We start from the raw sequence: 50,967 nt of genomic DNA, 5'->3' as shown, positions 1-50,967 counted from the left end.
AAGACCGGCATGGGTTCGGTCGAGAGCGACGACCCTTACGAGCAAGCGGTCGCGGTCGTGCTGCGCGACAAGAAGGCTTCGACCTCCTACATCCAGCGCCGCCTCCAGATCGGCTACAACCGCGCCGCATCCATCATGGAGCGCATGGAGAACGAAGGCATCGTCGGACCCGCTAACCACGCCGGGAAAAGAGAGATCCTCGGGGAAAGCGCCCGCCCGCGTGATGAGGAAGACTGAGCGCCGTTCGAAGTGGGTGTCATTCCGGGCGGGAGCGCAGCGCAGGCCCGGAATTCTGCCTGAACCTCTGCCGGAAACGCTCCGGTATGGATCCCGGATCAGCGCCGCTTCGCCGCTTGTCCGGGATGACGATGCGGTTGTGACGACGGTGCGGCGAGCCGACTTTGCCGCTCAATCCAGCAGGATCGACCTGATCTCCTGCCAGCTCGCTTCGTCGGGCGCGCAAAGCAGGCCCGCCGGACGCTCGGTCGGCGCATAGGGGCGACCGTCGAGCAGGCGCGCATGGCCGCCGGCCTCGCTGTAGAGCAGCACGCCCGGCGCATGGTCCCAGGGGTTGAGCACGCCGTAGAGCAGGAATTGCAGGCGTCCCGCTGCCGCCAGCCGGTATTCCTGCCCGCAGCAGCGCAGCGAACCGACTTCGAGGAAGGCCGGGAAGCGGCCGGGAAGCGTGCTGCGCAATGGCTCGGGGAAATATTGCCAGCTCGCCATGCCGTTCATCTGCCGGGTCGCGACGGACGGCGCGACGCGCAGGTCGCGGCTCGCGCCGTCCGCAGAACTCATCCACGCGCCTTCGCCGCGCAGGGCCACGGCGCTGTCCTGCGCCGTCGGATCATGGATCACGGCGGCGACGATCTTGCCTTTGACGATAACGGCGGCCATCACAGCGAAGAGCGAGAGGTCGCTGGCATAGTTCAGCGTGCCGTCGATCGGATCGATGACGAAGGCGAGCTCGGCTTGCGCCAGCTTTTCGAGAAGGGAGGGGTCCTGCGTCACGGCCTCTTCACCGATCAGCGCCGCGCCTGGAAAGGCCTTGGCCAGCTCGGTGCAGATGAAACGCTCGGCCGCCTCGTCCGCTTCGGTGACGACATCGACCGGGTTCTGCTTGGCGCGGATATCGCCAGCCGCCAGGCGCCGGAAACGCGGCATCACCTCGCGGCGTGCCGCCTCGCGCAGGATGGCGTCGAGCCGCTCATGGTCCTGCCGGGTGAAGATCATCCGAGGTCGAACTCGACCAATATGGGCTGGTGGTCCGAAGCCCGTGCCTCGATGTCATAGGTGATGGAGCGCGCTCGCTCGGCGAGATCAGGCGTCGCCAGCACGAAGTCGAGACAGCCCGGCGGGCCATAGGTCTGGTCGCAGATGAAGGCGGAGGGCGGATGCGGCTCTGCGCCCTTCAACACCGGCCAGAGATCGATCAGCGGCGGCACGTCCACTGCGAACGGAGCGAGCAGTTGCGCCAGCCCGGCATCGTCGGGCCGCATGTTGAAATCGCCGGTCAGGATCGCGCTCGCCGCGTTCGGCGTCGGCGCATAGGTGTGTGGGCCGGGCAGGCGCGGCGTCGCCTGCCGTGCGGCGGCCATGCGGTGGACCTGCCGGATGCCTTCGACCTGGGCAGCACGCAGAACGGGCGAGGAATATTCCAGATGGGTCGTCATCACCCGGATCGGACCGTGGGGTGTCTCGACCATCGCCTCGACCAGCACGCGCGGCATGTTGCGCGTCGCCGCAGCTTCCCAGGGCAGGACATGGCGCAGCGCCTGTGCCACCGGCAATCGCGACAGGACGAGATTGCCGAAGCGCTTGCGACCGCCGGCGCCATCCGAGACATCGACGCCGATCGCCTCGATCGCGGTGAAACCGGGCAGCAACTCACTGAACAGAGCGAACTGGTCGGTGCGGTCATTCCCGTCGAGATCGGGGAAATTGGCCGCGACCTCCTGCAGGCAGAGCACGTCGAAATCCGCCATCTGCTTGACGTGATCGATGATGCGGTGCGGGTCGACCTTGTCGTCGACGCCGCGGGCCCACTGGATATTCCAGGTGATCAGCTTCATCGGCGTATCGCTACTTGATGCCGGCGCGCATGAAGCTCTGCACGAACTGGCGCTGGAACAACAGGAAGCCGACGAGCAGCGGTGCCGAGGTCATCAATGTCGCCGCGCAGATCACCGCCCAGTCGATGCCCTGGTCGGCCGAGGAGAAGACCTGCAAGCCCACCGTCAGCGGCCGCGACTCCACGGAATTGGTCACCAGCAATGGCCAGAGGAAGTTGTTCCAGTGATAGCTGACCGAGACGAGGCCATAGGCGACATAGGTCGGCTTCGCCAGCGGGACATAGACCTTCATCAGCACCTGTAGCGGGCTCGCGCCCTCGACGCGGGCGGCATCGTCCAGTTCCTTCGGCACGGTCTTGAAGGTCTGGCGCAGCAGGAAGATGCCGAAGGCGGAGGCGATATAGGGCAGGGCGATCGCCGGGATCGTGTCGATCAGGTTGAGCTTGGCGAGCGTGCGGTAGTTCTCGACGATCAGCGCGTCCGGCATGATCATGAGCTGGGCCAGGATCAGCACGAAGGCGACGTCGCGGCCCCAGAAATCCTGCCGCGCCAGCGCATAGGCCGCGAGCGTGCCCAGCACGATCTGGAAGACGAGGATCAGGGTGACCAGGATGAAGGTGTTGAGGAAATAGCGGGCGAAGGGAGCCGCCGCCCAGGCGCGCGTGAAATTGTCGAGCGTCAAGGGTGCGGTCAGCACGAAGCGCGTGGTGTATTCGGCCGGATGGAACGCCGCCCAGACGGCATAGGCCAGCGGCAGCACCCAGAGCACAGCGAGCAGGATCGCTCCGGTCGATTCCAGCGTGAGTGCGAGGCCCTTGGGCGCATAAGGGTCGGTCCGCGTCGCGGCCGGGGCGGGATGGGGCGCGGCGCTCATTGATAATGCGTCCTGCGTTCGAGCCAGCCGTACTGGACGAAGGCGACGAGCGCGAGCAGCGCCAGCAGCACGCAGGTCAGCGTCGCCGCATAGGCCGTGTCCCAGAAGCCGAAGCCGACCTGGTAGATATAGAAGAGCAGCAACGTCGTGGCGTTGTCCGGCCCGCCGCGCGTCATCACGAAAACATGGTCGACCATGCGGAAGGCGTTGATCACGGCATTGATCAGCACGAACAGCGTCGTCGGCATCAGGAGGGGGAACTGGATGCGCCGGAAGAAGGTCCAGCGCGAGGCGCCCTCGATCGCCGCCGCCTCGCCGAGGCTGGGCGGGATCGCCTGCAGCGCCGCGAGGTAGAAGATCATGAAGAAGCCGGCTTCCTTCCAGATCGCGACGATCGTGATGGCGTAAAGCGCGGTGTCCTGCGAACCCAGCCAGTTGGTCGAGCGTGCGCCGAACAGGCCGGTGATCTGCTCCAGCAAACCGTATTGCGGCGTGTAGAAGAACAGCCAGATATTGGCGACCGCGATCATCGGCAGGATCGTCGGCGTGAAGAAGGCCATGCGGACGAGCGTGCGGCCGGCGATCTTGTCGTTGACCCAGACCGCCATCAGCAGCGCCAGCGCGATCGAGGTCGGTATCGTGCCGAGCGCGAACCAGAGATTGTTGCTCATCGCCTTCCAGAAGATCGGATCGGCGAGCATCTGCTGGTAGTTCTCGAGCCCGATGAAGCGCGCCGGGCGGCGCGCCTTCGGGGTCGAGTAGAAGCTCTCGATGAAGCTCGCGACCGCGGGCCAATGCGTGAACAGGGCCAGGCAAGCCATGGCCGGCAGCAGGAGCAGCCAGCCATGGATCGTCGCGGTCGCGCGGTTCGTCATCGGCGCGGGATCAGCGATAGGCCTTGAGGATGCGCTCGGCCTCGGCCTGCGCGTCCTCCATTGCCTTCTGCGGCGTCTTGGTGCCGGTCAGCGCCGCCTGCAAGCCGTCGTTCAGCGCCTTGGTGACGCGCTGGTTCTCGTGGGTCGAGAGCTCCGCCACCGCGCTCGGCAGCTGATCGCGCGCGACCAGCGCCTGCGGGAAGTCGGCGACGTATTTCTTCATCGCCTCGGTCTCGTAGGAGGCCGGCGTCACCGCGACATAGCCGGTCTCGGCGCTCCACTGCGCCGCGCGCTCGGGCGTGGTGATCCAGCGCACGAACTTGAAGGCGGCTTCCTGCTCGGCCTTGGTCGCCTTCTTGGAGAGGTAGAAATTGCCGCCGCCGGTCGGGCTGCCCGGCTTCTTGCCGGCCGGCAGAACCGCGACGCCGAAGGGGAACTTGGCGTTGGCGCGGACATTGGTGAGGTTGCCGGTGGTGGTCCACATCATCGCGACCTTCCGCTCGAAGAAGTCGCGCGGCGTGGTGCCCCATTCGACGATGCCGGGCGGATGGACCTTGTGCTTCTGCGCGAGGTCGACCCAGTACTGCAGCGCCTCGACCACGGCGGGATTGGCGTAATCGGTCTTGTTGCCAGCCGGATTTGCGAGGATCGCGCCGGCCTGCGTCGAGAGCCCCTGGAACAGCCAGTAGGGGAAGCCGGAGGAGGGGATCTGGATGCCCCATTGCGTGACATTGCCGGCGGCGTCGCGCTTCGTCAGCTTCTGCGCGGATTCGAGCTGCTCGGCCCAGGTCTTCGGCGGCCTCTCGGGATCGAGCCCGGCTTCCTTGAATAGCTCCTTGTTCCAGTAGAGCACCACGGTGGAACGCTGGAACGGGATGCCCCAGGTCTTGCCGCCGGTCTGGCTGTTTTCCATGAAGCCGGGGAAGAAGCTCGAAAGCCACTTCTTGTCCTCGTCGGTCTTGATGAAGTCGTCGAAGGGCACGATCGCCTCTTCGTCGATCAGCGTGTACATGTCGGTCGAGAGCAGGACCGAGAGCACCGGCGGCGTGCCGCTCTTATGCGCGGTCAGCGCCTTGACGATGGTCTCCTGATAGGTGCCGGCATAGATCGGCTTCAGCTTGATCGTGGGGTTCTCCTTCTCGAAGCCGGCGGCATAGGCGTCGATCAGCTTGGTGATCGGCCCGCCGACGGCGACCGGGTAGAAGAACGAGAGCTCGGTGGTGCTCTGCGCCCGGGCGATGCCGGGTAGCGCCGTCGCGCCCGCAAGGGCGGCCGTGCCGCCAAGAAATTCACGCCTGTCCATCATGTCCTCTCTCCCTTGTTGGGATGGTCCGCACGCCCGACGCTCCGGCCGGTTCAGTTGCGAACCACCTTCCGTTCCGACGCCTGGTCGAACCAGTGCAGCGCCGATTGTGACAACGTGATGTAGATCTGTTCGCCGGCTGTGGTCCGCACTTTGCCGGGCTGCTTGACGATGAAGGAATGCCCGTCGATGCGGGTTTCGAGCAGCGTGTCGGAGCCGAGATATTCGACCGCGACGACATCTGCGGCGACGCCGCCACTGGTGATCTCGACCATCTCGGGACGGATGCCGACCGCGAGGCTGGCGGGATCGATGCCGTCAGGAGCGGTGATCGCGCCACCCCGCGCTTGCACGGTGGCGAGCGGCAGCACGTTCATCGGCGGCGTGCCGACGAAGCGGGCTGCGAAGATCGTCGCCGGGTTCTCGTAGAGCACGTCCGGCGGCGCATCCTGCTCGATCCGGCCGTTGCGCATCAGCACGACCTGATCGGCCATGGTCATGGCCTCGACCTGATCATGCGTGACATAGACCATGGTCATGCCGAGCCGCTGCTGCAATTCGCGGATCTCGCGGCGCATCTCGACGCGCAACTGGGCGTCGAGATTGGAGAGCGGCTCGTCCATCAGGCAGACCGGCGCCTCGGCGACGATGGCGCGGCCGAGCGCGACGCGCTGCTGCTGGCCCCCGGAGAGCTGCGAGGGCTTGCGTTCGAGCAGGGCGGAGAGGCCCAGGATCGAGGCGGCGCGGGCGAGGCGCTCGTCACGCTCGGCGCGGGAGACCTTGCGGACCTTGAGCCCGAACAGGATATTCTCGGCGACGCTCAGATGCGGGAACAGCGCGTAGCTCTGGAAGACCATGGCGATGCCGCGCTGCGAGGGCGAGGCATGGGTGACGTCGCGCCCGCCGATCTCGATCGTGCCGCTGCTGGTGTCTTCCAGGCCGGCGATCAGCCGGAGCGTCGTCGACTTGCCGCAGCCGGATGGGCCGAGCAGCGCGACGAGATTGCCGCCTTCGACGGTGAAGCTGATCGCATCGACGGCGGCGATGCCGCCCCAGGTCTTCGAAACCGTCTTCAGCGCTACAGAAACCATTCGCGATCCGGTGAGCCGAGGTCATGTTGAGCCGGCACAGCAATAACCTGCCGCCAGCGTGAAGTCAGCGCGACCATGACGCGAAAATTCTTTTGCGCACAAGAGGCTGCGTGCCGGCTGACGACCGGGCTTTCGAGGGATCGGATTGCCCCTATTGTTGCCGCTTCAGGCGGCCTGCCCGCCATGGCGCCTGACGAAGGCGAGCGCCGTCTCCCAGGCGCCGGCATTGGCCTCGGCATTGGCGGCCGGCGTGCCGCCCATGGTCGTGGCGATGCCGCTGACCGGATGGCGATGGGCGATACGGGTTGCTGGCGTATGGGGAAACAGGATGGAATGGCCGGCCGCGGGCCAGTTCTTCCAGAGAACCTCGTGCGGATGGCCCGCCGCGAGCAGGCTCGACTGCACGATCAGCGAATTGAGATCGGAAGGCCAGGCGCCATCGTCGCCCCCGGACAGCAGCAGCACCGGCCCGGCGATCCGTTCGACCGGAATGCGGGCGCGCGCCATGGCGGCGGGGTCGCCGAGCGCTGTCCGCATCGCATCGGCATTGCGACGCGTCTCAGTCGCCTCGTCGTAAGGCTTCCAGCTCGCCGTGGCGTTGTCCTGCCACTGATGCACGAGCGGCTTGTCGTCGAGCGTCCAGCCGGGGCCGTCGCGACCGAGGGCCGGGTCGGCGGCAGCCTGCCCGCCATGGACGAAAGCGCTCGGCACATAACCCAATACCGCCGAGACCTTTTCGGGGAAGGTCGCGCCAAGCAGGAGTGCGAGCTCACCGCCGCGCGACTGCCCGGCGACGGCGACGAAATCATTGAGCGGCCGCACGCGGGCACGCAGCCAGTCAAGCCCCCTGGCGAAATACTCCAGCGGCGTGTTCGAGATATATTTCGGCAGGCCGGGCGCGCCGAAATAGCCGAGCGCCAGCGCGGCCACGCCGCGCGAGGCCCAGAGCGCCGCACGCGGCTCGTTGATGCCGCCGCCCGAGCCGTTGAGGATCATGATCGCCGGATGCGGGCTTGTGCCGGCCGGCAGGAACAAGGTCCCGACGAGCCCGTCCTCGGCGAGCGGGTGCCGCGTCACACCGTCCGCCATCAGTGCCTGGCTGAAGCGTCCGGTTGCGACGGTCTCGCCGCCGATTTCGGCGATGAGCGTGGTTTCGAGCGGGCGGGACAGGTCGGCGGGGAAAAGTTCCCCGTTGCCGGTCTGCGCCCAGACCAGCCCCATTCCCGCGACGCCCGCGTAATCGCCGCGCACGGGCGCATCGCGTTCGAGGTCGATGGTGCCATCGGCCCCGGCCGCGAACACCGCCTCAGCCCGCCAGACATGACCGTCGCGCCGGGTCTCCGCAGCGATGGTCACCTCCGCGCCCGCCGGCAGTCCAGTTAGGACAATCCGGCGGGGCACGTCGATCAGGTCGATGGCGGGGCTGATCGCGAAGGCGGCCGGCATGACTGCGTCCTTACTTGGCCTTGCTGACCTGCATCGCGACGGTGCGGTCGCTGTGCCAGGGCACGACCTTCAGGTCCGGCCGGCTCGCCCAGATGTTCTTGTAGTGGTAGAGCGGCATGATCCCGACATCGTCCATCACCACCTTGACCGCGTCCTTGATGATCGCCTCGCGCTTGGCGTCGTCGAATTCGGCGCTGGCCTTGGCGAGAGCCTCGTCCAGCTTCGGATTGCTGTAGCGGCCCCAGTTCGAGGCACCCAGCCCCTTGGCGGGATCGACGGTCGCGAGGATCGCCAGCATCGCATAGGTGCCCTCGCCGGTGCCGTTGCCCCAGCCGATCATGCTCATCGCGTATTCGTTCTTGTTGGCCGCGCCGGAATAGACCGAGAAGGGCACGACCTCGACCTGCGTCTCGACGCCGATCCGGGTCCAGAACTGCGCGATCGCTTGTGCGGTCTCCGGCGCCAGCGGGTAGCGCTCGCCCGGCACATGCATGGTCAGCTTGAACCCGTTGGGATAGCCGGCCTCGGTCAGCAAGGCCTTGGCCTTGTTGGGGTCGACGTCGATCTTCGAGCGGTCGGGATCGTAGCCGAAGCTGCCGGCCGGCATCCACTGCGTCGCGACGGTCACGCCGCCGCGCGCGACGCGGTCCGCGATCGCCTCGCGGTTGATGGCCATGTTAAGCGCCCTGCGGACGCGGACATCGAGCAGCGGGTTCTTGTCGAGCGGCTTGCCGGCCTTGTCGGTGAGGAACTTGGACGGGGCCGGGTTGAAGCTCGGCTGCATGATCAGTGCGCGCAGGCCCGGATAGGACCAGACCTTGACCTTCGGGTTCTTCTCCAGCTTCTCGATATCGGAGAAGGAGACCTTGTCGATGACGTCGACATCGCCCGAGAGCAGGGCGGCGGTGCGCGCCGCCGGGTTGGCGATATAGCGGTAGTTGACCTTTTCCCATTCGGGCTTGGGACCCCAGAAGCGCTCGTTGCGCTTCATTTCGATGCGGTCGCCGGGCGTATAGCTGACGAAGGAATAGGGGCCCTCGGTGACCATCGCCTTGCCGCTGTTGTAGTCGTCGGTCGTGGCGCTCTGGCCGACATGCTTGCTGACGATATAGATGCTGGAGATGTTGATCGGCAGCAGCGGATCGGGCGCGTGGCTGGTGATCACCAGCGTATGCGGGTCCTTGATCTCGACCTTGGCGACATTGCGCAGGAAGCCCTTGTAGCTCGCGACCGTGCCCGGCACGTTCTGAGCGCGCTCGTAGGAGAAGGCGATATCCTCGGCCGTGACCGGCTTGCCGTCGCTCCAGACCGCGTTCTCGCGCAGCTTGAACTCCCAGGTATTGGGCGCGAGGTTCTTCCAGGATGCGGCGATGTCGGGCACCACGCCGCCCTCGGTCTTCTGCGCCACGAGGCGCGACCAGAAATGCTGCGAGACCGAATGGTCGCCGGCATGGTTGTTGAGCTGCGGATCGATCGCCGAGACCGGATCGGCGAAGGCGATGCGCAGGTCGTCCGCATGGGCAGCGCCCGCGGCGACGATCAGCGCCGCCGAGAAGGCGAAGGTGCTCAGTTTGGTCGTCATGCGATCTCTCCTGTTTGCGCGCGGGCCGGGGCCACTGCGACGTCGTTGAGGTGGCAGGCAGAACGGTGGCCCGGCACGATTTCGCGCAGGACAGGTCTTTCGATGCGGCAGCGGTCGAAGGTGGCCGGGCAGCGCGGGTGGAAATGGCAGCCGGGTGGCGGCGCGGCCGGGCTCGGGATCTCGCCCTTGACGGGCGCATACACACGCCGCCGCTGCTTGAGATCGGGGATCTCCGCCAGCAGCCCCTGCGTATAAGGGTGGTTCGGATGGGCGAAGAACCGGGCGGCCGGCGCATCCTCGACGATACGGCCGAGATACATGATCACCACGCGGTCGGCGATGTGCTGCACCACCCGCAGGTCGTGGCTGATGAAGAGATAGGTCAGGTCGAGCTCGCGCCGGAGCTGCATGAACAGGTTGAGGATCTGCGCCTGGATCGAGACGTCGAGCGAGGCGACCGACTCGTCGCAGACCAGGAAGCGCGGCTGCAAGGCGAGCGCCCGTGCAATCGAGATGCGCTGGCGTTGGCCGCCGGAGAATTGGTGCGGGAAGCGCTGGCGGAGGGCCGGATCGAGCCCGGCCCGGCGCATCTGCGCGCACACATACGCGTCGATCTCGGCGCGCGAGGCGATGCCGTGGACGAGCGGCGCCTCGCCGATCGCTTCCGCCACGCGCATGCGCGGGTTGAGGCTGGCCTGCGGGTCCTGGAAGATCAGTTGCACGTCGCGATGGACCGAGCGGTCGCCCTGCGGCGAGCGCCCGAAGACTTCGACCTCGCCCGTGCTCGGCGGCAGCAGGCCGGCCGCGATGCGCCCGAGCGTCGACTTGCCCGAGCCGGATTCGCCGACGAGCCCGACGAACTCGCCGGTCGGGATGGTCAGGTCGATGCCGTCGAGCGCCCGGATGATCGGCTGGTGCTTGGCCAGATGCAGCTTGACCGCAAGCCCGGCCGGGCGGCCGAAATGCCGGGTCAGCTTGCGCGTCTCCAACGCGGGGGCGGAGGGAGTGGCGGTCACGGTCATGCCGACACCTCGGCGGCCGAGGCGGGGCCGGACAGGGGGTGGAAGCAGCGCAGGCGGTGCGCGCTCTCCGTGAAGGCGGGCTGGCGCTCGCAGGCGTCGTCGCGGCGCGAACAGCGCGGCCCGAAGGCGCAGCCCTGTGGCGGGTCGACCATGTCCGGCGTCGTGCCGGGGATCTGCACCAGCATCGAACCCGGCGCGCTTGCGCCGGGCAGGCTGCCGATCAGCCCGGCCGTATAGGGATGGCTGGGCTGGTCGAGGACGGCGTCGATTCCGCCATGCTCGACGATGCGACCGGCATACATCACGGCGATCTCGTCGGCGATGCCGGCGATCACCGAGAGGTCATGCGTGATCCAGAGCAGGGCGGTGCCGCTTTCGCGGGTGAGTTGCTGCACCTCGGCCAGGATCTGCGCCTGGATCGAGACGTCGAGCGCGGTGGTTGGCTCGTCGGCGATGATCAGGTCGGGCTTGTTGATCAGCGCGATAGCGATGGCGACGCGCTGGCGCATGCCGCCCGAGAGTTGGTGCGGATAGGCATCGAGCCGCGCCTCCGGGCTCGGGATGCCCATGGTGCCGAGCAGGTCCCGCGCCCGGCCGCGCGCGGTGATGTCATCGATCACCTCATGCGCCCGGATCGTCTCGATCATCTGCGTGCTGATCCGCAGCACCGGATTCAGCGTCATCATCGGGTCCTGGAAGACCATGGCGATGCGATTACCGCGCAGGCGGCGCATCGCCTCCTCGTCGAGCTTCGTCAGGTCCTGCCCGCGGAACAGGATTTCGCCGCCCACGACCTGGCCGGGCGGGTCGATCAATCCCATGATCGAGAAGCCGGTGACCGACTTGCCCGAGCCGCTCTCGCCGACGAGGCCGAGCGTCTCGCCGGCTCGCAAGATAAAGGAGACGTCGCGCACGGCGTCGAGATCGCCGCGATCGGTGCGGAAGCGGGTGCGCAGGTTGCGGATTTCGAGCAGCGGCGCGGTCATTTCAGCGCCCTCGGATCGAGCACCTCGCGCAGGCGGTCGCCGACGAGGTTGATCGCGACGATCGCCGTCAGCAGCGTCAGCCCCGGGAAGAAGCTGATCCAGTATTCGCCCGAGAGCATGAACTGGAAGCCGTTGGCGATCAGCAGGCCGAGCGAGGGCTGCGTCACCGGGGCGCCCAGCCCGAGGAAGGAGAGCGTCGCTTCCAGCGTGATGGCGCGCGCGACCTGCAAGGCGCCGATGACCAGGAGCGGCGGCAGGCAATTCGGCAGGACATGGCGCAGCAGGATGCGCGAGGTCGGCAGGCCCAGCCCTCGCGCAGCTTCGAAATAGTCGCGCTTGCGCTCGACCAGCGCCTGGGCGCGGGCGGTGCGGGCATAATAGGCCCATTCCAGCAGCACCAGCGTCAGCACGACATTGCCGATGCCCTTGCCGAGCAGCGCCAGCATCAGGAGCGCGACCAGGATCGAAGGCAGCGACATCAGGAGGTCGACGAGCCGCATGATCAGCGCGTCGATCAGCCCGCCGCTCCAGGCCGCGATCAGCCCGAGCAGGATGCCGATGATGCCGGCGAGCACGGCTGAGCCGACGCCGACGGTAAGACTGGTGCGCAGTCCGTAGAGGATCGCCGAGAACAGGTCGCGGCCCTGTCCATCGGTGCCGAGCAGATAGGTGATGTCGCCGGTCGACGACATGGAGCCCGGCGTCATCCGCGCGTCGAGCACGTCGATCGCCGCGAGGTCGAACGGGTTCTGCGGCGCGATCTGCGGCGCGAACACCGCGCCGATGACGAGCAGCGTCATCAGGCCGAGCCCGATCCAGGCCGAGGGTGCACGCAGGAAGCGGCGGAGCGCGCTGCTCGACGGGCGGCGGGCGGAGGCGGCGGCGGGAACCGTGGTCATGCCGAGGCCTCCTCGCGGACGCGCGGGTCGAGCACGCGATAGAGAATGTCGACGATGAGGTTGATGATGACGAAGAGCGTCACCACCACCAGCAGGTAGGCCATCACCACTGGCCGATCGAGCGCGTTGATGCTGTCGAGGATGAGCTTGCCCGAACCCGGCCAGGCGAAGATGCTCTCGGTCACCACGGCGAAGGCGATGGTCGAGCCGAGTTCGAGCCCGAGCACTGTCACCAGCGGGATCATGATGTTGCGCAGGATATGCATCATCACGATCCGGCCGCGGCGCAGGCCCTTGGCCCGTGCGAAGCGGACATAGTCGAGCGGCAGAACCTCGCGCACGCCGGCCCGCGTCAGGCGGATCACCAGCGAGACCTTGAACAGCGACAGGTTGATCGCCGGCAAGAGCAGGTGACGCCAGCCGTTCAGCGTCAGGAACGACCATTCGACGCCGAAGACGCGCACCGTCTCGCCGCGTCCGCTCGCCGGCAGCCAGCCCAGCGAGACGCTGAAGGTCATGATCAGCAAGAGCCCGACCCAGAAGGTCGGCAGCGAGAAGCCGAGGATGCTGCCGGTCTGGATCAGCTTCGACAGCAGGCGCTCGGGATAGAGCCCGGCATAGAGCCCGAGCGGCACGCCGATGATCACTGCGAAGATCATCGCGGCGAAGGCGAGTTCCAGCGTCGCCGGCAGGCGCTGCAGGATCAGGGTTACGGCGGGCACATTGTAGACGAAGCTGCGCCCGAGATCGCCCCGCAGGGCGCTGCCCACGAAGTTCAGGTACTGCTCCCAAAGCGGCCGGTCGAGGCCGAGCCGCGCCACGAGCTCGGCCCGGTCGATCTGGGTCGCGTCCGGTGCGAGCAGGAGGTCGGCGGGATTGCCGACGGCATGCAGCCCGAGGAAGACCACGAGCGACATGGCGATGATCACGAGGAGCGCCTGCGCGACGCGCTGGAGCAGCCACCCGAGCATCAAACCGGCACCTTCGCGGGTTCGGGCAGGATCGGCACCCATTCGTCGCCGAAGATTTCGGGCTCCGAGTACTCCTGGCCACGCTGGAAATGGACCTCGATATCCTCGCGGAAGAGGCTGGAGGCGATGGCCTGCGACAGCCGCTCGGCGCCGTCGCTGATCGCCGGGATATCGCCGGAAACCGTGCCATGCGACATCATCGCCGGGTAGCAGAAGCAGTGGATGCGCGCGAGTCCGGGGCAGGTGCCCGGTACTTTCGGCTGGAACTCGAAGGCCGGCCCGAGATCGGGCATGGCGCCGAGGCTCGGTTCGGCATCCTCGGGCACGCCGCGATCGACCCAGTTGCGAGCGTTGGCCGCGATCTCCCTGAGGAAGGGCCGGCTGCCCCAATCGACCTTGAAGCCGGTCGAGAAGATCATGAAGTCGAAGCGTATCGCGCCAGTGCTGGTCTCGACCACGATCTCGCCGCCCTCCATACGGGCCGAGATCAGCGCCGTGCCTTGCCGGAAGAAGGCGTTGGGATGGCGCGAGACGCGCAGCACGCTGGCGCGCGGCGGCGGCACCTGCTCGCGGGCGATATAGCTGTTGATGCGCCATTTCCAGGCATCGGGCAGATGGCGATAGCCGGCGATGGAACCCGGATGGCCCATGCCCTTGCCGCGGTTGATGCGGGGGATGTCGCGGCGGCGGATCAGGAGATCGACGCTGGCCGCGCCGGCTTCTAGCGCAGTGCCGGCGCTGTCCATGGCCGAGGCCCCGGCGCCGATGACGGCGACGCGCTTGCCGCGCAGCAAGGCGTAGTCGTTCTCATCCGAGGAATGCGCCCAGCGTTCGCGCGGCAGGCTCTCCGCGATCTCCGGCACGGCCGGGCCGCCGAGCCCGTCGCGGCCGGTCGCGAGCACGACATGACGGGCGAGCACGCGCTGGCGCTTGCCGGCGGCGTCGATCTCCAGCGTCGCATGCTCGGGGCCGGGATGGATCATCGCGATCTCATGGCCGTTGCGGACATCGAGAGCGAGAACCTCGCGGAACCAGCGCAGATAGTCCATCCACATCAGGCGCGGGATCTTGTCGAGCGCCTCCCAGTCGGCAGCGCAGAACTGCGCCTCGAACCAGGCGCGGAAGGTCAGCGAGGGAATGCCGAGCGCCGGCCCGGTCAGGGTCTTCGGCGAGCGCAGCGTCTCCATCCGCGCCGTCGTCGCCCAGGGACCTTCGAGGCCCTGTGGTCGGCGGTCGAAATTGACGGCGCGCAGGCCGATATTGCGGAAGGCTGCGGCCGCGGCGAGTCCGGCCATGCCCGCGCCGATGATCGCGACATCGAGCACCGGCTCGCCGCCGACTTTTGTCTCCGGCACCCAGGGCGCGGCCGGCAGGGTCAAGAGTTCGAGCTCGCGGGCGACGCGGCGGTTCAGCGCCTCCAGCCCTTCCGGCGCCCCGGCCTGTTTCGTCGTCACAGCCGCGTCTCCTGTTTGGTCAGCGAGGCGAGGAGCGCGTGGTGCTCTTCGGGCGGGATCAGGGTGAAATCGGCGAGCCGCTTCTGCGCCGTCGCCTGGAGCGCCGCGATCAGGTCGCGGGCTCTGTCGGAGACGGTGACGCCGCGCGCGGTCACGACGCCGAAGCAATAGGGGATCGAGGTTGCCAGCGGCAGGAAGCGGATGCCGGGCGTCGGGTTGCCGGTCAGCGTCAGCGGCTCGACGATGGCGATGCCAGCTCCGGCCCGGATGAAGGACAATACATTCATCGTCGAGGTCGTGCGGACCCTGACCCGGACCTCGACGCCGGCTTCGTTGAGTGCCGCGCGGATGCGCGCCGGGACGCCCCGGCGCAGGGACATGCCGACGAGGTCCCGCCCGGAGAGGGCGTTGAGATCGATCGGCCCTTCGCTTTGGGCGAGCGGATCGGTCTCGGGCACGGCGAGCACGCAAGGCGCGGTTCCCAGCCATTCGAGCGCGAGATCGCGATGCAGCAGCGGCGCGCTGGTCGCGCCGAGCTGCGCGTTGCCGGAGATCACCGCGTTCTGCACGCGATCGGGATTCTCGACCTCGATCGCGAGTCTTGGCGCGTCCGCTCCGTTCCAGGCATCGGTGAGCAGGCCGAAGGCGAGCGAAGACACGGCCGAAATCCGGATCGGCGGCTCGGCCTCGCCGATCACCTCGCGGGCGCGTTCCCAGAGGTTCACGAAGCCGGCCAGCGCCCGATCGACATCGTCGCGCAGCACCATGCCCTTCTGCGTCAGCACCAGCCGCTGGCCGACACGCTCGAACAGCGGCTGGCCGAGATCGCGCTCCAGCTCCTGGATCATGCGGCTGACCGAAGGCTGAGACACGCCCAGATGCTTCGCCGCAGCCGTGACGCTGCCGAGCGAGGCGACCTGCAGATAGGCTTCGAGGATCTTGAGACGGCTCATCTCACCCGTCTTTGCGGACGGGGTCGCCGAGGATGTGCATCAGCCGGTTGGCCCAGCCGAACAGGGCCGTGGAGAGGATGAGATCGACGATCTCGGCCTCGTCCAGTCCGGCCTCGCGCAGGCGGGCGGTGTCGGCCTCGGTAACGGCCGGCGGCGATTGCGAGAGCTTGACGGAATAGTCGAAGATCGCCTGGTCGCGCGCGCCGAGCCTGGCCTTCTCGCCATTGGCGAACAGTTCGTCGGTGACGGCCGTGTCCTTGCTGAGCTGGGCATGGCGCGCGGCATGCACGGCGGCGCAGTAGATGCAGCGATTGACCACGGAGGCGCCGATCGCTCCGAGTTCGCGCTCGGCCCGGCTCAATCCGCCGGGATCGTACATGATGCCGTTGAACAGCGGCGAGCGCACGTTGAGCGTCTCCGGGTCATGCGCCAGAACCAGCACGTAATCCGAGACCTTGGTGTTGGACGGCGTGACCTTCAGCGCGTCGAGCTGCTCGGGGCTCGCCTTGGCGAGATCGACCGGGGTCACCCGCGGCTGCCAATCCGGCACGTTGCGGGTGAAGCGATGCACGACCCGGCTCATGCGGATGCTCCCTTGAGAACGGCGAGCCCGGCAAGGACGCGGCACTGGTAGCTCATGAAGGCGTTGAGTTCGCAGAGCCGCACGATATCGGCATCAGTCACGCCGGCTGCCTTGAGCCCCTCGATCTCCTCGGCCTGCACGGCCCGTGGCTGGGTCGCGACCCGGTCCATGAAGGTGATGACGCTGCGCTCGCGGTCATCGCGTCCGGGTTCGGTCGGGTCGGCGAGGATGCGCAGCGCCGGCTCGGTCACGCCGGCGAGGTAATGCGCGGCCAGCTCCGGCAACGCGTTCTGAAGCGCGATCCGGGCCGAGATCGCGCGGCGCCAGGGCGAGGGGAAGCCGCCGGGGTCGCGTGGATCGATCACCGCGCTTTCGGCCTGCCGGCTCATCTCGAAGATGTTGCTGCGTGACTGTGCGGCGGCCGATGCGGCGCCGAGCCAGGGAGACGCCTCAGGGTTGGCGGGTTGGGCCATGGCAATCCCTTTCATGCATCAACTTCGCTGCTTGATGCTTTAGATGAATGAAGCAACGAATTTGCGCTGCGTCAAGGAGCTTTGCCGGCAGCGTGGTAGGCTGCGCTCTGCGGGCGCTTCGTTGGGTTCGCGGCCTCATTGGAGGGCCTGCGCGAGCAGGAGAATGCCGGCGGCCGCCATGGCCATGCCGGTCGCTTCGGGGATCCGCGCTTTCGCCGGCAGCAGACGTTCCGCCGTGACGGCGATCGTCACGCCGATCATCAACGGCAGGTCCATGACACCGCCCGCGATCAGGACCGCCATGGGCCCGATGCAGGAGGCGCAGCAGCGCAGGCCGAGCATGAGGCCGGCCCGAAGTGCGGGCAGCGGAGCGGGCCGTTCATGCAATGCTTGAGGGGAGGCAGAGCGGCAGCTCGCGAGGAGCTGCGCCTTCCAGCGGGAGAATTGCGAGAGTCCCGCGATCAGGACGAGAAAGCCGCCCGCGATCGGGCCGAGGTGCCCAAGCGCGGGCCAGAGCATGGCTGCCTGCGCCAGCGCCGCGCCGGTGAGGAAAACGAGAAGGCCGAAGCCGGTCCAGACGGCGAAGTAGCAGGTGCCGACCAAGGCTGCGAACCCGCCGGGCCGGTTCGCCCCGGCTTCGAACGCCGCATTCCGATAGCGCCACAGCGCCGGCGCCAGCGATGGCAGCATCATCGCGACCGTCATCACCAGCCACATGCCGAGGAAGCAGGCGGCGGTCTCGAACCAGGACTGGCCGCAGAGTGGCAGCCAGATGCCCGAGAGCAGCCAGCCGCCGGCCATCGGCACGGCGCCCATCACCTCCATCGCCGCGCCGGACAGGACCGTGATGGTCGTTGCCGCAGCGAAGAGCAGGCCGGCCGTTCCGAAGAAGACGAGCTTGGCCCCGCGCCCGGTCTCTCGACCGGATGCGGGGCTCTTCTCGGCAGCGATGTGAGCTGCACTCACGACACGGCTTGGCGGGCGGCGTAGCGGTCGCGATGGAGCCACCACGGGCCTTCCGCCTCGTTGCGGCCTTTCGGCGCCCGGTCGAGCCAGGCATACATGCCCCAGACGCCGTCCACCCCGCGCGAATAGCTGGAATAGCTGTGGTAGATCGCGCCATCCTCGCGGATGAAGGCGCTCAGGCCCGGTCGGTCGCGATGATAGGTCGGGACGTCGACCCCGGACATCCCGGCAAGCGAGCGCTCGATCGCGTTGCCGGAGGTCCGCCACTCGAATTTCGGCTGGTGGCGGAAATTGTAGTCGATGCCCTGCGTCCGCTCCTGCATCTCGGTGAAGGAGACGTTGTAGTCGAAATTGAAGTCGCTCTCGCCCGACGAGGCCCAGGGGAAGCTCCAGCCCATCCGCTCGCGGAAGGCGAGGAGCTTGTGGATCGGCGCTCGCGAGATCGCCCAGAGCATCACGTCGTGATTGGCGAGATGGGTGGCCGAGCCGTTGAACCCGTCGGCGATCGCCGAACAGGACGGGCAGCCGGCCGTGTAGTCCGGCCCGAACATGAAATGGTAGACGAGGAGCTGCGAGCGCCCCTGGAAAAGCTCGCTGAGCGAGGCGTCGCCCTGCTCGGTCTGGAAGAGATAGTCCTTCTCGACCTTGACCCAGGGCAGGGCCTGTCGCCGCTTGGCGAGCGCGTCGCCCTGTCGGGTATAGGCCTTCTCGGCCTCTAGCAGTTCGAGCCGGGCGGTTAGCCATTCCTCGCGAGTTCCGATCGCATGACTGGTCATGATGTTTCACTCCTGTAGGCGGATGTCCGCGCCGTCTCGACACTCGATGCGGCGTCGCGATCGGTGGTAAGGCGGAGGCGGCAGACGGTGGGAGTGACAAGTTTGGCGGGATTCCGATGGACTCGCTGATCACGGCCGCGGCGCAGGCCTTGGCGAAAGGCGACCCGCTGGGGGCGCTGAACCGGGTCGCCTTGCGCGACGATGCACCCGCATTGGCGCTGCGCGGCATCGCGATGGCGCAGCTCGGCGACTTCGCCCGCGCCAAGGTTTTGCTGCGCCGGGCTGGCCGCGCCTTCGGGGTGAGGGAAGCGGTCGCTCGCGCGCGCTGCACCGTCGCCGAGGCGGAGGTCGCGCTGGCGGCGCGCGATCTCGGCTGGGCTCCCGGAAAGCTCGACGAGGCCGCTGCCGTGCTCGAAGCCCATGATGACCGCGCCAACGCCGCCCATGCGCGCCTGCTCGACATTCGCCGGCTGCTGCTGATCGGCCGGCTCGACCATGCGGGTGAGCGGCTCGCCGGCATCGATCCTACGCAGTTGCCGGCGCCGTTACAGGCCGTCCATGGATTGGCGAGGGCCGGGATCGCCTTGCGCCGGATGGAAGCCCGCGCTGCGAAATCTGCGCTGTCAGGAGCGAGTGATGCCGCCCGCCGAGCCGGCATCCCTGCGCTGATCGCCGAGGTCGAAGCCGCACGCCGCCTGCTCGACGAGCCCGCTGCGCGTTTGATCGCTGACGGCGCCGAGCGTCCGCTATTGCTCGACGAGATCGAGGACCTGCAGAGCTCGGGGGGATTGATCGTCGATGCCTGCCGCCATGCCGTTCGCGACCGGGCCAGCGCCGTTTCGCTGGCGACGCGCCCCGTGCTGTTCGCTTTGTTGCGGGCACTGGCCGAGGCTTGGCCGCAGGATGCGCCGCGCGAGGCGCTGATCGCACGAGCCTTCGGCTCGCGTTTCACCGATGAAACGTATCGGGCGCGATTGCGCGTCGAGATCGGTCGTCTGCGCGCAGCCTTGCGGCCGCTGGCGCGGATCAGCGCGACCGAGCGCGGCTTCGCCATCGCGCCACGCCGCGCGACGGGAATCGTTGTGCTGGCGCGCCCTGTCGAGGAGAAGCATGCCACGGTGCTCGCCCTCATGGCCGATGGCGAGACATGGTCGAGTTCGGCGCTGGCGCTGGCGCTTGGGTCGAGCCAGCGCAGCGTCCAGCGCGCGCTCGATGCACTCGCCGCAACCGGCAAGGTCCAGTCCTTTGGGCAGGCGCGGGCACGCCGCTGGGTGATGCCGCCGATGCCGGGTTTCGCGACGAGTTTGTTACTCCCGGTCTCCTGGCCGGATGGCTAGGGTCCGGCATCGCATCAGACGCAGGAGCCAAGCCATGACGATCCCTACCGCCGAGATTGCCCGTACCTACGGCCCGTTCCCGGGCGTCGAGAAGGTCCATGGCGTCAGCTTCGACGGCGCCAATGTCTGGTTCGCGTCCGGCGACAGGCTGAACGCGCTCGATACCGCCAGCGGCGAAGTCATCCGCACCATCGATGTCCCCGCCCATGCCGGCACGGCCTTCGACGGCACCCATCTCTTCCAGATCGCCGAGGACCGCATCCAGAAGATCGATCCGCGCACGGGTTCCGTGCTGGGCACGATCCCCGCGCCAGGCAAGGGCGGCGATTCCGGCCTTGCCTGGGCCGAAGGCTCGCTCTGGGTCGGCCATTACCGCGAGCGCAAGATCCACCAGATCGACCCGGCCACGGGCAAGGTGCTGCGCAGCATCGAAACCAACCGTTTCGTTACCGGCGTGACCTGGGTCGAGGGCGAGCTGTGGCACGGCACTTGGGAGGACGACGAGTGCGAATTGCGGCGGATCGATCCCGTATCCGGCAAGGTCCTCGATGCGCTCGCGATGCCGCCGGGTGCAGGTCTCTCCGGCATGGAGTCGGATGGCGCCGACCTGTTCTATTGCGGCGATGGCGGCAAGAGCACGCTGCGGGCCGTGCGTCGGCCGAAGCGCGCCTGAGTGTTGAAACATGAGCCTGTTCGACAGCCATTGAGGCGGAGCAGGCTCATGTCTACGCCGGCACGCGTAGGATTTGGCTCCATAGATCGGGGGGTGTTTGCAAGGCGCTTCCCCGAAAGCGCCACCGCAGGAAAGCTTTCGTCTTTCGCGGGGCTGAAGCTCAGCTCTCGCCCAGCCGGTGCCTGACGATCGAAGCGTGAAAGCGCGCGCCGTGGATCAGGCCGCGATCGTCGAAATCGTAGGACGGGTTGTGCAGCGGCGCCGAGCCCTCGCCGTTGCCGACATAGGCGAAGCAGCCGGGCACATGGTCGAGGAAGCGGGCGAAATCCTCCGAGCCCGTCATCGGCTCGGAGGCGAGCGCGACATTCGCCTCGCCCAAAACGGTCCGGGCGGCCGCAAGCGCTTCCTGCGAGAGCGCCTCGTCATTCACCAGCGGCACGAATTCGCGCGTATAGGTCAGTTCGTGGCTGAGATTGTAGCTCTCGGCCGTGCCGCGCGCGATGATGCCCATCTGGCGCTCGATCGCGGCGCTGACCTCGGGGCGGAAGCTGCGGGCGTCGCCGAGGATGCGGGCCGTTCCCGGCAGCACGTTGCGGGTGCCGTCGGTCAGGAGCTCGGTCACCGAGACAACCGCGATATCGGCCGGGCTCAGGCGGCGCGAGACGATGGTCTGGAGCTGCATCACGAGCGCGCAGGCGGCGACGAGGACCTCGCTGCCGGCATGAGGCTTGGCGGCATGCCCGCCGACCCCCTTCAGCACGATCTCGAAATTGTCCTCGGCCGACATGAAGGAACCGGCGCGGGTCTGGAACTGCCCGATGCCGAGGCCCGGCATGTTGTGCAGGCCGTAGATCTCGTCGAAGGGGAAGCGTTCCATCAAACCGTCGTCGAGCATGGCGAGCGCGCCGCGACCCCATTCCTCCGCCGGCTGGAACAGGAAGCGCACGGTGCCGTCGAAGTCGCCTTCCTCCGCCAGCAGCTTGGCCGCGCCGAGCAGCATGCTGGTATGGCCGTCATGGCCGCAGGCATGCATCACGCCGGGCGTCTGCGAGCGATAGGGCAGCTCGCCTTGCTCGGCGATGCGCAGGGCGTCCATGTCGGCGCGCAAGGCGATGGCGCGGTTGCCGCTGCCGCGCTTCAGCGTCCCGACCACGCCGGTGCCGCCGACGCCCTCGACGACCTCGTCGAGGCCGAATTCACGCAGCTTTGCGGCGACGAAGGCCGCCGTCCGCTTCTCCTCGAAGCCGAATTCGGGATGGGCATGCAGATGGCGGCGCCATGCGGTCATCTGCGACTGGAGATCGTCGAGATCGAGCTTGGACATCGATACGGCCTCGTTCTGCGGAGTTGAGAACGGATAATCCAGACGCGTCGAAAGAAGCGCTGCAATCCTGCCCGCGGGGTGCAAGTTTGTTTCGCGAGCCTCAAGTTATTCGCGGCGCGTGCCCGGTCGCGCGCCGTCCGGCCGGGCAGGGCGGTCGCCGGCTGCAGCCTCGACCAGCCAGCGGCACACCTCTTCGACCGGCTCCGGATGCCTCGGCTTGCGCGGGAAGACGATATGGAAGCCTGCGTCGACCGGTAGCTCCGCCGGGAGGACACGGACCAAGCGGCCTGATGCGATGTCGTCGGCCACAAGGAAAAGGCTGGCCAGCGCGAGGCCCTGCCCGGCAATTGCCGCCTCGACCGCGAGCGAGGTCTGGTTGAAGCGTACATTCTGCGCCGAGGCCGGCGCACCGGCCGGGAATGCCTTGCCGAGGAAGGCCGGCCAGAAGTCGTGGGCATCGTGCAGTAACGGATAGCGCGCCCAGTTCCGGGGCTCGCCGGGATCGCCAAGCTTCTCGATGAGCAGGGGGCTGCCGATGGCGATGATGGTCTGCTCGTGCAGCAACTCCGCATTCAGCCCCGCCCCGAATGGCGGCTGACCGAGTCGGACCGCCAGATCGACATCATCCGTCTCGAAATTAGAGAGGCGATCGGTCGCGACGATCCGCAGGTCGATGGTCGGGTGGGCGGCCGTGAAGTCGGGAAGGCGCGGGATGAGCCAGCGCGAGGCGAGGCTCGGCGTGACGCTGATCGTGAGGCGCTGCGGTTCCGCGCGCAGGTCCCGCGTCGCTTCCGCGATCAGGTCGAAGGCGCGCCGGACCCTGGTCGCATATTGCTGGCCGGCCTCCGTCGGCTCCAGACCCTGGGGGCGGCGCAGGAAGAGCTTCAGCCCAAGCTCGGCCTCGAGGGCGCGGATCAACTGCGCGACGGCGCCTTGCGTCACCCCGATCTCCTCGGCGGCGAGCCGGAAGTTGAGATGGCGGGACACGACCTCGAAAACGCGGAGGCCGTTCAACGGCGGCAAGCGGCGAGAGAAAGAGGCCATGCGATAGTTTTTCTACTGTCTATGCTGTGTGGAACTGGTTCGCTGCGTGGCGCCTTCAATGCTAGAAGGCAAGTGAATGATCATTGTGTAGCAGCGTTGACCGCTGCGGTATCAAGCCGGAGGATAATAGCATGTCGGTAGAAAAAGTGGCCCTGGTCACCGCGGGCGGGAGCGGCATGGGCGCCGCGGCAGCGAAGCGCCTGGCGCAGGACGGCTTCGCCGTCGCCATCCTCTCCTCCTCGGGCAAGGGCGAGGCGCTGGCCTCTGAACTCGGCGGCATGGGCGTCACCGGCTCGAACCAGTCGAACGACGATCTGAAGCGCCTCGTCGATCTCGCCATGGGGCGCTGGGGTCGCATCGACGTGCTGGTCAACAGCGCCGGCCACGGGCCCCGCGCGCCGATCCTCGACATCACCGACGAGGATTGGCACCGCGGCATGGACGTCTATCTGCTGAACGCCATCCGCCCGACGCGTCTGGTGACGCCGATCATGCAGAAGCAGAAGGCCGGCGCGATCATCAACATCTCGACCGCCTGGGCCTTCGAGCCGAGTTCGATGTTCCCGACCTCTGCGGTGTTCCGGGCCGGGCTCGCCTCCTTCACCAAGATCTTCGCCGACACCTATGCGGCCGATAATATCCGCATGAACAACGTGCTGCCGGGCTGGATCGACAGCCTGCCGGCGACCGAGGAACGGCGGCAGGGCGTGCCGATGCAGCGCTACGGCACCAGCGACGAGATCGCCGGCACCATCGCCTTCCTTGCCTCGAAGGACGCGGCCTATATCACCGGCCAGAACCTGCGTGTCGACGGCGGCATCACCCGCTCGATCTGAGGCTATGCCGGGCGCCACTCAGGCGCTCGGCTTCCCGCCCTCGGTCGCCGGCACGGCCGGATGGAGCGCGGGCTTGCGGATCAATGGCAGGCCGATCGCGACGAGCGCCAGCAACCAGAGCACGATGCTGGTCGGCGTCGAGAACAGGATCTCGTAGCCGCCATCCGAGAGCGACAGCGCCCGGCGGAAATTGTCCTCCAGCAGCCGCGCCAGCACGAAGGCCAGCATCAACGGGATCAGCGGGATGCCGACCTTGCGCAAGCCATAGGCGAGGATGCCGATACCGGTGGTGATGATCAGCTCGAAGGCCGAGTTCGAGACGGCGTAGACCCCGGCATAGGACAGCGCGAGGATGCCGGGATAGAGAATCCAGGCCGGCACCAGCAGCAGCCGCGCGAACAGCCCGACCAGCGGCAGGTTCAGCACCAGCAGCATCAGGTTGCCGATATACATCGAGGCGATCAGGCCCCAGGCGACCTCGGGGCGCTGCGTGAACAGCAGCGGGCCGGGCGTGATCGAATACATCAGGAAGGCGCCGAGCATCACGGCGGTGGTACCGGAGCCGGGAATGCCGAGCGCCAGCATCGGCACCATCGAGCCGGTCTGCGCCGCGTTGTCGGCGGTTTCCGGCGCCGCGAGGCCGCGCATGTCGCCCTTGCCGAAGGTGCCCTTGTCCGAGACGCGCTTCTCGGCGGTATAGGCCATGGCCGAGGCGATGGATGCGCCGGTCCCCGGCAGCACGCCGAGGACGAAGCCGATGCCGGTGGCGCGCAGCATCGCCGGCACGCAGAACAGGATTTCCTTGAAGGACAGCCGGGCGCCGTCGCCGGTGCGCGAGACCACGCCGCTGATCATGCCCTCGGCGAGGACGAGGATTTCGGCGACGGCGAAGAGCCCGATCGTCAGGCTGGTGAAGTCGATGCCGCCGAGCAGTTCCAGCGAGCCGAAGGTGAAGCGCTCGACGCCGGTGCCGCCATCGATGCCGACCATGGCGAGCAGGAGCCCGAGCGCGACCGAAATCCAGGTCTTTACCGCCTTGCCCTCGCTCATGGTGCCGAGCAGGGCGAAGGACAGTACCATCAGCGCGACATAGTCGGCGGGGCCGAAAGAAAGCGCGAGCCTTGCCAGCGGCACGGCAAGGAAGGTCATCAGGATGACGGCGCTGGTGCCGCCGACGAAGCTGCCGATGCCGCTGATCGCCAGTGCCGCCGCGCCGCGCCCGGATTTGGCCAGCGGATAGCCGTCGAGCGTCGTCATCACCAGCCCGGGGTCGCCGGGGATGTTGAGCAGGATCGAGGAGATGCGGCCGCCATAGCCGCTGCCGTAATAGAGCCCTGCGAGAAGGATCAGCGCCGTTTCCGGCGGCAGCTTCAGAGCGAAGCAGAGCGGCAGCAGCAGCGCAACCGCATTGATCGGCCCGACGCCGGGCAGGGCGCCGATCGCCGTGCCCAATGCGACGCCGGCAAAGGCGACGGCGAGGTTGAGCGGGGTCAGCGCGACCTGGAAGCCGGTGAGGAGGGCGGCGAATGCGTCCATCTCAGATCCCCAGCGGTCCGCGCGGCAGTGGCAGGTCGAGCAGCTTATCGAGCAGCACGAAGAACACGACCGCCGTGGAGACGGCGGATACCGCTGCCGGCAGCGGCCGCGCATGGAAGGCCAGCGCCGCCACGAAGCAGAGCAGGCTCGTGGCGGCGATGAAGCCGATCGGCAGCAGGAGCAGCGGATAAATCAGGCTGGCTACGAGCACGGCGAGCGCCCGCGGCCATGTCCCGAACTCCATCGTCACCGGCCCCGGGCGCAGCATCAAGATGCACCCGCCCAGGATCAGCACGCCGCCGATGATCGTCGGGAATAAGCGCGGCCCGACCGGGTCGGCCGCGAACGGCACGTGCAGGGTTTGCGCGTGCCAGATCGCGCCCGCGCCGATGAGCGCACAGATCAACCCGACCAGGCGATCGATCATGATCCTCTCCCGTCCTGCTGTCGTCGCGAAGGGCTTTTGCCCTTACTTTGCGAGGCCGACCTCGGCCGCCAGCGCCCGGAAATCGGCGGTCCGCTTCTTGGCGAAAGCGTCGAACTCCGCGCCGACCATGCTGAACTCGAACAGCCCCTGCTCGCCGCGCGCCTTCTGCCAGCGCGGATCGGCGTTGAGCTTGGTCAGCACGCCCGTCCAGTAGGTATAGGACGCTTCGGGCGCCTTCGGCGGGGCGTAGAAGCCGCGCACGATCGGCCATTGCACGTCGTAGCCCTGTTCCTTGGCGGTCGGCACCTGCGCGAAGGCGCCGGGCAGGCGCTTGTCCGAGAAGGTCGCGAGCAGGCGGATTTCGCCCGCTTCGAGCTGGCCGCGCACCTCGGAGGCATCGCCGGGGAAGAGGTCGATATGCCCGCCGATCAGGGCGCCGATCGCCTCGCCGCCGCCCTCATAGGCGAGATAGCGCATCTTGCGCGGATCGACGCCGGCCGCCTTCAAGACAAGCGCCGGCTTCATCCAGTCCTGGCTGCCGACCGTGCCGCCGGCGCCGACCTTCACCGAGGTGGGGTCCTTCTTCAGGGCCTCGACGACCTCGGCGAGGGTCTTGAAGCGGCTGTCCTTGCGCACGGCGAGCACGCCGTAATCGGCGCCGATCGCGCCGAGCCAGCGCACGTCGGATTCGCTGAAACGGCCGAACTTGCCCTGGGCGAGATTGACCCAGGAGCCGGTCGAGACCGCGACGATGACATTGGCATCGGCGGCGCGCTGCGCCTGGATGTTGTTATAGGCGATGGCGCCGATGCCGCCCGGCATGTTGGTGGTGCGGATCGACGGGCCGACCAGCCCGGTCTCGTTCAGCATGCGGCTGGTGAGCCGGCAGGTCAGGTCGAAGCCGCCGCCGGGCGCGGCAGGCGCGATGCATTCCGGGTTCTGCGGCTGGAAGTCCTGCGCGTGGGCGGTTGCCGAGAGCAGCAGCGCGCAGCAGGTGGCGATCGTTGTCCTCATGGCGTTCCTCCGAAAGTCTTGTTGCTCCCGCCTGTCGGTGGCGGGGTTCCGTCGCCAGTCCGGGCTCATGGTTGGCCTGGTTCGATTGTCGACAATTTTTAGATTAACGAGCCGGGGGCGCTTGTCAAACGGGCCTGTCAATGTAATTTGTGTCGACAATAAACGCTGGCCAGGCTGAAAAGGCGAGCGATCGATGCGAGGAACGGCCCAAAATGGCGACATTCAACAACAATGAGCGTCCGGCTCCGGACGGCGTGCTGGTCGATATCGCCGATTACGTGCTGAACTATCGCGTCGACAGCGCGCTCGCCTACGAGACCGCCCGCAACTGCCTGATCGACACGATGGGCTGCGGCATGGAGGCGCTCGAATACCCCGCTTGCACCAAGCTGCTCGGTCCCGTCGTTCCCGGCACCACCGTGCCGAACGGTGCCCGCGTGCCGGGCACGCCCTATCAGCTCGATCCGATCCAGGCGGCGTTCAATTTCGGCACGATGATCCGCTGGCTCGATTTCAACGATTGCTGGCTCGCGGCCGAATGGGGCCACCCGTCCGACAATCTCGGCGGCATCCTCGCCGTCGCCGACTGGCTGTCGCGTACCGCGGTCGCGGCCGGCAAGGCGCCACTGACCATGCGCGACGTGCTCACCGCGATGATCAAGGCGCACGAGATCCAGGGCTGCCTGGCGCTGGAGAACGCCTTCAACAAGGTCGGCATCGACCATGTCATCCTGGTCAAGGTCGCCTCGACCGCGGTGGTCGCCGGCATGCTCGGGCTCGACCGCGACGAGATCGTCAACGCGCTCTCGCTTGCCTTCGTCGACGGTCAGGCGCTGCGCACCTATCGCCACGCCCCCAATGCCGGCTCGCGCAAGAGCTGGGCGGCGGGCGACGCCACCAGCCGCGCCGTCAGGCTCGCGCTGATCGCCTGGACCGGCGAGATGGGCTACCCCTCGGCACTTACCGCGAAGACTTGGGGCTTCTACGACGCCTCGTTCCGCGGCCAGAGCTTCAAGTTCCAGCGCCCCTACGGCTCCTATGTGATGGAGCACGTGCTGTTCAAGATTTCCTACCCGGCCGAGTTCCACTCGCAGACCGCGGTCGAGGCGGCGATGACGCTGCACGGGCAGCTCAAGGCGATGGGCCGCAGCAGCGACGACATTGCCTCGATCAAGATCCGCACGCACGAGGCCTGCATCCGCATCATCGACAAGCGGGGGCCGCTGCATAACCCGGCCGATCGCGACCACACGATCCAGTACATGGTCGCCGTGCCCTTCATCTTCGGGCGCCTCACCGCCGCCGATTACGAGGACGATGTCGCCGCCGATCCGCGCATCGACGTGCTGCGCGACAAGATCGAATGCGTCGAGGATCCGGCCTTCACCAGGGATTACCATGACCCCGAGAAGCGCTCGATCGCCAATGGCATGACGGTGACTCTGAAGGATGGCACGGTGCTGCCCGAGCTCGTCGTCGAATACCCGATCGGTCACAAGCGTCGCCGCGGCGACGGCATCCCGCTGCTGGAAGCCAAGTTCCGCACCAACCTCGCCCGCCGCTTCGTCGAGAAGCGCCAGCGCCAGATCCTCGACGTCTCCCTGGATCAGGCGAAGCTCGAAGCGATGTCGGTCAACGATTACGTCGATCTCTACTGCAACTGAGCGCCCATGCCCTATCTCGTCGCCTCCGATATTCCATCCGAGCCCGCCGGCCAGCGCTTCCGGGCGTTGGTCGAGCGCGGCGGCATCGCGCGCCTCCCCGGCGCCCATAACGGCATGGCCGGGATTCAGGCCAGAATGGCCGGCTTCGAGGGCCTGTATCTCTCGGGTGCGGCGATGACCGCCTCGATGGGAATTCCCGATCTCGGGATGATCACTGTCGACGAGGTCGCTTTCTTCATCCGCCAGATCGCGCGGGCCTCGGGCCTGCCGCTCCTGGTCGATGGCGATACCGGCTATGGCGAGGCGCTCAATGTCATGCACATGGTCCGCGTCTTCGAGGAGGCCGGCGCCGGCGCCGTCCATATCGAGGATCAGCTGCTGCCGAAGAAATGCGGCCATCTCAACGACAAGAAGCTCGCCGACGCCCATGACATGGCGGCGAAGGTCGCGGCTGCCGCCAGGGCCCGCCGCCACCTCTACGTCATCGCCCGCACCGATGCCGCCGCGAGCGAGGGCATCGACGGCGCGGTCGAGCGCGCCAAGCTTTACCTTGAGGCCGGCGCTGATGCGATCTTCCCGGAAGCGCTGACCACGGCCGAGATGTTCCGCGAGTTCGCCCGCCGCATGCCCGGCGTGCCGCTCCTCGCCAACATGACCGAGTTCGGCCGTACGCCCTTCTTCACAGCCTCGGAGTTCGAGGCGATGGGCTACCGCATGGTGATCTGGCCGGTCTCGTCACTGCGCGTCGCCAACAAGGCGCAGGAAAAGCTCTACGCGGCGCTCGCCCGCGACGGCGGCACCCATGCGATGGTCGACCAGATGCAGACGCGGGTCGAGCTCTACAAGACGATCGGGCTCGCCGATTACGAGGCGCTCGACGCCTCGATCGTCGCGACGATCGCGCCGGAAGGCATGCCGCAACGCGAACGCAGTGCATGAGGACATGAGGGCGCCGGAACGACCTGGCGCCCGAACCGCAAATGACGCGGCAAGAAACGACCAGCTCGAAAAGGGCGGCGTAACGACAACGGGAGGAGATGAAAGATGCTGAAGCGTTTGACGATGGCCGGCGTTCTGGCCTTGGGGCTCGGCGCTGGTACGGCCCTGGCTGAACCGGCCAAGGTGATGATCCCCGCCAATCCCGGCGGCGGCTGGGACGGGGCCGGACGTCACACCATGGCGGCCTTCGCCCAGTCCAAGGTCTTCACGGACGGAGCGTCCTTCACCAACAAGGGTGGTGCCGCCGGCACGATCGGCCTCGCCGAATTCGTCCGCACCGCCAAGGGCGACGACAATGCCCTGCTGGTTACCGGCGTCATTATGGTCGGCGGCGTCATCACCAACCAGACGCCGGTCTCGCTCAAGGACACGACGCCGCTCTTGCGCCTGACCAACGAGTACAATGCCATCGCCGTGCCCGCGAACTCGCCGATCAAGACCCCGGCGGACTTCATCGCCGCGCTCAAGGCTGATCCCGGCGCGCTCTCGGTCGGTGGCGGCTCGGCCGGCGGTGCCGACCATGTCATGCTGGCGCTGCTTGCCAAGCATGCCGGTGCGCCCGTCGCGAAGATCAACTTCGTCGCCTTCTCCGGCGGCGAGATCCTGGCTGCGCTGGGCGGCGGCAAGATCAAGGCGGCGATCTCCGGTGCCTCGGAATTCCGCGCCTTCGCCGAATCCGGCCGCATCCGCATCATCGCGACCTCCGGCCCGACGCGGGTCGAAGGCCTCAACGCCCCGACGCTGAAGGAAGCCGGCATCCCGGTCGAAATCGGCAACTGGCGCGGCTTTGTCGGCGCGCCCGGCATGAGCGACGCCGCCAAGAAGAACTGGCTCGACCGCTTCGCCAAGCTCCACGCCACCAAGGAGTGGAAGGAGACGCTGAAGACGCAAGGCTGGGAGGACGCCTATCTGCCGGGCGACGCCTTCAATGCCTTCCTCAAGAGCGAGGAAGCGAACTGGACCAGCGCGCTCAAGGAAGTCGGCATCCTGAAATAGAGCATCGGCCCGAAAAGTGGTCCGCGGTTTTCGGGCAAAGCCGATGCAAGATCAAAGAGCTGGAGGATCGAACTGAATAAGATATTCAGTTCGATCCTCCAGCCTCCGTCGAAGCCGGGCGGCGCACCTGAGCGCCGCCCGCCATCCATCGCGAAGGGCGGGCAAGGCAGATGTCGTCGATGAAGACCAATTCCGTTGCGGGCGGCGGCGGGCGACCCTGGTGGCTCGGGCTCGCCATCCTGGTCATGGGCGCGCTCTGGCTCAATGGCGCACGCAGCATCGCCTCGACCACGAACTATGTCGGTGTCGGGCCGGCCGCGATCGTGCTTGCCGTCGGGCTCGGCCTCGTCCTGCTCGGCTTCCTGCTGATCGTGCAGGCGCTGAAGGGGCAGTTGGCGCCGGCCAGCGAGGATGAGGAGGAGGCGCCGTTCTCGCGCCCCGCCTTCCTGATGGCACTGGCCGGCGTCGGCGTGCCCTTGCTGACGATCCGCTGGCTCGGTTTTCCGTTCAGCGCGATGCTGGCCTTCACGCTGGTGACCCATGCCTTCGGCTCGCGGCGCACCTTGCTCGATCTCGGCATCGGCGCGCTGATCGCCAGCCTTGCCTGGCTCGGCTTCTCTCGCCTCGGTATCAGCCTTGGCCCCTTCTTCCCGCTGCTGGGCTAGAGCATGGACATCCTGAACCAGTTGCTCGGCGGGTTCGCGGTTGCCTTGCAGCCGATGAACCTGTTCTGGGCCTTCATCGGCTGCGGCCTCGGCACGGCGGTCGGCGTCCTGCCCGGCATCGGCCCGGCGCTGACCATCGCGCTGCTCCTGCCCGTCACCGCGCAGGTCAATCCGGCCTCGGCCTTCATCATGTTCGCCGGCATCCTCTATGGCGCGCTCTATGGCGGCTCGACCACCTCGATCCTGCTGAACACGCCGGGCGAGAGCGGCTCGGTGATGACGGCGCTCGAAGGCAACCGCATGGCCCGGCGCGGCCGCGGCGCCGCGGCGCTGGCGACGGCCGCGATCGGCTCCTTCGTCGCCGGCACGATCGGCACGCTGGCGCTGACCTTCCTCGCGCCCGCTATCGCTGAGCTCGCCTTCGTCTTCGGCCCCGAGGATTACTTCGCGCTGATGATGCTGTCCTTCACCTCGGTCGCCGTGGTGATGGGGCGCTCGATGGTGCGCGGCTTCGCCGCCCTGTTCTTCGGGCTCGCGCTCGGCACCATCGGCATCGACACCCAGACTGGCCAGACCCGCATGGTCTTCGGCTCGCTCGAACTGCTCGACGGCATCTCGTTCACGGTGGTGCTGGTCTCGCTCTTCGCCATCGGCGAGACGCTCTATGTCGCGAGCCGGCACAGCGCTGCGCCGGCCGCGATCAACCCGCTCTCCGGCGGCAGCTGGATGACGAGGCAGGACTGGAAGCGCTCCTGGAAGCCCTGGCTGCGCGGCAGCATCATCGGCTTCCCGATCGGGGCGCTGCCGGCCGGCGGGACGGAAATCCCGACCTTCCTCTCCTATGCGCTGGAGCGCCGCCTGACCAAGCATCCCGAGGAATTCGGGCAGGGCGCGATCGAGGGCGTCGCGGGACCGGAGGCCGCCAACAACGCGGCTGCTGCCGGCATCCTCGTGCCGCTCCTGACGCTCGGCCTGCCCTCGACCGCGACGGCGGCCGTCCTGCTCGCCGCCTTCCAGAATTACGGCCTCCAGCCCGGCCCGCTGCTCTTCGCGACCAATCCCGATCTGCTCTGGGGCCTGATCGCCTCGCTCTACATCGGCAACGTCATCCTCTTGATCCTCAACCTGCCGCTGGTCGGCATCTGGGTTCGGCTTTTGCTGATCCCCCGGCACTACATTTATGGCGGCATCGTCGTCTTCGCGATGGTCGGCGTCTGGGGCCTCTCGACCTCCTGGATGGACCTCGCGCTGATGTGCGGCCTTGGCCTCGTCGGCTATGTCGCGCGCGTCCACGACTTCCCGATTGCGCCGGCCCTGATCGGTCTGATCCTCGGCCCGCAGGCAGAAATCCAGCTCCGGCGCGCGCTCGCCGTCAGCCAGGGCGACTGGAGCGTGCTGGTCGGCACGCCGATCGCGGCGACGCTGCTCGGGATCGCGGCTCTGATCCTGATCGTGCCGCCCTTGCTCGCCTATCGCCGTCGTCGCGCCGAGGCGGAGGGGCAGTCGGCTACTGCTACCGGCTGAGGCGGTCAGCGCTTGGCGCCGTTGCGACGCTTTCCCGGCTTGGCGCTCTCGCTTGCCGTAAGCGCCGCCTGAAGCGCCATGCGCGCGGCACGGATATGGCGTCGCATCAGGATTTCGGCGAGCTCGCCGTCGCGATGGCTGATCGCCTCGGTGATCCGCATATGCTCGCGCCACGCCTCGCGGCCGCGCCCCGGCACGGTGGAATGCAGGCGCCGGCACAGGCGCAGGCGCGGATAGAACTGCTCGCAGAGCAGTTCGGCCAGGATCGGGTTGCCGCTGCCCTTGGCGATCCGGCGGTGGAAATCCGCCTCGGGTTCGTCCTGGAGATAGGCGCCCATCGGGTTGCGCTCGATCTCGTCGCGATGGCCGGTGACCAGCGCTTCCAGCGCCGCGATCTCGTCATCGCTCATGCTTTCGGCCGCGAGGCGGGCGGCCATGCCCTCGGTCGCCTCGCGCACGTCGAGGAGCGCGAGGAACTCGGCCGCGCTCGGCTCGGCGACGCGGGCGCCCTGGTTCGCGACATAGGTGACGAGCCCGCGCTCCTGCAGGCGCCGGATCGCCTCGCGCACCGGCGCACGGCTGACGCCGAAATGGCGGGCGATCGCCGGCTCGCTCAACTTGGCGCCGGGCGCGATCTCCCCGGAGACGATGGCCGAGGTGAGATCGTCATAGAGTTTGACGGTGACGCCCACGCTCGCGGGGGGCAAAGTCTCGGCCAGCATCGAGCGGGTGCCTATCTGCTTCTGTTGTGCGGAGTATAGCGCAGCAGCCGCAATTGCCGAGCCTGTTCATCGCCTGGCCGCCGATATCGACAGGGCCGGTGACAGGCGCTACCTCGTCTGGGTGGCTAACGAGGGCGGGACCAGCGGAATGCGTGGGATAGCGGCAGGTCTGGCGGGCGCGCTCATCCTCTTCTTCGCTCGCTTCATCACAGCCGTTCGTGGCCGCTGGGCGGGTGTCGAGCCCAGCGACGAGCAGCGCATCTATTTCGCCAACCATGCCAGCCACGGTGATTTCGTCCTGATCTGGACGGTGCTGCCGCGGCGCCGGCGCTTTTCGACCCGGCCCGTCGCCGGCAGCGATTACTGGCTGAAAAGCGACCTCCGCCGCTTCATCGGCTGCGACGTCTTCAATGCCGTGCTGATCGACCGCGATCGCGAGAGCCGCACCAACGACCCGATCGCGCAGATGACCGAGGCGCTCGATGCCGGCTCCTCGCTGATCGTCTTCCCGGAGGGCACGCGCAACACCACCGAGGCGCGCCTGCTGCCGTTCAAGAGCGGCTTGTTCCATCTGGCGCAGGCGCGGCCGAACGTGGCGCTCGTACCGGCCTGGATCGACAATCTCAACCGCGTCATGCCGAAGGGCGAGTTCGTGCCGATCCCGCTGATCTGCACGGTCACTTTCGGCGCGCCGTTGCGCCTCGCTGACGGCGAGATGAAGCCCGATTTCCTGGCGCGGGCCGAAGCGGCGCTGCTCGCCCTGTCCCCGAAGGCGAACGCGTCATGACGATGCCGCATCCCGATCTCGTGGCCGTGCTCGCCGGCATCCTCGGCGTCCTCGTCCTCGCCTCGACCATCGGCTTCGTGCTCGAGCGCCGGCTCTCGCCGGATGGCTCCAATACCGTGATCGAGAACCTGAACGATCGCATCCGGGCCTGGTGGGTCATGGTCGTGCTGATGGGGCTCGCGCTGATCGGCGGCAAGACCGGCGTGACCCTGCTCTTCGGCTTCTGTTCCTTCGCGGCGCTGCGCGAATTCATCACGCTGACGGATACGCGCCGGGCCGATCACTGGGCGCTGGCCGCGGCCTTCTTCGTCGTGCTGCCGGTGCAGTATTACCTGATCTGGATCGAGTGGTATGGGCTCTATTCGATCTTCATCCCGGTCTACGCCTTCCTGCTGATGCCGATCATCGCCGCGGCGCGGGGCGATACCGACCATTTCCTCGTGCGCATCGCCGAGGTGCAATGGGCGCTGATGATCTGCGTCTTCGCCACCTCGCATGTCCCGGCGCTGCTCAGCCTTCAGATTGCCGGCTATGACGGCCGCAACGTCCTGCTCATCGCCTTCCTCGTCATCGTCGTGCAGATCAGCGACGTGCTGCAATATGTCTGGGGCAAGCTTCTGGGCCGCAACAAGATCGCGCCGAAGCTCTCGCCTTCGAAGACGGTCGAGGGCTTCGTCGGCGGGGCGCTGAGCGCCACCGCCGTCGGCGCCGGCCTGTCCTGGATGACGCCGTTCACAGCCCTTCAGGCGGCTTTCCTTGCGCTGGTCATTGTCCTGATGGGCTTCTTCGGCGGGCTCGTGATGTCCGCGATCAAGCGTGATCGCGGCGTCAAGGACTGGGGCCACCTGATCGCCGGCCATGGCGGCTTCATCGACCGGCTCGACTCCGTTGTCTTCTCGGCGCCGATCTTCTTCCATCTCGTCCGCTACGGCTGGTCCGCCGTATGAGCGGACCGCTCGCGCGCCTGATGCGGAGCAGCATCGTCCATGTCGGCTTCGCCTTCCTCGCCATGGGAAGCTGGGCGGCCTTCGCCAACCGCGCTCATCCGATGCCGGCGCCGCTCCAGGCGGGGCTGCTGCAGGGTGCGATCTCGGCCACGATCACGCTGGTCCTCAAGCGCTGCATCGAATATCTCGCCAGCCGCTTCTCCGGCCTCACCGCGCTGCTGGCGCCGCCCGTGATCGCCGGCCTCGTCTCCGCGACATTGCTGACGATCCTGCACACGCTCAATGGCACGCCCGAGATTGCTAAGACCATTGCCGTGCCGCTCACCGTCGCGACGAGCTATGCCGCGCTCTACAACTATTCGCTCTGGCGCATCCGGAAGGCCTGAATCATGGCGCAGGACGAGAACCGCCGCCCGCTCGCCAGCCGCGATTCCGGCTGGGCCCGCGTGATCGCGCGCCGCCTCAGCACGGCTTCCGTGACGCCGAACCAGATCTCGATGGCGAGCATGGCGATGGCGGCGGTCGCAGGCGTCGCCTTCTGGCAGGCGGGTGCGGCTACCGGCGGCTCGCGCGTTGCCCTGTTTCTGGCCGCGGCGCTGTTCTGCCAGTTCCGGTTGCTCTGCAATCTCTTCGACGGGATGGTGGCGATCGAGGGCGGCAAGCAGGCGCCTGACGGGCCGTTCTGGAACGAGTTCCCCGACCGCGTCGCCGATATCCTGATCCTTGTCGGCGCCGGCTATGGTGTGGGCCAGCCGGCTCTGGGCTGGGCGGCGGCGGCATTCGCGGTACTGACCGCCTACACCCGCGAGCTCGGCCGCAATTGCGGCTTGCCGGCGGATTTCTCGGGGCCGATGGCCAAGCAGCACCGCATGGCGGTGATTACGGCTGCCGCCCTGCTGTCGCTGGCGGAGCCGCTCTGGAGCAGCCACAATCAGGTGCTCATCGGCGCGCTCTGGCTGATTGCTGTCGGCGCCGCGATCACCACAATCCGGCGCGCCGCGAACATCGTCCGTAGGCTGCGCGCCGGCTGATAGCGTCCATCGATCTCAGATCGACTCGATCAGCAGCTTGCGCGCCGCATCGACCGTCAACTCCACCGGGTTGCCGCCGGTCGAGGGGTCAGCCACGGCGGCCTCGGCCAGCTCGTCGATCCGGTCGGTGCCGACGCCGAGCGCGCCGAGCTTGTCGGGGATGCCGAGATCGGAGCGTAAGCCCAGCACGAAATCATAGAAGCCGTCGAAGCCCCCAGTGATGCCGAGATAGGCGGCGGCCGCTGCGATCTTCTCCTCGATCGCCGGTCGGTTGAAGCGCAGCACCGGCGGCATCACCACCGCGTTCGTGGTGCCGTGATGGGTGTGGTAGACCGCGCCGACCGGGTGGGAAAGCGAATGGATCGCGCCCAGCCCCTTCTGGAAGGCGACGGCGCCCATCGCGGCGGCGGCCATCATCTGCGTGCGCGCCTCGATATCGCTGCCGTCCGTGTAGGCGCGCGGCAGATAGGTCTTCACCAGCCGCATGCCTTCGAGCGCGATGCCCTGGCTCATCGGATGGAAGAAGGGCGAGGAATAGGCCTCCAGGCAATGCGCGAAGGCGTCCATGCCGGTTCCGGCCGTAATCGCCTTGGGCATGCCGACGGTGAGTTCAGGGTCGCAGATCGTCACGCCTGGCAGGAATTTCGGGTGGAAGATGATCTTCTTGGTGTGGGTCTGCGAATTGGTGATGACCGAGGCGCGCCCGACCTCGGAGCCGGTCCCGGCCGTGGTCGGCACCGCGACGATCGGCGCGATGCCCTCGATCGAGGCGCGCGTCCACCAGTCGCCGATATCCTCGAAATCCCAGACGGGCCGCGTCTGGCCGGCCATGAAGGCCACGCATTTGCCGAGATCGAGGCCCGAGCCGCCGCCGAAGGCGACGACGCCGTCATGCCCGCCCGCCTTGAAGGCGCGGACGCCGTCGTCGAGATTGCGCTCGTTCGGGTTGGGATCGACATCGGCGAAGATCGCCCGGCCAAGCCCGCCGGCCTCGAGGATGTCGAGCGCGTTGGCGGTGATCGCCATGCTCGCGAGCCCGCGATCGGTGACGAGCAGCGGTCGCTTCATGCCGAGCGCCTTGCAGTGATCGGCCAGTTCCCTGATCCGCCCGGCGCCCAGCTTGACGGCGGTCGGATAGCTCCAGTTCGCGGTGATCGGCATCAGCCAGCTCTCTTCAGATGGTAGGATTTCGGACGGGTGAGGTTGTGGAAGCCGATGATCGAGAGCGAGCCGCCGCGGCCGGTCTCCTTGACTCCGGTCCAGCACAGGGCCGGGTCGAGATAATCGGCGCGGTTCATGAAGACCGTGCCGGTTTCGATCTGCTCGCCCAGCCGCGCGGCGCGCTCGGCATCGCCGGTCCAGAGCGAGGCGGTCAAGCCGTATTTGGAATCGTTCATCAGCGCGAGGGCTTCTGCGTCATCGCGCACCTTCATGATGCCGACCGCCGGGCCGAAGGTCTCCTCGCGCATGATCGTCATGGAATGATCGACATCGACCAGGACCTGCGGCGCGAGATAGGCGCCGCCATCGTCCTGCGGGAAGAGCTTGGGATCGACCAGCGCCCGCGCGCCCTTCGCGGTCGCTTCCGCGATCTGCTCGCGCACCACCTGCGCGAAGCGCTTATGCGCCATCGGGCCGAGCGAGGTTTCAGGATCGAGCGGATTGCCCAGCCGGTAGTTCGAGACCCAGGCGACCGATTTCTCGACGAAGGCGTCGTAGAGGCTCTCGTGGACATAGATGCGCTCGATGCCGCAGCAGCATTGCCCGGAATTGAAGGTCGCGCCGTCCATCAGCGTGTCGACGGCCTTGTCGAGATCGGCATCCTCCATGACATAGCCGGGGTCCTTGCCGCCGAGCTCCAGTCCGATCCCGGTGAAGGTGCCGGCCGCCGCACGCTCGATCGCCTGCCCGCCCGCGACCGAGCCGGTGAAGTTGATGAAGTCGAACTGCTTCTCGGCGATCAGTCGCGACGAGGTCTCATGGTCGAGGAAGACATTGGCGAAGACCTCTTCCGGCACGCCCGCCTCGTGGAAGGCGCGCGCCAATCGCTCGCCGGTGAGCAATGTCTGGCTGGCATGCTTGAGCACGACCGCATTGCCGGCGATCAGCGCCGGCGCGACCGAGTTGATCGCGGTCATATAGGGGTAGTTCCATGGCGCGATGACGAAGACGACGCCATGCGGCTCGCGCGCGATAGAGCGCTTGAAGGCGGCGCTGTCCTCGATCACGAGTGGCGCCAGCGCTTCGCCGGCGATCGAGGCCATGTAGTTCGAGCGCTCGTTGAAGCCCTTGAATTCGCCGCCGTATTTGACCGGCCGGCCCATCTGCCAGGCGAGTTCGGTCACCACTTCGTCGCCCATCTCGTTGAGCCTCGCGACGCCCTTGAGCACCAGCGCGATGCGCTCGTCGAGCGGGCGCTTCGCCCAGGCCTTCCGCGCCTTGCGGGCGCGCGCGACCACGGCCTTGGCCTCGTCGAGGCTGAGAGCCGGCCGCTCGGCATAGACCGAGCCGTCCACCGGCGACACGCATCGGATCATCGTCATCGTCACTATCCGTCTGTCTGAGATTCTTTACGGGAGGGAGCCGGTTCAGGCGCGTTCGAAGCCGCGCTTCACTTCCCAATCGGTGATCCGGCGGTCGTATTCCTCCTGCTCCCATTCGGCGGCGCGGACATAGTGGTCGATCACGTCGTCGCCGAAGGCCTTGCGCAACATCGCCGAGCCCTTCAGAGCGGTTGTCGCGTCACGCAGGGTCTTCGGGATCTCGCGGATGTCACGGCTGCCATAGGCATCGCCGACGAAGGCCTCTTCCAGCTCCATCTTTTTCTCGATGCCGTCGATGCCGGCGGCGAGCAGCGCCGCCATGGCGAGATAGGGGTTGAGGTCGGAGCCGCCGACCCGGCATTCGATGCGGATGCCCTTGGTGCCGGCGCCGCAGAGCCGGTAGCCGGCGGTGCGATTATCGGCGCTCCAGACCGCCTTGGTCGGCGCGAAGGTGCCGGCGACGAAGCGCTTGTAGGAGTTGATATAGGGCGCGAGGAAGCCGGTGATGTCTGAAGCGTGGGCGAGAAGTCCCGCCACATAGTTCCGCATCAGCGGCGACATGCCGTGCGGTGCCTGCGCATCGAGGAAATGCGGCGTCTTGCCGTCGGCGCTCCAGAGCGACTGGTGGATGTGCGAGGAGGAGCCGGCATGCGCGTTGCTCCACTTGGCGAGGAAGGTGATCGACTTGCCCTGCGACCAGGCGATCTCCTTGCAGGCGTTCTTGATGATCGCGTGCCGGTCCGCCATCGTCAGCGCGTCGGCATAGCGGACGTTGATTTCTTCCTGCCCGGCCGAAGCCTCGCCCTTGGAGTTCTCGACCGGGATGCCGGCGCCCTGCAAGCCGTTGCGGATCGCCCGCATCACCGCCTCTTCCTTGGTCGTCTGGAAGATGTGGTAATCCTCGTTATAGCTGCTCGCAGTCTTGAGATCGCGATAGCCGCTGGCGCAGGCATTCTCGTAGCTCTGGTCGAACAGGAAGAATTCGAGCTCGGTCGCCATATAGGCCTTGAGGCCCATGGCTTCGAGCCGCTTCACCTGCTTCTTCAGCACCGCGCGGGGCGAATGCGGGATGTCATGGCCGTGATGGTCGAGCACGTCGCAGAGCACGAGCGCCGTCCCTTCGAGCCATGGCACGCGGCACAGCGTCGAGAGGTCCGGCTTCATCGTGTAGTCGCCATAGCCGGCGGCCCAGCTTGTCGCTGCATAGCCGGATACGGTTTCCATCTCCATGTCGGTGGCGAGCAGGTAATTGCAGCTATGCGTCTCCTGATGCCCGCTTTCCACGAAGAAGGCGGCATGAAAGCGCTTGCCCATCAGGCGCCCCTGCATGTCGACGAGACAGGCCAGCACGGTATCGATGCGGCCGGCGGCGACATCCTGCTTCAGAGCGTCGAACGTGTAGGCTTGCGTCATGCCGGTCATCCATCTCCGATGCGCGATCTTCACACGGGAATGCGTCCGGCGGAATAGCCGGCTCGCATGTCCCCGTGCGGTTTATGCAGAGATCAGACCAGCGCCTGGACCTGGATCTCGACCAGGATGTTCTCGGCCGCCAGGCGCGACTCGACGGTGGCGCGGGCCGGCGGCTGCGCCGGATCGACCCAGGCTTCCCAGGCGGCGTTCATCTCGTTGAAATTCGCGATGTCCTTCAGCCAGATATTGGCGACGACGATGCGGGTCTTGTCCGTGCCGGCCATCGCCAGATAGCCGTCGATCTGCTTGAGGATGTCGGCCGTCTGCTCGCGCACGCCGCCGCTGCGGTCGGCTGCGGTGAGGCCGGAGAGAAAGGCGAAGCCGTTGGCGACGAGCACCTTGCTCAATCGTCCGGTTACTTCATGGCGCGTGATCATGGTGTGTCCTCCGGGGAATGATGCCGGCGACGGCCGGCGGGGCAGGGAATTCGCTCTCAGCCTTCCGCCATCAGGGCGGCGGCGCGCTCGCCGACCATCATGGCCGGCGCGTTGATGTTGCCCGAGGGAATGGTCGGGAAGATCGAGGCATCGACGACGCGCAAGCCTCCGATGCCATGCACCCGCAACTTGGCATCGACGACGGCGTCGCTTGCATCGGGCCCCATCCGGCAGGTCCCGCAGGGGTGGAAGACTGAATAGGCGTTTGCGCGGATGGCGGCGATATGCGCCTCCTCGTCGGCCGACTCCGGCCCCGGCCGGATCGCAGCATCGATCACGGCCGAGAGCGTCGGCGTCGCGGCGAGCCGGTGCAGGAAGCGCGCACCGTCCAGCAGGATGCGCAGGTCCTCGGGCTCGGCGAGGTAGTTGGGCGCGATCTCCGGTGCGACCTGCGGGTCGGGTGAGCGGATCGCGACATGGCCGCGGCTGAGCGGGCGGCAGGGCGAGACGCTCAAGCTGAAGCCGGGGAAGGGGTCGGGCTTCATCAGCGCGCGCACGCCCGGCACGGCGCGCTCATAGCTCAGCGGCGAGAAATAGAGCTGCATGTCCGGCCGGGTCAGCTCCGGCCTTGTGCGGTAGAAGCCGCCGCCCTGGTTGACGCTGAGCGAGAGCGGCCCGCGCCGCCGCAGCAGATAGTTGGCGGCCATGCCGATACGGGAAGGCCAGGAGAGCAGCGCATCGTTCAGGCTCGGCCGCTTCGAGCGATAGACATGGTCGTAGCAGAGATGGTCCTGCAGGTTGCGTCCGACCGCCGGCTGGTCGAGCAGCGGCATAATGCCGTGCTGTTTCAACAGTTCGGCAGGCCCGATGCCTGAAAGCTGGAGCAGTTGCGGCGAGTTGAATGCGCCGCCGGAGAGGACGACCTCCCTGCGGGCGCCGAAGCGCAAGGTCTCGCCGCCGCGCCGTGCCTCGACACCGACAGCGCGCCGCCCATCGAACAGGATACGCGTGACCTGCATGTCGGTTTCGAGTTTCACGCGCCCGCGCCGCCTTGCCGGATGCAGGAAGGCGCGTGCGGCCGACTCGCGCCGGCCGTCGCGCGTGGTGATCTGGTAGAAGCCGGCGCCCTCGCTGGTCGCGCCGTTCAGGTCCGGGTTGAAGCGCAGGCCCGCTTCGCCGGCCGCCCTGACGAAGAGCGGAGTCAGCGGGTGAACTTCAGCCGCGACGTTCTCGACATGGAGCGGGCCGCCTGCACCATGCCAGATGGAGGAACCCAGCGCATGGTCTTCCATGCGCTTATAGGCGGCGAGCACCTCGGCCCAGCCCCAGCCGGGATTGCCGAGCCGCTTCCACTCGTCGAAATCCTCGGCCTGGCCCCGGGCATAGACCATCGCGTTGATCGCGCTGGAGCCGCCGACGACCTTGCCGCGCGGCTGGTAGATCTCCCGCCCGTCCAGCCCGGCTTGCGGCGTGGTCCGGTACATCCAGTTCATGCGGCGATGATAGAAGGTCTTGCCGTAGCCGATCGGCAGATGGACCCAGGGACTGAGATCGCGCGGCCCGGCTTCGATCACCAGGATCGAGCCCTGGCCGGCTTCGGCAAGCCGCCCGGCCAGCACGCAGCCGGCCGAACCTGCACCGACGATGATCACGTCCCATTCCGTCAAGATGATCGTCCTGCCGATGCTGCAAGGGCAATCTGGCTAGCTTGCCTGCCACGAGTCCTAGGGAGAATTGGGCTTCCCGCTAAGGGCCATTCCCGCCGAAGCACCAGTCCATTCGTTGACTGCCGCGAGGTCGTCGATGGCGCGGCGCAGGTCAAGCACGCCGGCCTTGATCTCCGCGGACGTGAAGCCGCTGAAGCCGAGCACGAGCCCGTCCCGCGCCACGGGTTCGAGGCAGAAGCGGCTGATCGGCGCGACCGTCACGCCGCGCCGGGCTGCGGCCTGCGTCAGCGCGACGGCCTCGAGCCCGTCGCGGAGATAGGCGATCGTGTGCATGCCGGTCTGGGTCGGCACGATCTCCAGATCGGGGGCGAGATGCTCCCGTGCCGCATCCTCCAGCGCCTGATAGCGCTCCTGATAGAGCTTGCGCATGCGGCGCACATGCGTCGCGAAATGCCCCTCGACGATGAAATCGGCGACGATCCCCTGCAGCGCCGTCGGCACGCCCGGCGAGAAGGCTTCGAGGCAGATGCCCATCTGCTCGACGAGATGCGGCGGCGCGACGAGGAAGCCGAGCCGCAGCGACGGGAACAGCGTCTTCGAGAAGGTTCCGACATAGATCACCCGGCCGCTGCGATCGATGCTGGTCAGCGTCGCCATCGGCGCGCCCTGGAAGCAGAATTCGCCGTCCCAATCGTCCTCGATGATCCAGGCGCCGCTGGCCTCGGCCGCCTCCAGCAGGGCGAGCCGCCGCTCCAGGCTCATCTTGGCGCCGAGCGGCTGCTGATGCGCCGGCGTCACGAAGGCGAGCCGGAATTCGGGCGCGCGGCGCAGGCCTTCCTCGACGATGAGGCCGGCCTCGTCGACCGGGACGGGCACGATATCGACGCCGGACTGGATCATGCTGTTGCGGGCACCGATCGCGCCGGGGTCCTCGAACCAGACCTTGTCGCCGGGGTCGAGCAGCGTCGCGGCGATCAGTTGGAAGGCCTGCTGCGCGCCGGCCACCACGAAGACCTGCTGCCATTCGCAGGCGATGCCGCGATTGAGCCTGAGATGCGCGGCGATGGCCTGGCGTAAGGCCCGCTCGCCATGCGGATCGGGATAGCCGAGCACCTGATGACGCGGCTTGCGCCAGTGTTTGCCCGAAAGCCGCGCCCATTGCGCCATCGGGAAGGCGTCGAAGGCCGGCATCGCCGTGGTGAAGGCGCGGGGCTGATGCGGCAGGCGCGTGCCGAACAGTTTTGACGCCGTGTTCATCGCCTGCGCCAGCTTGACCCGCGCGGTCGGCGCGGCGGTCGCCGCAGCCGCAGGCGCCGGCCGTTCGTTCGCCAGCGCCTGGCTGACATAGGTGCCGGAGCCGACGCGGGTCTCGATCAGCCCTTCCGCCGCAAGCCGCTCGAAGCTCTCGACGATGGTGGTGCGGGCGACCCTGAACTCCTGCGCCAGGGTCCGCGTCGCCGGCAGGCGCTCGCCGACCTTGAGCGTGCCGCCGAGGATCAGCTCGCGCAGGCCCGCGCAGATTTGGACGCTGAGCCCATGCTCGCCCTCGCGGTCCAGCACGATCGATTGGAGCAGGGCGCCTTCCTCGCGTTTGACCATGATGCTCCCGGCGAGAGTGGACTGTCGATTTGGTGAGAATGGACCTTGGGATCAGGCCAATTCAAGCCCCTTCTTGCGCCGAAGCTGCCCGCGGTTCTGCCGGGCGGCGCTCCCGGAACGGATAGCGGCAGCGATGAAGATCACCCGGCTCGAAAGCTTCTCGACGCAGGACGTCGGCTTCGTCCGCGCCACATGCGAGGATGGCAGCCAGGGCTGGGGCCAGTTCTCGCCCTATAATGCCGACATCACCGCGACCGTCTTCCACCGGCAGGTCGCGCGCTGGGCGATCGGCGAGAACGCCTTCGACATCGACGAACTGATCGCGACGATCGGCGAGCGCGAGCACAAGTTCCCCGGCTCCTATCTCTGCCGCGCCATGACCGGGCTCGATACCGCCTTGTGGGATCTGCGCGGCCGGAGCGAGCGGAAAAGCGTCTGCGAATTGCTCGGCGGCACGCCGCGTTCCTTCCCGGTCTATGCCTCCAGCATGAAGCGCGGCGAGATCACGCCCGAAGCGGAGGCCGAGCGCTTCCAGCGCCTGCGCGATGCCCATGGCTACCGCGCCTTCAAGTTCCGGGTCGGGCGCGAATGTGGCCGCGACATCGACGAATGGCCGGGCCGGACGGATGCGATCGTGCCGCAGATCAGGCGCGCGCTCGGTGCCGAAGCGACGCTGCTCGTCGACGGCAATAGCGGCTATTCGCCGGCCAAGGCCATCGCGGTCGGCAAGATGCTGCAGGATCACGGCATCGTCCATTTCGAGGAGCCCTGTCCCTATTGGGAGCATGCCTGGACCCGCGAGGTCCGTGAGGCGCTCGATCTCGACGTCACCGGTGGCGAGCAGGACTGCGATCTCGCCGTCTGGCGCGCCATGATCGACGGCCGGGTGGTCGATGTCGTGCAGCCGGACGTCTGCTATATCGGCGGTGTCGGGCGCATGCTGAAAGTCGCGCGCTGGGCCGAGGCCGCAGGCATCCCGGTGACGCCGCATTCCGCGAACCAGTCGCTGGTGACCGTGTTCACGCTGCACATCATGGGCGCGCTCGCCAATGCCGGCCCCTATGTCGAATTCTCGATCGAAGGGCCGGATTACTACCCCTGGGAGCAGGGCCTGCTGCGCAACCCGCCGCAGGCGCGCGACGGGATGGTGGCGATCCCCGACGGGCCGGGCTGGGGCGTCGAGATCGAACCGTCCTGGCTCGACAAGGCCGCCTATCGGGTCACGGAGATCGGCGCGTGATCGTGGATCGCGCCGAGCTCGTCGCCGAAGCCATCAGGACGGGGACGCTCGCTGGCCTGCCGGGCGGGCATTTCATCGACGGGCGCTTCGTCGAGTCCGCTTCTGGGCGGCGAATGGAGAGTTTCGATCCCGGCCGGGGCAAGGCTTTCGCCGCGGTCGCAGCCGGCGATGCCGAGGATATCGACCGCGCGGTCGCAGCCGCCCGCGCTGCGCTCTCCGGCCCGTGGTCGCGCCTGAGCCCGGCCCCGCGCGGCGACATCCTGATGCGGGCGAGCCGCCTGATCGCCGAACGCGCGGCTCGTTTCGCCGTGGTCGAGACCCTCGATTCCGGCAAGCGGCTGGCGGAAGCCGAGGGCGATGTCGGGGGCGTCGTGAGGGCCTTCGCCTATTATGCCGGCGCGGCCGACAAGCTGCATGGCGACAGCATGCCGCTCGGCCCCGACCATATCGGCTTGACGATCGAGGAGCCGGTCGGCGTCGCTGCCCAGATCGTGCCCTGGAACTATCCGCTCTCGACGGCGGCACGCGGCATCGCCCCCGCGCTTGCGGCCGGGTGCACGCTCGTGGTCAAGCCGGCCGAGCAGACGCCTTTCACCACGCTGATGCTGGCGGAATTGCTGCATGAGGCCGGCCTGCCCGCAGGCGTGCTCAACGTCGTCGCCGGCACCGGTGCTGAGGCAGGCGCGGCGCTCGTCGCCCATCCCGGCATCGACCACATAACCTTCACCGGCTCGGTCGCGACCGGGCAACGCGTGATGCGGGCGGCGGCCGAGCATGTCACCCGGCTCGTGCTCGAACTCGGCGGCAAATCGCCCCTCGTTGTGCTCGCCGATTGCGATCTCGACGCGGCCGTGGCCGGCATCATGGAAGCGATCTTCGAGAATGCCGGGCAGATCTGCTCGGCCGGCTCCCGCCTGATCGTCGAGGAGGCGATCGCGGAGCCACTGCTCGAACGCCTCGTCGCCAGCGCGCAGGCGCTGCGGCCGGGCCATGGCCTTAGCGAGGCCGGGATCGGGCCGATCAATTCCGCGGCGCAGCTCGCACGCGTCGCCGGCCATGTCGACCGGGCTCGCGCCGCTGGCAACCGCATCCTGACCGGAGGCGTGATCGTGCCGCCCGAGGACTGCGACGGCGGCTGGTTCTACCAGCCGACTATCGTGCTCGCGCGTGGCCCGGACGATCCGCTGGTGCAGGAGGAGATCTTCGGCCCGGTGCTGACGGTGCAGATCGTCCCGGATTTCGACGCGGCCATCGCGGCGGCGAACGTCACCTCCTATGCGCTGGTCGCCGGCATCTACACCCGCGATCACGCCAAGGCCTGGCGCTTCGCTCGATCAGTCGATGCGGGGCAGGTCTATATCAACGAGTTCTTTGCCGGCGGCATCGCGATGCCCTTCGGCGGCAACCGGAAATCCGGCTTCGGCCGTGCCAAGGGCATGGCGGGCTTGCGCTCTTACTGCAAGCTCAAGAGTGTGGTGGCGCGGATCTGATCCGGGGGAAGACGAGACGATGCCGAGCGATCTGTTCGCCAGTGATTTCAAGGCCGCGCCCTATTGGTGGGACGCGGTGCCCCGGCCCGACCTGCCGCGCAATGATCCACCTGCACAGGCCGAGGTCGTCGTCGTCGGCTCCGGCTATACCGGCCTGCAGGCGGCGCTCCAGACGGCGCGCGGCGGGCGCCATACCGTCATCCTCGATGCCGAAGCGGCGGGCTTCGGCTGCAGCACCCGCAATGGCGGCCAGATATCGACCAGCGTGAAGCCGGGCTTCGATGAGCTCGCCCGCCGCCATGGCCGTGAGCGCGCCTTCGCGATCATGCAGGAAGGCCGGAACTCGCTGCGCTACATCGGCGATTTCGTTTGCGACGAGCAGATCGACTGCGATTTCGGCGTCGTCGGCCGCTTCCACGCCGCGCATGCGCCGGGCAGGTACGAGGAGCTGGCCCGCAGCGTCGGAACCCAGCCGAAAGGGCTGGAGGTCGCCTGCCATGTCGTGCCGCGCTCCGAGCAGCGCAGCGAGATCGGCTCCGATCTCTATCATGGCGGCGTCGTCTACGAGAGCCACGCCTCGATCAATCCGGCACGCTACCACCAGGGGCTCTTGCAGCGCGTCGTTGCCGCAGGTGCGGAACTCGTCCCGCATTGCCCGGCGACGGGAATCGAGCGCATCGGGCAGGATTTCCTGGTCCAGACGCCGCGCGGCACGATCCGTACCCGCGATGTCGTCATCGCCACCAACGGTTATACCGGCCCGCTGACCGGCTGGCTGCGCCGTCGCGTCATCCCGATCGGCAGCTATGTCATCGCGACCGAGGCGCTGGAGCCGGAACTGGTCGACAGGCTGATTCCGAGGAACCGCATCGTCAGCGACACCCGCAAGGTGGTCTATTACTACCGCGCCTCGCCCGACCGGCGGCGCATCCTGTTCGGTGGTCGCGTCTCGCTGAGCGAGACCGATCCGCGCCGCAGCGGGCCGCTGCTCCACGCCGCGATGAGCGGCATCTTCCCGGAACTCGCCAATCGCAAGATCAGCCATTCCTGGTGCGGCCTCGTCGCCTACAGCTTCGACGAGCTGATGCATATCGGCCGGCATGAGGGCATGCATTACGCCATGGGCTATTGTGGCTCCGGCGTCGGCATGGCGAGCTATCTCGGCATGCGGCTCGGCCAGCAGGTGCTCGGCCTCGCCGAGGGCAAGACCGCTTTCGACGGGCTGCCCTTCCAGACGCGCCCCTTCTACACCGGCAATCCCTGGTTCCTCGCGCCGTCGGTTCTCTACTACAGCTGGCGCGACCGGCTGGCGCGCTAACTCATCGGATTGGTCGCCCCGAATTCTCAGAGTGGACCTTATGGCCAGACCAATTTCGCCGGACCCTGCATGAGGCGAGACGTGCGGACGCCGCTTGCAGGCCAACCGCGCGCTCATCTCTAGGGAACGCATTGAACAAGAACGCAACGTTCGAACGGGAGAACAGACACATGCCGCGCCAGCCGATCATGCCGACGAGAACGGCCCTTGCCCTCGTCATGGGCCTTGGCCTGTTGAGCGCTGCGCCCGCCTGGGCGCAGGAACTGACCGTCGTCTCCTTCGGCGGCTCCTATCAGGAGGGCCAGAGCAAGGCGCTCTTCCAGCCCGCCGCCAAGGCGCTGGGCATCAAGATCAAGGAGGAGACCTATACCAGTATCGCGGACCTGCGCCTCAAGGTGAAGGCCGGCGCCGTGACCTGGGACGTGGTCGCCAGCGGCTCCGGCAGCGCCGCCCGCGCCGGTGCCGAGGGCATCCTCGAGAAGCTCGACTACAAGGTCATCGACACCTCGAACTTCCTGCCCGGCACGGCGCAGGATTACTGCGTCGGCGGCGACGTGTTCTCGACCGTGCTCGCCTGGAACACCAAGACCTATGGCCAGAACGGCCCGCAGAGCTGGGCCGATTTCTGGGACGTCAAGAAGTTCCCCGGCAAGCGCTCCTACCGCAAGGGCGTGGCCGGCGCGCTGGAGCCGGCGCTGATGGCAGACGGCGTTCCTGCCAACAAGGTCTACGAGGTCCTGTCCCAGCCCGGCGGCATCGAGCGCGCGATCAAGAAGATCCGCGAGTTGAAGCCGCATATCGCGGTCTGGTGGAGCTCGGGCGCGCAGCATGCCCAGCTGATGAAGGACGGCGAGGTCGATATGATCACCGGCTGGAACGGCCGCTTCGACGTCGCCGCCAAGGACGGTGCTAAGGTCGCCTATACCTTCAACCAGGGCCTGCTCGACTATGATTGCTTCGCGATCGCCAAGGGCGCGCCGAACAAGGATCTGGCGATGAAGTTCCTCGCCGAGATCAGCAAGCCGCAATACCAGGCCGAGTTCACGAAATACATCACCTACGGCCCGACCAACAAGAAGGCCTATGAGGGCGGCGCGATCGACGCAGCCTTCGCCAAGACCTTGCCCTCGCATCCCGATAATGCCGGCAAGCAGCTGCCGATCGACCTGGACTGGTACATCAAGTTCGAGGCCCAAGCCTCCTCCGCCTACCAGAACATGCTGACCGAATGAGACTGGCCGGCGATCACGAGCGGCCGCGCGATGCGGCCGCTTTGGCCTCGGGTTCCGCGACGGCCTTGCCCATCGCGGTCCGGCGGCTGAGCAAGGCCTATGGTGCGGTGTCTGTGCTGGACGAGATCGATCTCGATGTCCGGCCCGGCGAGTTCCTGACCCTGCTCGGCCCCTCCGGCTCGGGCAAGACGACGCTGCTGATGGCGATCGCCGGCTTCCTGCGGCCCGACAAGGGCTCGATCCGCTTCGGCGAGCGCGAGGTCGTCCGCCTCGCGCCGCACAAGCGCGAGATCGGCATGGTCTTCCAGAACTACGCGCTGTTCCCACATATGGACGTCGCTGGAAATGTCGGTTTTCCCTTGCGTTTGCGCCGCGTGCCGGCGGCCGAGACCGCCCGCCGTGTCGAGGCGGCGCTGGAGATGTCCCAGCTCGGCGGCTTCGGCAGCCGCCGCATCGACCAGCTTTCCGGCGGCCAGCGCCAGCGCGTCGCGCTCGCCCGAGCCATCGTCTTCGAGCCGCGCATCATCCTGATGGACGAGCCGCTCTCGGCGCTCGACAAGCAGCTGCGCGAGCGCATGCAGATCGAATTGCGCCAACTCCATGAGCGTTTGGGCACCACCACCGTCTATGTCACGCATGACCAGCGCGAGGCGCTGACCATGTCGGACCGCGTCGCCATCCTCGACCGCGGCCGCATCGCCCGGATCGATACGCCGCGCGCGATCTATGACGATCCCGGCAGCCGCTTCGTCGCCGAGTTCATCGGCGAATCCTCCTTCCTCGACGTCGCGGTGGCCGATGGCGTCGCCCGCGCGGCCGGCGCGACCATCCGCGCCGGCAACCTGCCGGCGCAACAGGGGCGCTGCACGATGGTGCTGCGGCCGGAGCGCCTGCATCTGCTCGGGCCGGGCGAGGGCGAGGGCATGAACTGCTTCGACGGCCGCGTTACCGGCGCGGTCTATCAGGGCGACACGCTGCTCCTTCAGGCTGTCCTGAGCGGCGGCAGCCCGGTCTCGCTGCGCCTTACGACGCGCGGCGGCGAGGGCCCGCCGCCCGCACCGGGTACGCCCGTCCGCATCGGCATCGCAGTCTCCGATACCGTGCTGCTGTCCGACGAGGCGCGGGGCGCGCCGTGACGACCGTCAGCGCCTTCGATGCTGCCGGCCCGGCCGGGGACGACCACGCCGCCGGCCTGCGGCGCGACCAGTGGCGCGAGCGCATGGGGCTGGCCGGGCTCGCGGCACCGGCGCTCCTGCTCGTCACCGTCACCATGCTGGTTCCGGTCGGCTGGCTCTTCGGCCTGTCCTTCCTCGACGACAATGGCGCGCTGAGTCTCGAGCATTACCGGCGCATGCTGGCCGAGCCCTCTTATGGCCGGACCTTCCGCACCACCTTCGAGATCAGCTTCGTCACCACGCTGATCTGCATCCTGCTCGGCTATCCCCTGGCCTATTTCCTGTCGCAACTGCCGCGACGGGCCGCCAATCTCTGCATGATCGCGGTGCTCTTGCCGTTCTGGACCTCGCTGTTGGTGCGCACCTATGCCTGGCTCGTGCTGCTCCAGCGCAGCGGGCTCATCAACACATGGGGCATGAAGCTCGGCCTGTGGAGCGAGCCGTTGCAGCTCGTCCACAACATGGGTGGCACGCTGATCGGCATGGTCCACATCATGCTGCCCTTCATGGTCTTGCCGCTCTACGGCACGATGCGCGCGATCGACCGCAACCTGCTGCGCGCAGCCGCCAGCCTCGGCTCGACGCCGGTCCACGGCTTCTGGACGGTGTTCTTCCCGCTCTCGCTGCCGGGGCTCGCGGCCGGTGCCTCGCTGGTCTTCGTGCTCTGCCTTGGCTTCTACGTGACGCCGGCCATGCTTGGCGGCGGCAAGGTGACGATGGTCTCGAACCGCATCGCCAACGATATCGAACTGTTCTTCAACTGGGGCGCGGCGAGCGCGCTCGGCGTCGTGCTGCTGGTGATCACGCTGGCCGTGCTTGTGCTCGCGGCGCGATTGTCGCGCGGCGCAGGCCTGTTCGGGGCGGGGCACTGAGATGAGCTGGCTCGACCGTCCCGCGAGCGACACGCAGATCAGCCACGGCGCGCGGCTCTGGCTTTATGCCGTCGGTGCGCTGGTTCTGGCCTTCCTGGCCATCCCGACGCTGATCGTCATCCCGATGTC

The 50,967-nt window shown here is 67.5% G+C and carries 50 protein-coding genes (1 of these 50 cut by a window edge); 20 read left to right on the top strand and 30 right to left on the bottom strand.

What is annotated here, in order from left to right; translation table 11 throughout:
- Positions 1-237 (top strand): DNA translocase FtsK (locus tag AC3WMA_RS23730; protein WP_492287735.1); only part of this gene is annotated, 237 nt, incomplete at its 5' end.
- Positions 238-408: 171 nt separating this feature from the next.
- On the opposite strand, the gene AC3WMA_RS23725 is transcribed toward AC3WMA_RS23730, so the two are convergent.
- The 18 genes from AC3WMA_RS23725 to AC3WMA_RS23640 all read right to left on the bottom strand — a co-directional run bounded on the left by AC3WMA_RS23725 (position 409) and on the right by AC3WMA_RS23640 (position 18,326).
- The gene (locus tag AC3WMA_RS23725) at positions 409-1,233 is read right to left on the bottom strand and encodes an inositol monophosphatase family protein (RefSeq protein ID WP_492287734.1); all 825 of its coding nucleotides are present in this window, start codon (positions 1,231-1,233) and stop codon (positions 409-411) included.
- A complete protein-coding gene (locus AC3WMA_RS23720) occupies positions 1,230-2,072 on the bottom strand; it encodes an endonuclease/exonuclease/phosphatase family protein (RefSeq protein WP_492287733.1) in 843 nt (280 codons plus the stop codon). Before AC3WMA_RS23720 ends, AC3WMA_RS23725 begins: the two co-directional genes overlap by 4 nt.
- A 10-nt stretch (positions 2,073-2,082) precedes the next feature.
- Positions 2,083-2,946: a carbohydrate ABC transporter permease gene (locus AC3WMA_RS23715; protein WP_492287732.1), complete on the bottom strand. Its 864-nt coding sequence runs from the start codon at positions 2,944-2,946 to the stop codon at positions 2,083-2,085.
- Positions 2,943-3,821 carry a carbohydrate ABC transporter permease gene (locus AC3WMA_RS23710; RefSeq protein WP_257735620.1) on the bottom strand — a complete coding sequence of 293 codons (879 nt, stop codon included), beginning with the start codon at positions 3,819-3,821 and terminating at the stop codon, positions 2,943-2,945. Before AC3WMA_RS23710 ends, AC3WMA_RS23715 begins: the two co-directional genes overlap by 4 nt.
- A 10-nt stretch (positions 3,822-3,831) precedes the next feature.
- A complete protein-coding gene (locus AC3WMA_RS23705; RefSeq protein ID WP_492287739.1) occupies positions 3,832-5,124 on the bottom strand; it encodes an ABC transporter substrate-binding protein in 1,293 nt (430 codons plus the stop codon).
- Between the two features lie 53 nt (positions 5,125-5,177).
- On the bottom strand, positions 5,178-6,215 hold the full coding sequence (locus AC3WMA_RS23700) for an ABC transporter ATP-binding protein (RefSeq protein ID WP_492287731.1): 1,038 nt from the start codon (positions 6,213-6,215) through the stop codon (positions 5,178-5,180).
- Positions 6,216-6,380: 165 nt separating this feature from the next.
- Positions 6,381-7,661, bottom strand: a complete 1,281-nt coding sequence (locus tag AC3WMA_RS23695) for an acyl-CoA thioester hydrolase/BAAT C-terminal domain-containing protein (protein WP_492287730.1) — start codon at positions 7,659-7,661, stop codon at positions 6,381-6,383.
- 10 nt (positions 7,662-7,671) lie between these two features.
- Positions 7,672-9,243: an ABC transporter substrate-binding protein gene (locus tag AC3WMA_RS23690; RefSeq protein ID WP_492287729.1), complete on the bottom strand. Its 1,572-nt coding sequence runs from the start codon at positions 9,241-9,243 to the stop codon at positions 7,672-7,674.
- Positions 9,240-10,265, bottom strand: a complete 1,026-nt coding sequence (locus tag AC3WMA_RS23685; RefSeq protein ID WP_492287728.1) for an ABC transporter ATP-binding protein — start codon at positions 10,263-10,265, stop codon at positions 9,240-9,242. The genes AC3WMA_RS23690 and AC3WMA_RS23685 overlap by 4 nt, the downstream gene beginning before the upstream one ends.
- Entirely contained in the window at positions 10,262-11,251 is a 990-nt protein-coding gene (locus tag AC3WMA_RS23680) for an ABC transporter ATP-binding protein (RefSeq protein ID WP_492287727.1), read from the bottom strand. The genes AC3WMA_RS23685 and AC3WMA_RS23680 overlap by 4 nt, the downstream gene beginning before the upstream one ends.
- Complete coding sequence (locus AC3WMA_RS23675) at positions 11,248-12,150, bottom strand: ABC transporter permease (RefSeq protein WP_492287726.1); 903 nt, start codon at positions 12,148-12,150, stop codon at positions 11,248-11,250. Before AC3WMA_RS23675 ends, AC3WMA_RS23680 begins: the two co-directional genes overlap by 4 nt.
- A complete protein-coding gene (locus tag AC3WMA_RS23670; protein WP_492287725.1) occupies positions 12,147-13,121 on the bottom strand; it encodes an ABC transporter permease in 975 nt (324 codons plus the stop codon). The genes AC3WMA_RS23675 and AC3WMA_RS23670 overlap by 4 nt, the downstream gene beginning before the upstream one ends.
- On the bottom strand, positions 13,121-14,575 hold the full coding sequence (locus AC3WMA_RS23665; RefSeq protein ID WP_492287724.1) for a SidA/IucD/PvdA family monooxygenase: 1,455 nt from the start codon (positions 14,573-14,575) through the stop codon (positions 13,121-13,123). Before AC3WMA_RS23665 ends, AC3WMA_RS23670 begins: the two co-directional genes overlap by 1 nt.
- Positions 14,572-15,528 carry a LysR family transcriptional regulator gene (locus AC3WMA_RS23660; RefSeq protein WP_492287723.1) on the bottom strand — a complete coding sequence of 319 codons (957 nt, stop codon included), beginning with the start codon at positions 15,526-15,528 and terminating at the stop codon, positions 14,572-14,574. Before AC3WMA_RS23660 ends, AC3WMA_RS23665 begins: the two co-directional genes overlap by 4 nt.
- A 1-nt stretch (position 15,529) precedes the next feature.
- Positions 15,530-16,111: a peroxidase-related enzyme gene (locus AC3WMA_RS23655; protein WP_492287722.1), complete on the bottom strand. Its 582-nt coding sequence runs from the start codon at positions 16,109-16,111 to the stop codon at positions 15,530-15,532.
- On the bottom strand, positions 16,108-16,584 hold the full coding sequence (locus AC3WMA_RS23650) for a hypothetical protein (protein WP_492287721.1): 477 nt from the start codon (positions 16,582-16,584) through the stop codon (positions 16,108-16,110). The genes AC3WMA_RS23655 and AC3WMA_RS23650 overlap by 4 nt, the downstream gene beginning before the upstream one ends.
- 135 nt (positions 16,585-16,719) lie before the next feature.
- Positions 16,720-17,400: a DUF2182 domain-containing protein gene (locus AC3WMA_RS23645; RefSeq protein ID WP_492287720.1), complete on the bottom strand. Its 681-nt coding sequence runs from the start codon at positions 17,398-17,400 to the stop codon at positions 16,720-16,722.
- Between the two features lie 146 nt (positions 17,401-17,546).
- Positions 17,547-18,326, bottom strand: a complete 780-nt coding sequence (locus tag AC3WMA_RS23640; protein ID WP_492287719.1) for a DUF899 domain-containing protein — start codon at positions 18,324-18,326, stop codon at positions 17,547-17,549.
- A gap of 116 nt (positions 18,327-18,442) precedes the next feature.
- Between AC3WMA_RS23640 and AC3WMA_RS23635 the strand changes: the two genes are divergently transcribed.
- Positions 18,443-19,663 (top strand): helix-turn-helix domain-containing protein, encoded by a 1,221-nt coding sequence (locus AC3WMA_RS23635; protein WP_492287718.1) that lies wholly within the window; start codon positions 18,443-18,445, stop codon positions 19,661-19,663.
- Between the two features lie 34 nt (positions 19,664-19,697).
- Complete coding sequence (locus tag AC3WMA_RS23630) at positions 19,698-20,336, top strand: Vgb family protein (RefSeq protein WP_492287717.1); 639 nt, start codon at positions 19,698-19,700, stop codon at positions 20,334-20,336.
- Between the two features lie 160 nt (positions 20,337-20,496).
- Here AC3WMA_RS23630 and AC3WMA_RS23625 read toward each other — a convergent pair whose 3' ends face one another.
- Positions 20,497-21,660: a M20 aminoacylase family protein gene (locus AC3WMA_RS23625; RefSeq protein ID WP_492287716.1), complete on the bottom strand. Its 1,164-nt coding sequence runs from the start codon at positions 21,658-21,660 to the stop codon at positions 20,497-20,499.
- 105 nt (positions 21,661-21,765) lie between these two features.
- Positions 21,766-22,704, bottom strand: coding sequence for a LysR substrate-binding domain-containing protein (locus AC3WMA_RS23620; protein WP_492287715.1), 939 nt, complete (start codon positions 22,702-22,704; stop codon positions 21,766-21,768).
- A 131-nt stretch (positions 22,705-22,835) separates the two neighbouring features.
- Between AC3WMA_RS23620 and AC3WMA_RS23615 the strand changes: the two genes are divergently transcribed.
- Entirely contained in the window at positions 22,836-23,540 is a 705-nt protein-coding gene (locus AC3WMA_RS23615; RefSeq protein WP_492287714.1) for an SDR family oxidoreductase, read from the top strand.
- An 18-nt stretch (positions 23,541-23,558) separates the two neighbouring features.
- Here the strand turns inward: AC3WMA_RS23615 and AC3WMA_RS23610 are convergent, their stop codons facing one another.
- The 3 genes from AC3WMA_RS23610 to AC3WMA_RS23600 are packed head-to-tail and all read right to left on the bottom strand — an operon-like array spanning position 23,559 to position 26,517.
- Positions 23,559-25,076: a tripartite tricarboxylate transporter permease gene (locus AC3WMA_RS23610; protein ID WP_492287713.1), complete on the bottom strand. Its 1,518-nt coding sequence runs from the start codon at positions 25,074-25,076 to the stop codon at positions 23,559-23,561.
- A gap of 1 nt (position 25,077) precedes the next feature.
- Positions 25,078-25,503 carry a tripartite tricarboxylate transporter TctB family protein gene (locus AC3WMA_RS23605; RefSeq protein ID WP_492287712.1) on the bottom strand — a complete coding sequence of 142 codons (426 nt, stop codon included), beginning with the start codon at positions 25,501-25,503 and terminating at the stop codon, positions 25,078-25,080.
- A gap of 42 nt (positions 25,504-25,545) precedes the next feature.
- Positions 25,546-26,517: a Bug family tripartite tricarboxylate transporter substrate binding protein gene (locus AC3WMA_RS23600; RefSeq protein WP_492287711.1), complete on the bottom strand. Its 972-nt coding sequence runs from the start codon at positions 26,515-26,517 to the stop codon at positions 25,546-25,548.
- 212 nt (positions 26,518-26,729) lie between these two features.
- Here AC3WMA_RS23600 and AC3WMA_RS23595 point away from each other — a divergent pair, with 212 nt between their 5' ends.
- From AC3WMA_RS23595 to AC3WMA_RS23575, 5 genes are all read left to right on the top strand, one after another.
- Positions 26,730-28,181 (top strand): bifunctional 2-methylcitrate dehydratase/aconitate hydratase, encoded by a 1,452-nt coding sequence (locus AC3WMA_RS23595; RefSeq protein ID WP_492287710.1) that lies wholly within the window; start codon positions 26,730-26,732, stop codon positions 28,179-28,181.
- A 6-nt stretch (positions 28,182-28,187) separates the two neighbouring features.
- The gene (gene prpB, locus AC3WMA_RS23590) at positions 28,188-29,120 is read left to right on the top strand and encodes a methylisocitrate lyase (protein WP_492287709.1); all 933 of its coding nucleotides are present in this window, start codon (positions 28,188-28,190) and stop codon (positions 29,118-29,120) included.
- Between the two features lie 105 nt (positions 29,121-29,225).
- Complete coding sequence (locus AC3WMA_RS23585) at positions 29,226-30,176, top strand: Bug family tripartite tricarboxylate transporter substrate binding protein (RefSeq protein ID WP_492287708.1); 951 nt, start codon at positions 29,226-29,228, stop codon at positions 30,174-30,176.
- 179 nt (positions 30,177-30,355) lie between these two features.
- Positions 30,356-30,841, top strand: coding sequence for a tripartite tricarboxylate transporter TctB family protein (locus AC3WMA_RS23580; protein WP_492287707.1), 486 nt, complete (start codon positions 30,356-30,358; stop codon positions 30,839-30,841).
- Between the two features lie 3 nt (positions 30,842-30,844).
- Complete coding sequence (locus AC3WMA_RS23575) at positions 30,845-32,365, top strand: tripartite tricarboxylate transporter permease (RefSeq protein WP_492287706.1); 1,521 nt, start codon at positions 30,845-30,847, stop codon at positions 32,363-32,365.
- A gap of 5 nt (positions 32,366-32,370) precedes the next feature.
- Here the strand turns inward: AC3WMA_RS23575 and AC3WMA_RS23570 are convergent, their stop codons facing one another.
- Positions 32,371-33,087 carry a GntR family transcriptional regulator gene (locus AC3WMA_RS23570; RefSeq protein ID WP_492287705.1) on the bottom strand — a complete coding sequence of 239 codons (717 nt, stop codon included), beginning with the start codon at positions 33,085-33,087 and terminating at the stop codon, positions 32,371-32,373.
- Between the two features lie 148 nt (positions 33,088-33,235).
- Here AC3WMA_RS23570 and AC3WMA_RS23565 point away from each other — a divergent pair, with 148 nt between their 5' ends.
- The 4 genes from AC3WMA_RS23565 to AC3WMA_RS23550 are packed head-to-tail and all read left to right on the top strand — an operon-like array spanning position 33,236 to position 35,852.
- Positions 33,236-33,874, top strand: a complete 639-nt coding sequence (locus AC3WMA_RS23565; protein WP_492287704.1) for a lysophospholipid acyltransferase family protein — start codon at positions 33,236-33,238, stop codon at positions 33,872-33,874.
- Entirely contained in the window at positions 33,871-34,821 is a 951-nt protein-coding gene (locus tag AC3WMA_RS23560) for a phosphatidate cytidylyltransferase (protein ID WP_492287703.1), read from the top strand. The genes AC3WMA_RS23565 and AC3WMA_RS23560 overlap by 4 nt, the downstream gene beginning before the upstream one ends.
- Entirely contained in the window at positions 34,818-35,207 is a 390-nt protein-coding gene (locus AC3WMA_RS23555) for a hypothetical protein (RefSeq protein ID WP_492287702.1), read from the top strand. The genes AC3WMA_RS23560 and AC3WMA_RS23555 overlap by 4 nt, the downstream gene beginning before the upstream one ends.
- 3 nt (positions 35,208-35,210) lie before the next feature.
- Positions 35,211-35,852, top strand: a complete 642-nt coding sequence (locus AC3WMA_RS23550) for a CDP-alcohol phosphatidyltransferase family protein (protein ID WP_492287701.1) — start codon at positions 35,211-35,213, stop codon at positions 35,850-35,852.
- A gap of 15 nt (positions 35,853-35,867) precedes the next feature.
- On the opposite strand, the gene AC3WMA_RS23545 is transcribed toward AC3WMA_RS23550, so the two are convergent.
- The 6 genes from AC3WMA_RS23545 to pdxR form a co-directional block, all read right to left on the bottom strand.
- Positions 35,868-37,013, bottom strand: coding sequence for an iron-containing alcohol dehydrogenase (locus tag AC3WMA_RS23545; RefSeq protein ID WP_492287700.1), 1,146 nt, complete (start codon positions 37,011-37,013; stop codon positions 35,868-35,870).
- Positions 37,013-38,395: an aldehyde dehydrogenase family protein gene (locus tag AC3WMA_RS23540; protein ID WP_492287699.1), complete on the bottom strand. Its 1,383-nt coding sequence runs from the start codon at positions 38,393-38,395 to the stop codon at positions 37,013-37,015. Before AC3WMA_RS23540 ends, AC3WMA_RS23545 begins: the two co-directional genes overlap by 1 nt.
- A gap of 45 nt (positions 38,396-38,440) precedes the next feature.
- Positions 38,441-39,808, bottom strand: coding sequence for a glutamine synthetase family protein (locus tag AC3WMA_RS23535; protein ID WP_492287698.1), 1,368 nt, complete (start codon positions 39,806-39,808; stop codon positions 38,441-38,443).
- Positions 39,809-39,900: 92 nt separating this feature from the next.
- The gene (locus AC3WMA_RS23530) at positions 39,901-40,245 is read right to left on the bottom strand and encodes a RidA family protein (RefSeq protein WP_336812156.1); all 345 of its coding nucleotides are present in this window, start codon (positions 40,243-40,245) and stop codon (positions 39,901-39,903) included.
- Positions 40,246-40,301: 56 nt separating this feature from the next.
- The gene (locus AC3WMA_RS23525; RefSeq protein WP_492287697.1) at positions 40,302-41,912 is read right to left on the bottom strand and encodes a GMC family oxidoreductase; all 1,611 of its coding nucleotides are present in this window, start codon (positions 41,910-41,912) and stop codon (positions 40,302-40,304) included.
- A 57-nt stretch (positions 41,913-41,969) separates the two neighbouring features.
- Positions 41,970-43,511: a MocR-like pyridoxine biosynthesis transcription factor PdxR gene (pdxR, locus tag AC3WMA_RS23520; RefSeq protein WP_492287696.1), complete on the bottom strand. Its 1,542-nt coding sequence runs from the start codon at positions 43,509-43,511 to the stop codon at positions 41,970-41,972.
- Positions 43,512-43,644: 133 nt separating this feature from the next.
- On the opposite strand from pdxR, the gene AC3WMA_RS23515 reads away from it, so the two are divergent.
- The 7 genes from AC3WMA_RS23515 to AC3WMA_RS23485 all read left to right on the top strand — a co-directional run.
- Entirely contained in the window at positions 43,645-44,751 is a 1,107-nt protein-coding gene (locus AC3WMA_RS23515) for a mandelate racemase/muconate lactonizing enzyme family protein (protein WP_492287695.1), read from the top strand.
- Entirely contained in the window at positions 44,748-46,241 is a 1,494-nt protein-coding gene (locus AC3WMA_RS23510) for an aldehyde dehydrogenase family protein (protein WP_492287694.1), read from the top strand. Before AC3WMA_RS23515 ends, AC3WMA_RS23510 begins: the two co-directional genes overlap by 4 nt.
- Positions 46,242-46,260: 19 nt before the next feature.
- Positions 46,261-47,559: an NAD(P)/FAD-dependent oxidoreductase gene (locus AC3WMA_RS23505; RefSeq protein WP_492287693.1), complete on the top strand. Its 1,299-nt coding sequence runs from the start codon at positions 46,261-46,263 to the stop codon at positions 47,557-47,559.
- Between the two features lie 170 nt (positions 47,560-47,729).
- Positions 47,730-48,791, top strand: a complete 1,062-nt coding sequence (locus AC3WMA_RS23500; RefSeq protein WP_492287692.1) for an ABC transporter substrate-binding protein — start codon at positions 47,730-47,732, stop codon at positions 48,789-48,791.
- Positions 48,788-49,927: an ABC transporter ATP-binding protein gene (locus AC3WMA_RS23495; protein WP_492287691.1), complete on the top strand. Its 1,140-nt coding sequence runs from the start codon at positions 48,788-48,790 to the stop codon at positions 49,925-49,927. The genes AC3WMA_RS23500 and AC3WMA_RS23495 overlap by 4 nt, the downstream gene beginning before the upstream one ends.
- Positions 49,924-50,838: an ABC transporter permease gene (locus tag AC3WMA_RS23490; protein WP_492287690.1), complete on the top strand. Its 915-nt coding sequence runs from the start codon at positions 49,924-49,926 to the stop codon at positions 50,836-50,838. The genes AC3WMA_RS23495 and AC3WMA_RS23490 overlap by 4 nt, the downstream gene beginning before the upstream one ends.
- 1 nt (position 50,839) lies before the next feature.
- Positions 50,840-50,967: the beginning of an ABC transporter permease gene (locus AC3WMA_RS23485; protein WP_454658598.1), read on the top strand. 688 nt of this gene lie beyond the right edge of the window; the window shows 128 of its 816 coding nt (coding positions 1-128); its start codon is at positions 50,840-50,842; its stop codon lies off the right edge, out of view.

The sequence above is a fragment of the Allobosea sp. FW305-C-101 genome (assembly GCF_058783685.1).
The sequence above is the reverse complement of the archived record's forward strand: the minus strand, read 5'-3'. Positions and strand labels throughout refer to the sequence as shown.

Bases quoted from the DNA above. Each gene is read 5' to 3' on its own strand.
- prpB (WP_492287709.1), top strand. From the start codon at position 28,188: ATGCCCTATCTCGTCGCCTCCGATATTCCATCCGAGCCCGCCGGCCAG.
- AC3WMA_RS23615 (WP_492287714.1), top strand. From the start codon at position 22,836: ATGTCGGTAGAAAAAGTGGCCCTGGTCACCGCGGGCGGGAGCGGCATG.
- AC3WMA_RS23585 (WP_492287708.1), top strand. From the start codon at position 29,226: ATGCTGAAGCGTTTGACGATGGCCGGCGTTCTGGCCTTGGGGCTCGGC.
- AC3WMA_RS23500 (WP_492287692.1), top strand. From the start codon at position 47,730: ATGCCGCGCCAGCCGATCATGCCGACGAGAACGGCCCTTGCCCTCGTC.
- pdxR (WP_492287696.1), bottom strand. From the start codon at position 43,511: ATGGTCAAACGCGAGGAAGGCGCCCTGCTCCAATCGATCGTGCTGGAC.
- AC3WMA_RS23700 (WP_492287731.1), bottom strand. From the start codon at position 6,215: ATGGTTTCTGTAGCGCTGAAGACGGTTTCGAAGACCTGGGGCGGCATC.
- AC3WMA_RS23505 (WP_492287693.1), top strand. From the start codon at position 46,261: ATGCCGAGCGATCTGTTCGCCAGTGATTTCAAGGCCGCGCCCTATTGG.
- AC3WMA_RS23710 (WP_257735620.1), bottom strand. From the start codon at position 3,821: ATGACGAACCGCGCGACCGCGACGATCCATGGCTGGCTGCTCCTGCTG.
- AC3WMA_RS23530 (WP_336812156.1), bottom strand. From the start codon at position 40,245: ATGATCACGCGCCATGAAGTAACCGGACGATTGAGCAAGGTGCTCGTC.
- AC3WMA_RS23550 (WP_492287701.1), top strand. From the start codon at position 35,211: ATGGCGCAGGACGAGAACCGCCGCCCGCTCGCCAGCCGCGATTCCGGC.
- AC3WMA_RS23580 (WP_492287707.1), top strand. From the start codon at position 30,356: ATGAAGACCAATTCCGTTGCGGGCGGCGGCGGGCGACCCTGGTGGCTC.
- AC3WMA_RS23625 (WP_492287716.1), bottom strand. From the start codon at position 21,660: ATGTCCAAGCTCGATCTCGACGATCTCCAGTCGCAGATGACCGCATGG.
- AC3WMA_RS23515 (WP_492287695.1), top strand. From the start codon at position 43,645: ATGAAGATCACCCGGCTCGAAAGCTTCTCGACGCAGGACGTCGGCTTC.
- AC3WMA_RS23600 (WP_492287711.1), bottom strand. From the start codon at position 26,517: ATGAGGACAACGATCGCCACCTGCTGCGCGCTGCTGCTCTCGGCAACC.
- AC3WMA_RS23725 (WP_492287734.1), bottom strand. From the start codon at position 1,233: ATGATCTTCACCCGGCAGGACCATGAGCGGCTCGACGCCATCCTGCGC.
- AC3WMA_RS23605 (WP_492287712.1), bottom strand. From the start codon at position 25,503: ATGATCGATCGCCTGGTCGGGTTGATCTGTGCGCTCATCGGCGCGGGC.
- AC3WMA_RS23535 (WP_492287698.1), bottom strand. From the start codon at position 39,808: ATGACGCAAGCCTACACGTTCGACGCTCTGAAGCAGGATGTCGCCGCC.
- AC3WMA_RS23670 (WP_492287725.1), bottom strand. From the start codon at position 13,121: ATGCTCGGGTGGCTGCTCCAGCGCGTCGCGCAGGCGCTCCTCGTGATC.
- AC3WMA_RS23575 (WP_492287706.1), top strand. From the start codon at position 30,845: ATGGACATCCTGAACCAGTTGCTCGGCGGGTTCGCGGTTGCCTTGCAG.
- AC3WMA_RS23690 (WP_492287729.1), bottom strand. From the start codon at position 9,243: ATGACGACCAAACTGAGCACCTTCGCCTTCTCGGCGGCGCTGATCGTC.
- AC3WMA_RS23675 (WP_492287726.1), bottom strand. From the start codon at position 12,150: ATGACCACGGTTCCCGCCGCCGCCTCCGCCCGCCGCCCGTCGAGCAGC.
- AC3WMA_RS23720 (WP_492287733.1), bottom strand. From the start codon at position 2,072: ATGAAGCTGATCACCTGGAATATCCAGTGGGCCCGCGGCGTCGACGAC.
- AC3WMA_RS23650 (WP_492287721.1), bottom strand. From the start codon at position 16,584: ATGGCCCAACCCGCCAACCCTGAGGCGTCTCCCTGGCTCGGCGCCGCA.
- AC3WMA_RS23715 (WP_492287732.1), bottom strand. From the start codon at position 2,946: ATGAGCGCCGCGCCCCATCCCGCCCCGGCCGCGACGCGGACCGACCCT.
- AC3WMA_RS23540 (WP_492287699.1), bottom strand. From the start codon at position 38,395: ATGACGATGATCCGATGCGTGTCGCCGGTGGACGGCTCGGTCTATGCC.
- AC3WMA_RS23680 (WP_492287727.1), bottom strand. From the start codon at position 11,251: ATGACCGCGCCGCTGCTCGAAATCCGCAACCTGCGCACCCGCTTCCGC.
- AC3WMA_RS23565 (WP_492287704.1), top strand. From the start codon at position 33,236: ATGCGTGGGATAGCGGCAGGTCTGGCGGGCGCGCTCATCCTCTTCTTC.
- AC3WMA_RS23560 (WP_492287703.1), top strand. From the start codon at position 33,871: ATGACGATGCCGCATCCCGATCTCGTGGCCGTGCTCGCCGGCATCCTC.
- AC3WMA_RS23695 (WP_492287730.1), bottom strand. From the start codon at position 7,661: ATGCCGGCCGCCTTCGCGATCAGCCCCGCCATCGACCTGATCGACGTG.
- AC3WMA_RS23545 (WP_492287700.1), bottom strand. From the start codon at position 37,013: ATGCCGATCACCGCGAACTGGAGCTATCCGACCGCCGTCAAGCTGGGC.
- AC3WMA_RS23635 (WP_492287718.1), top strand. From the start codon at position 18,443: ATGGACTCGCTGATCACGGCCGCGGCGCAGGCCTTGGCGAAAGGCGAC.
- AC3WMA_RS23630 (WP_492287717.1), top strand. From the start codon at position 19,698: ATGACGATCCCTACCGCCGAGATTGCCCGTACCTACGGCCCGTTCCCG.
- AC3WMA_RS23620 (WP_492287715.1), bottom strand. From the start codon at position 22,704: ATGGCCTCTTTCTCTCGCCGCTTGCCGCCGTTGAACGGCCTCCGCGTT.
- AC3WMA_RS23595 (WP_492287710.1), top strand. From the start codon at position 26,730: ATGGCGACATTCAACAACAATGAGCGTCCGGCTCCGGACGGCGTGCTG.
- AC3WMA_RS23570 (WP_492287705.1), bottom strand. From the start codon at position 33,087: ATGCTGGCCGAGACTTTGCCCCCCGCGAGCGTGGGCGTCACCGTCAAA.
- AC3WMA_RS23610 (WP_492287713.1), bottom strand. From the start codon at position 25,076: ATGGACGCATTCGCCGCCCTCCTCACCGGCTTCCAGGTCGCGCTGACC.
- AC3WMA_RS23660 (WP_492287723.1), bottom strand. From the start codon at position 15,528: ATGAGCCGTCTCAAGATCCTCGAAGCCTATCTGCAGGTCGCCTCGCTC.
- AC3WMA_RS23645 (WP_492287720.1), bottom strand. From the start codon at position 17,400: ATGGGCGCCGTGCCGATGGCCGGCGGCTGGCTGCTCTCGGGCATCTGG.
- AC3WMA_RS23555 (WP_492287702.1), top strand. From the start codon at position 34,818: ATGAGCGGACCGCTCGCGCGCCTGATGCGGAGCAGCATCGTCCATGTC.
- AC3WMA_RS23705 (WP_492287739.1), bottom strand. From the start codon at position 5,124: ATGGACAGGCGTGAATTTCTTGGCGGCACGGCCGCCCTTGCGGGCGCG.
- AC3WMA_RS23495 (WP_492287691.1), top strand. From the start codon at position 48,788: ATGAGACTGGCCGGCGATCACGAGCGGCCGCGCGATGCGGCCGCTTTG.
- AC3WMA_RS23685 (WP_492287728.1), bottom strand. From the start codon at position 10,265: ATGACCGTGACCGCCACTCCCTCCGCCCCCGCGTTGGAGACGCGCAAG.
- AC3WMA_RS23655 (WP_492287722.1), bottom strand. From the start codon at position 16,111: ATGAGCCGGGTCGTGCATCGCTTCACCCGCAACGTGCCGGATTGGCAG.
- AC3WMA_RS23640 (WP_492287719.1), bottom strand. From the start codon at position 18,326: ATGACCAGTCATGCGATCGGAACTCGCGAGGAATGGCTAACCGCCCGG.